51 protein-coding genes and 1 pseudogene (1 of these 52 running past the window's edge) are annotated in these 57,239 nt (G+C 60.4%); 35 read left to right on the plus strand and 17 right to left on the minus strand.

Features of this window, described 5'->3' with window-relative positions:
- Nucleotides 1-410: 410 nt before the first annotated feature.
- Both CKW14_RS21185 and CKW14_RS21190 read right to left on the minus strand, forming a co-directional pair.
- Nucleotides 411-1,904, minus strand: coding sequence for a CoA-acylating methylmalonate-semialdehyde dehydrogenase (locus tag CKW14_RS21185; RefSeq protein ID WP_095047405.1), 1,494 nt, complete (start codon nt 1,902-1,904; stop codon nt 411-413).
- 76 nt (nt 1,905-1,980) lie between these two features.
- Nucleotides 1,981-3,330, minus strand: coding sequence for an aspartate aminotransferase family protein (locus tag CKW14_RS21190; RefSeq protein WP_095047404.1), 1,350 nt, complete (start codon nt 3,328-3,330; stop codon nt 1,981-1,983).
- 138 nt (nt 3,331-3,468) lie between these two features.
- Here CKW14_RS21190 and CKW14_RS21195 point away from each other — a divergent pair, with 138 nt between their 5' ends.
- From CKW14_RS21195 to CKW14_RS21225, 7 genes are all read left to right on the plus strand, one after another.
- Entirely contained in the window at nt 3,469-4,389 is a 921-nt protein-coding gene (locus tag CKW14_RS21195) for a LysR family transcriptional regulator (protein ID WP_053116962.1), read from the plus strand.
- A 143-nt stretch (nt 4,390-4,532) separates the two neighbouring features.
- Complete coding sequence (locus CKW14_RS21200; protein WP_095047403.1) at nt 4,533-5,921, plus strand: uracil-xanthine permease family protein; 1,389 nt, start codon at nt 4,533-4,535, stop codon at nt 5,919-5,921.
- Nucleotides 5,922-6,009: 88 nt separating this feature from the next.
- On the plus strand, nt 6,010-6,660 hold the full coding sequence (locus CKW14_RS21205; RefSeq protein WP_064387743.1) for a TetR/AcrR family transcriptional regulator: 651 nt from the start codon (nt 6,010-6,012) through the stop codon (nt 6,658-6,660).
- A 7-nt stretch (nt 6,661-6,667) separates the two neighbouring features.
- Nucleotides 6,668-7,249 (plus strand): YigZ family protein, encoded by a 582-nt coding sequence (locus CKW14_RS21210; RefSeq protein ID WP_095126084.1) that lies wholly within the window; start codon nt 6,668-6,670, stop codon nt 7,247-7,249.
- 618 nt (nt 7,250-7,867) lie between these two features.
- The gene (locus CKW14_RS21215) at nt 7,868-9,415 is read left to right on the plus strand and encodes an ABC transporter ATP-binding protein (RefSeq protein ID WP_095126085.1); all 1,548 of its coding nucleotides are present in this window, start codon (nt 7,868-7,870) and stop codon (nt 9,413-9,415) included.
- A gap of 13 nt (nt 9,416-9,428) precedes the next feature.
- Nucleotides 9,429-10,535 (plus strand): ABC transporter permease, encoded by a 1,107-nt coding sequence (locus CKW14_RS21220; protein WP_095126086.1) that lies wholly within the window; start codon nt 9,429-9,431, stop codon nt 10,533-10,535.
- Nucleotides 10,535-11,461, plus strand: a complete 927-nt coding sequence (locus CKW14_RS21225; RefSeq protein ID WP_064118442.1) for an ABC transporter permease — start codon at nt 10,535-10,537, stop codon at nt 11,459-11,461. Before CKW14_RS21220 ends, CKW14_RS21225 begins: the two co-directional genes overlap by 1 nt.
- Nucleotides 11,462-11,519: 58 nt before the next feature.
- On the opposite strand, the gene CKW14_RS21230 is transcribed toward CKW14_RS21225, so the two are convergent.
- Nucleotides 11,520-11,954: a hypothetical protein gene (locus CKW14_RS21230; protein ID WP_095126151.1), complete on the minus strand. Its 435-nt coding sequence runs from the start codon at nt 11,952-11,954 to the stop codon at nt 11,520-11,522.
- An 84-nt stretch (nt 11,955-12,038) separates the two neighbouring features.
- Here CKW14_RS21230 and CKW14_RS21235 point away from each other — a divergent pair, with 84 nt between their 5' ends.
- The 3 genes from CKW14_RS21235 (at nt 12,039) to CKW14_RS21245 (ending at nt 14,707) form a co-directional block, all read left to right on the plus strand.
- On the plus strand, nt 12,039-12,389 hold the full coding sequence (locus tag CKW14_RS21235; protein ID WP_093430322.1) for a MerR family transcriptional regulator: 351 nt from the start codon (nt 12,039-12,041) through the stop codon (nt 12,387-12,389).
- A gap of 22 nt (nt 12,390-12,411) precedes the next feature.
- Entirely contained in the window at nt 12,412-13,098 is a 687-nt protein-coding gene (locus CKW14_RS21240; protein WP_086935984.1) for an SDR family oxidoreductase, read from the plus strand.
- Between the two features lie 250 nt (nt 13,099-13,348).
- A complete protein-coding gene (locus CKW14_RS21245; protein WP_095047399.1) occupies nt 13,349-14,707 on the plus strand; it encodes an 8-oxoguanine deaminase in 1,359 nt (452 codons plus the stop codon).
- A 129-nt stretch (nt 14,708-14,836) separates the two neighbouring features.
- Here CKW14_RS21245 and CKW14_RS21250 read toward each other — a convergent pair whose 3' ends face one another.
- Nucleotides 14,837-15,928 (minus strand): calcium:proton antiporter, encoded by a 1,092-nt coding sequence (locus CKW14_RS21250; RefSeq protein ID WP_095126087.1) that lies wholly within the window; start codon nt 15,926-15,928, stop codon nt 14,837-14,839.
- A 286-nt stretch (nt 15,929-16,214) separates the two neighbouring features.
- Between CKW14_RS21250 and CKW14_RS21255 the strand changes: the two genes are divergently transcribed.
- The 3 genes from CKW14_RS21255 to CKW14_RS21265 all read left to right on the plus strand — a co-directional run bounded on the left by CKW14_RS21255 (nt 16,215) and on the right by CKW14_RS21265 (nt 19,436).
- Nucleotides 16,215-17,288 carry a BMP family ABC transporter substrate-binding protein gene (locus CKW14_RS21255; protein WP_093430367.1) on the plus strand — a complete coding sequence of 358 codons (1,074 nt, stop codon included), beginning with the start codon at nt 16,215-16,217 and terminating at the stop codon, nt 17,286-17,288.
- A gap of 148 nt (nt 17,289-17,436) precedes the next feature.
- Nucleotides 17,437-18,402 carry a 2-oxoglutarate and iron-dependent oxygenase domain-containing protein gene (locus CKW14_RS21260; RefSeq protein ID WP_095047397.1) on the plus strand — a complete coding sequence of 322 codons (966 nt, stop codon included), beginning with the start codon at nt 17,437-17,439 and terminating at the stop codon, nt 18,400-18,402.
- 80 nt (nt 18,403-18,482) lie between these two features.
- Nucleotides 18,483-19,436: an adenosine deaminase gene (locus CKW14_RS21265; RefSeq protein ID WP_095047396.1), complete on the plus strand. Its 954-nt coding sequence runs from the start codon at nt 18,483-18,485 to the stop codon at nt 19,434-19,436.
- A gap of 121 nt (nt 19,437-19,557) precedes the next feature.
- Here CKW14_RS21265 and CKW14_RS21270 read toward each other — a convergent pair whose 3' ends face one another.
- The 3 genes from CKW14_RS21270 to CKW14_RS21280 all read right to left on the minus strand — a co-directional run bounded on the left by CKW14_RS21270 (nt 19,558) and on the right by CKW14_RS21280 (nt 23,062).
- Nucleotides 19,558-20,940: an MFS transporter gene (locus CKW14_RS21270; RefSeq protein WP_095126088.1), complete on the minus strand. Its 1,383-nt coding sequence runs from the start codon at nt 20,938-20,940 to the stop codon at nt 19,558-19,560.
- A 140-nt stretch (nt 20,941-21,080) separates the two neighbouring features.
- The gene (locus CKW14_RS21275; protein ID WP_093430305.1) at nt 21,081-21,815 is read right to left on the minus strand and encodes a helix-turn-helix transcriptional regulator; all 735 of its coding nucleotides are present in this window, start codon (nt 21,813-21,815) and stop codon (nt 21,081-21,083) included.
- A gap of 317 nt (nt 21,816-22,132) precedes the next feature.
- Complete coding sequence (locus CKW14_RS21280; protein WP_095047394.1) at nt 22,133-23,062, minus strand: LysR family transcriptional regulator; 930 nt, start codon at nt 23,060-23,062, stop codon at nt 22,133-22,135.
- Between the two features lie 119 nt (nt 23,063-23,181).
- Between CKW14_RS21280 and CKW14_RS21285 the strand changes: the two genes are divergently transcribed.
- From CKW14_RS21285 to CKW14_RS30010, 3 genes are all read left to right on the plus strand, one after another.
- Nucleotides 23,182-23,475 (plus strand): putative quinol monooxygenase, encoded by a 294-nt coding sequence (locus tag CKW14_RS21285; RefSeq protein WP_095047393.1) that lies wholly within the window; start codon nt 23,182-23,184, stop codon nt 23,473-23,475.
- A 32-nt stretch (nt 23,476-23,507) separates the two neighbouring features.
- The gene (locus tag CKW14_RS21290; RefSeq protein ID WP_095047392.1) at nt 23,508-24,521 is read left to right on the plus strand and encodes a zinc-binding alcohol dehydrogenase family protein; all 1,014 of its coding nucleotides are present in this window, start codon (nt 23,508-23,510) and stop codon (nt 24,519-24,521) included.
- Nucleotides 24,522-24,681: 160 nt separating this feature from the next.
- Complete coding sequence (locus CKW14_RS30010) at nt 24,682-24,855, plus strand: hypothetical protein (protein WP_007914687.1); 174 nt, start codon at nt 24,682-24,684, stop codon at nt 24,853-24,855.
- Between the two features lie 6 nt (nt 24,856-24,861).
- On the opposite strand, the gene CKW14_RS21295 is transcribed toward CKW14_RS30010, so the two are convergent.
- Nucleotides 24,862-26,064 carry a multidrug effflux MFS transporter gene (locus tag CKW14_RS21295; RefSeq protein ID WP_007914685.1) on the minus strand — a complete coding sequence of 401 codons (1,203 nt, stop codon included), beginning with the start codon at nt 26,062-26,064 and terminating at the stop codon, nt 24,862-24,864.
- Between the two features lie 88 nt (nt 26,065-26,152).
- Nucleotides 26,153-26,350, minus strand: a complete 198-nt coding sequence (locus CKW14_RS21300; protein ID WP_007914683.1) for a cation transporter — start codon at nt 26,348-26,350, stop codon at nt 26,153-26,155.
- Nucleotides 26,351-26,498: 148 nt separating this feature from the next.
- On the opposite strand from CKW14_RS21300, the gene CKW14_RS21305 reads away from it, so the two are divergent.
- From CKW14_RS21305 to cueR, 3 genes are all read left to right on the plus strand, one after another.
- Nucleotides 26,499-26,882 (plus strand): hypothetical protein, encoded by a 384-nt coding sequence (locus CKW14_RS21305; RefSeq protein WP_077570848.1) that lies wholly within the window; start codon nt 26,499-26,501, stop codon nt 26,880-26,882.
- Between the two features lie 195 nt (nt 26,883-27,077).
- Nucleotides 27,078-29,471 (plus strand): copper resistance metal-translocating P1-type ATPase CueA, encoded by a 2,394-nt coding sequence (gene cueA, locus CKW14_RS21315; protein ID WP_095126089.1) that lies wholly within the window; start codon nt 27,078-27,080, stop codon nt 29,469-29,471.
- Nucleotides 29,468-29,881 (plus strand): Cu(I)-responsive transcriptional regulator, encoded by a 414-nt coding sequence (gene cueR / locus CKW14_RS21320; protein ID WP_095126090.1) that lies wholly within the window; start codon nt 29,468-29,470, stop codon nt 29,879-29,881. Before cueA ends, cueR begins: the two co-directional genes overlap by 4 nt.
- On the opposite strand, the gene CKW14_RS21325 is transcribed toward cueR, so the two are convergent.
- Complete coding sequence (locus CKW14_RS21325; protein WP_095126091.1) at nt 29,835-31,043, minus strand: MFS transporter; 1,209 nt, start codon at nt 31,041-31,043, stop codon at nt 29,835-29,837. The genes cueR and CKW14_RS21325 overlap by 47 nt on opposite strands.
- 312 nt (nt 31,044-31,355) lie before the next feature.
- Entirely contained in the window at nt 31,356-32,252 is an 897-nt protein-coding gene (locus tag CKW14_RS21330; RefSeq protein ID WP_095047388.1) for a PA4780 family RIO1-like protein kinase, read from the minus strand.
- A gap of 528 nt (nt 32,253-32,780) precedes the next feature.
- Between CKW14_RS21330 and CKW14_RS30520 the strand changes: the two are divergent.
- Nucleotides 32,781-33,788, plus strand: a pseudogene (locus CKW14_RS30520) (cache domain-containing protein); the annotation flags it as partial.
- Between the two features lie 129 nt (nt 33,789-33,917).
- Entirely contained in the window at nt 33,918-34,646 is a 729-nt protein-coding gene (locus CKW14_RS30525; protein ID WP_371857759.1) for a methyl-accepting chemotaxis protein, read from the plus strand.
- A 258-nt stretch (nt 34,647-34,904) separates the two neighbouring features.
- Here CKW14_RS30525 and CKW14_RS21340 read toward each other — a convergent pair whose 3' ends face one another.
- Entirely contained in the window at nt 34,905-36,182 is a 1,278-nt protein-coding gene (locus tag CKW14_RS21340; RefSeq protein WP_095126093.1) for an acetyl-CoA C-acetyltransferase, read from the minus strand.
- A gap of 283 nt (nt 36,183-36,465) precedes the next feature.
- Here CKW14_RS21340 and CKW14_RS21345 point away from each other — a divergent pair, with 283 nt between their 5' ends.
- The 4 genes from CKW14_RS21345 to CKW14_RS21360 all read left to right on the plus strand — a co-directional run bounded on the left by CKW14_RS21345 (nt 36,466) and on the right by CKW14_RS21360 (nt 42,336).
- Nucleotides 36,466-37,818 (plus strand): 3-oxoacyl-ACP reductase, encoded by a 1,353-nt coding sequence (locus CKW14_RS21345; RefSeq protein ID WP_095126094.1) that lies wholly within the window; start codon nt 36,466-36,468, stop codon nt 37,816-37,818.
- Nucleotides 37,819-37,820: 2 nt separating this feature from the next.
- On the plus strand, nt 37,821-38,675 hold the full coding sequence (locus CKW14_RS21350; RefSeq protein ID WP_095126095.1) for a MaoC family dehydratase: 855 nt from the start codon (nt 37,821-37,823) through the stop codon (nt 38,673-38,675).
- A 299-nt stretch (nt 38,676-38,974) separates the two neighbouring features.
- Complete coding sequence (locus tag CKW14_RS21355) at nt 38,975-40,531, plus strand: collagen-like triple helix repeat-containing protein (RefSeq protein WP_095126096.1); 1,557 nt, start codon at nt 38,975-38,977, stop codon at nt 40,529-40,531.
- A 134-nt stretch (nt 40,532-40,665) separates the two neighbouring features.
- Complete coding sequence (locus CKW14_RS21360) at nt 40,666-42,336, plus strand: ShlB/FhaC/HecB family hemolysin secretion/activation protein (RefSeq protein ID WP_095126097.1); 1,671 nt, start codon at nt 40,666-40,668, stop codon at nt 42,334-42,336.
- Between the two features lie 684 nt (nt 42,337-43,020).
- Here the strand turns inward: CKW14_RS21360 and CKW14_RS21365 are convergent.
- Both CKW14_RS21365 and CKW14_RS21370 read right to left on the minus strand, forming a co-directional pair.
- A complete protein-coding gene (locus CKW14_RS21365; protein WP_095047381.1) occupies nt 43,021-43,428 on the minus strand; it encodes a response regulator in 408 nt (135 codons plus the stop codon).
- Between the two features lie 71 nt (nt 43,429-43,499).
- Nucleotides 43,500-43,706 (minus strand): Flp family type IVb pilin, encoded by a 207-nt coding sequence (locus tag CKW14_RS21370; RefSeq protein ID WP_095047415.1) that lies wholly within the window; start codon nt 43,704-43,706, stop codon nt 43,500-43,502.
- 338 nt (nt 43,707-44,044) lie between these two features.
- On the opposite strand from CKW14_RS21370, the gene cpaB reads away from it, so the two are divergent.
- The 8 genes from cpaB to CKW14_RS21410 are packed head-to-tail and all read left to right on the plus strand — an operon-like array spanning nt 44,045 to nt 51,493.
- Nucleotides 44,045-44,986: a Flp pilus assembly protein CpaB gene (gene cpaB, locus CKW14_RS21375; RefSeq protein WP_095126098.1), complete on the plus strand. Its 942-nt coding sequence runs from the start codon at nt 44,045-44,047 to the stop codon at nt 44,984-44,986.
- 20 nt (nt 44,987-45,006) lie between these two features.
- A complete protein-coding gene (locus CKW14_RS21380) occupies nt 45,007-46,224 on the plus strand; it encodes a type II and III secretion system protein family protein (RefSeq protein ID WP_093430274.1) in 1,218 nt (405 codons plus the stop codon).
- Nucleotides 46,221-47,411, plus strand: a complete 1,191-nt coding sequence (locus tag CKW14_RS21385; protein ID WP_007914643.1) for a Flp pilus assembly protein, ATPase CpaE — start codon at nt 46,221-46,223, stop codon at nt 47,409-47,411. Before CKW14_RS21380 ends, CKW14_RS21385 begins: the two co-directional genes overlap by 4 nt.
- Nucleotides 47,408-48,676, plus strand: a complete 1,269-nt coding sequence (locus tag CKW14_RS21390) for a CpaF family protein (protein WP_093430272.1) — start codon at nt 47,408-47,410, stop codon at nt 48,674-48,676. The genes CKW14_RS21385 and CKW14_RS21390 overlap by 4 nt, the downstream gene beginning before the upstream one ends.
- A gap of 18 nt (nt 48,677-48,694) precedes the next feature.
- On the plus strand, nt 48,695-49,579 hold the full coding sequence (locus CKW14_RS21395; RefSeq protein ID WP_095047377.1) for a type II secretion system F family protein: 885 nt from the start codon (nt 48,695-48,697) through the stop codon (nt 49,577-49,579).
- Nucleotide 49,580: 1 nt separating this feature from the next.
- A complete protein-coding gene (locus CKW14_RS21400) occupies nt 49,581-50,465 on the plus strand; it encodes a type II secretion system F family protein (protein WP_095126099.1) in 885 nt (294 codons plus the stop codon).
- Between the two features lie 22 nt (nt 50,466-50,487).
- Nucleotides 50,488-51,210 carry a tetratricopeptide repeat protein gene (locus CKW14_RS21405; protein ID WP_095047375.1) on the plus strand — a complete coding sequence of 241 codons (723 nt, stop codon included), beginning with the start codon at nt 50,488-50,490 and terminating at the stop codon, nt 51,208-51,210.
- A 10-nt stretch (nt 51,211-51,220) separates the two neighbouring features.
- A complete protein-coding gene (locus CKW14_RS21410; RefSeq protein ID WP_095047374.1) occupies nt 51,221-51,493 on the plus strand; it encodes a DUF3613 domain-containing protein in 273 nt (90 codons plus the stop codon).
- Nucleotides 51,494-51,611: 118 nt separating this feature from the next.
- On the opposite strand, the gene CKW14_RS21415 is transcribed toward CKW14_RS21410, so the two are convergent.
- The 3 genes from CKW14_RS21415 to CKW14_RS21425 form a co-directional block, all read right to left on the minus strand.
- A complete protein-coding gene (locus tag CKW14_RS21415) occupies nt 51,612-51,974 on the minus strand; it encodes a DUF6124 family protein (protein ID WP_095126100.1) in 363 nt (120 codons plus the stop codon).
- Nucleotides 51,975-52,870: 896 nt separating this feature from the next.
- Nucleotides 52,871-53,659: a response regulator transcription factor gene (locus CKW14_RS21420; protein WP_095126101.1), complete on the minus strand. Its 789-nt coding sequence runs from the start codon at nt 53,657-53,659 to the stop codon at nt 52,871-52,873.
- A gap of 126 nt (nt 53,660-53,785) precedes the next feature.
- Nucleotides 53,786-54,256 (minus strand): prepilin peptidase, encoded by a 471-nt coding sequence (locus CKW14_RS21425; RefSeq protein WP_176471323.1) that lies wholly within the window; start codon nt 54,254-54,256, stop codon nt 53,786-53,788.
- 75 nt (nt 54,257-54,331) lie between these two features.
- Between CKW14_RS21425 and CKW14_RS21430 the strand changes: the two genes are divergently transcribed.
- Both CKW14_RS21430 and CKW14_RS21435 read left to right on the plus strand, forming a co-directional pair.
- Entirely contained in the window at nt 54,332-54,775 is a 444-nt protein-coding gene (locus tag CKW14_RS21430) for a TadE/TadG family type IV pilus assembly protein (RefSeq protein WP_095047370.1), read from the plus strand.
- A protein-coding gene (locus CKW14_RS21435; protein WP_095126103.1) for a PAS domain-containing sensor histidine kinase crosses the window boundary here: on the plus strand, nt 54,772-57,239 show its 5' portion. It continues 286 nt past the right edge of the window; the window shows 2,468 of its 2,754 coding nt (coding positions 1-2,468); its start codon is at nt 54,772-54,774; its stop codon lies off the right edge, out of view. Before CKW14_RS21430 ends, CKW14_RS21435 begins: the two co-directional genes overlap by 4 nt.

Consider the following 57,239-nt stretch of genomic DNA (forward strand, 5'->3'; position numbering starts at 1 on the left):
TTAAGATCTTTCGCCTCAACCGAGGCGCGCATTCTACAGCAGCCTCATTTGCTGTCAAGTGATTATTTTCAGAAGTTTTCGAAGAATTCTTCAACAACTTCAACCACTTGCGCTTCCGATCTCTCGTCAGCGGGAGGCGAATTCTACAGCGTTACACGCTGCTGTCAACACCTCTTTTTCAACTTCCTTCTGACTTCGATGAACTGAAGCAACCTGCCGCCGAAACCTACATAACTCATTGAATATCAAGGAGTTTTCCGTTTCGACTGCGCCGGAAGTCGGGCGAATTATAGACATCTGAAATTCGCCGTCAACACTTATTTTCATAATTCTGTCACATCGGTCACCCCCCCCCCGAAAACACGAAAGCCGACCCCAAGGGGTCGGCCTTCGTTGCATCGCCCCTCTACTTACAAGCTAGGGAACGCGAACTGCGAAGCCTCATGGCTGGCACGCTGCGGCCAGCGCTGGGTGATCGCCTTGCGACGGGTATAGAAGCGCACACCATCCGGACCATAAGCGTGCAGGTCACCGAACAGCGAACGCTTCCAGCCGCCGAAGCTGTGGTAAGCCACCGGCACCGGCAGCGGCACGTTGACGCCAACCATGCCGACTTCGATCTCGTCGCAGAACAGACGCGCCGCCTCACCGTCACGGGTGAAGATGCAGGTGCCATTGCCGTATTCGTGATCGTTGATCAGTTGCATTGCCTCTTCCAGGCTGTTCACGCGAACGATGCACAGTACCGGGCCGAAGATCTCTTCTTTATAGATGCGCATTTGCGGGGTGACGTTGTCGAACAGACAGCCACCGAGGAAGAAGCCTTCTTCATGACCGGCCACGCTGAAACCACGACCGTCGACCACCAGGGTCGCGCCCGCTGCCACGCCGTCATCAACGTAACCGCTGACTTTGTCACGCGCTTGCCCGGTCACCAGTGGGCCCATGTCCAGACCGCACGAAGTACCGGCACCGATTTTCAGTGCCTTGATCTGTGGAACCAGTTTGGCCACCAGTGCATCCGCTACCTGGTCACCCACACACACGGCCACCGAAATCGCCATGCAGCGCTCACCGCACGAACCATAAGCCGCGCCCATCAGTGCGCTGACCGCGTTGTCCAGATCGGCATCCGGCATCAGCACGGCATGGTTCTTCGCGCCGCCCAGTGCCTGGACGCGCTTGCCGCGCTTGGTGCCTTCGGCATAGATGTACTCGGCAATCGGCGTCGAGCCAACGAAGCTCAGCGCTTTGACTTCCGGCGCTTCGATCAGCGCGTCCACCGCCGTCTTGTCACCGTGCACCACGCTCATCACGCCTTTCGGCAGACCGGCTTCCAGCAACAACTGAGCGATCAGCAGTGTCGAGCTTGGATCACGCTCGGACGGTTTGAGGATGAAGCAGTTGCCGCAGACGATCGCCAGTGGATACATCCACAGCGGCACCATGGCCGGGAAGTTAAACGGGGTGATACCGGCAACAATGCCCAGCGGCTGGAAGTCCGACCATGCGTCGATGTTCGGGCCGACGTTGCGGCTGTACTCGCCCTTGAGGATTTCCGGGGCAGCGCAAGCGAACTCGACGTTCTCGATACCACGCTTCAGTTCACCGGCGGCGTCTTCCAGGGTCTTGCCGTGTTCTTCGCTGATCAATTGCGAGATGCGTGCTTCGTTCTGCTCCAGCAGTTGCTTGAAGCGGAACATCACCTGCGCACGCTTGGCCGGTGGCGTGTTGCGCCAGGCCGGGAACGCAGCCTTGGCGGCATCGATGGCTTTCTGGATGGTGGCCTGGCTGGCCAGTGGCAGCTTATGGATAGCCTGACCAGTGGACGGATTGAACACATCAACCGCGCGACCGTTCTCGGTCACCAGTTCGCCATTGATCAAATGCGGGATAACGCTCATCGAAAACTCCTGAATTCTTGTCCACGGGCACACGTTAAGGAGTGCCCGTTTTTGTAGGTATATATAGAAGGAAAAATCAGTCGAGCTTGTTCAGCACTTCGCCGACCGCGTCGAACAGACGATCGAGGTCTTGTGGCTTGCTGTTGAAAGTCGGGCCGAACTGCAAGGTGTCGCCGCCGAAGCGTACGTAGAACCCGGCTTTCCACAGGGCCATGCCGGCTTCGAACGGACGCACGATGGCGTCACCGTCACGCGGGGCAATCTGGATCGCACCGGCCAGACCGAAGTTACGGATGTCGATAACGTTCTTCGAACCTTTCAGCCCGTGCAGCGCGTTTTCAAAATGCGGTGCGACTTCTGCAACGCTCTGTACCAGGTTTTCCTTTTGCAGCAGGTCGAGAGCCGCCAGGCCAGCGGCACAAGCCACCGGGTGTGCCGAGTAGGTGTAGCCGTGTGGAAATTCCACGGCGTATTCCGGGGTCGGCTGGTTCATGAAGGTCTGGTAGATCTCGGAGCTGGCAATCACCGCGCCCATCGGGATCGCGCCGTTGGTGACTTGCTTGGCGATGCACATCAGATCCGGGGTCACGCCAAAGGTGTCGGCGCCGAACATATTGCCGGTGCGGCCGAAACCGGTGATCACTTCGTCGAACACCAACAGGATGCTGTGCTGATCGCAGATTTCGCGCAGACGTTTCAGGTAACCCTGTGGCGGAACCAGTACACCAGCGGAACCGGCCATAGGCTCTACGAATACCGCGGCGATATTCGAAGCATCGTGCAGCTCAATCAGTTTCAGCAGTTCATCGGCCAAGGCGATACCGCCCTGCTCCGGCATGCCACGGGAGAAGGCATTGCTCGCCAGCAGCGTGTGCGGCAGGTGATCGACATCCATCATCGCCTGACCGAACAGCTTACGGTTGCCGTTGACGCCGCCAAGGCTGGTGCCGGCGATGTTCACGCCGTGGTAGCCGCGGGCACGGCCGATCATTTTGGTTTTTGTGGCCTGACCTTTCAGGCGCCAGTAGGCACGGACCATTTTCACCGCAGTGTCAGCGCACTCGGAACCGGAGTCGGTGAAGAACACGTGGTTGAGGTTGCCCGGGGTCAGCTCGGTGATCTTCTCGGCCAATTGGAACGACAGCGGGTGGCCGTACTGGAAGCCCGGCGAGTAATCGAGGGTGCCCAATTGTTTGGAAACCGCTTCCTGAATTTCCTTGCGGGTGTGGCCGGCGCCGCAGGTCCACAGCCCGGACAGCGAGTCGTATACCCGGCGGCCTTTGTCGTCGATCAGCCAACTGCCTTCAGCACCAACGATCAGTCGCGGGTCGCGCTGGAAGTTGCGGTTGGCGGTGTACGGCATCCAGTGCGCGTCCAGCTTCAGTTGGCTGGCCAGTGGCGACGGCGCGTTTTCAGGCATGTTCATCGGGCAAAACCTCGCAGGGCATAAGCATCAGGGAGATAAAAAGCGTTGTTGCAGCTAAATTGCCACGGGGATAAAGTCGGTGAAATCCAACTCTTCTAACCTTCAGTTAGGACTTTGCTAAACAATGAGAACAATAAGATGAGCAGTCGCCGCCCCGATCCGCTAGCCCAGGTGAGTGACTTTGATATTCGCCTGCTGCGGATTTTTCGCAGCGTGGTGGAGTGCGGCGGCTTCTCGGCGGCGGAAACCGTGCTCGGCATCGGTCGCTCGGCGATCAGTCAGCAGATGAGCGATCTTGAACAGCGCCTTGGCTTGCGCTTGTGTCAGCGCGGGCGCGCCGGTTTTTCGCTGACCGAAGAAGGACGCGAGGTCTATCAATCGGCGCTGCAACTATTAAGTGCGCTGGAAAGCTTTCGCACCGAAGTCAACGGCCTGCACCAGCATCTGCGGGGTGAGTTGATCATTGGCCTGACCGACAACCTCGTCACCCTGCCCCACATGCGCATCACCCACGCCCTCGCTCAGTTAAAGGAACGCGGGCCGGATGTGCAGATCCAGATCCGCATGATTGCGCCCAATGAAGTCGAGCAAGGCGTGCTCGATGGGCGTCTGCATGTCGGCGTGGTACCGCAGGCCAGTGCGTTGTCGGGTCTGGAATATCAGCCGTTGTACAGCGAGCGTTCGCTGCTTTATTGCGCTGTTGGTCACCCGCTGTTTTATGTCGATGACAAGCAACTCGATGACGAGCGCCTGAATAGTCAGGACGCGATTGCGCCGACTTTTCGTTTGCCGGCGGATATTCAGGCGCATTACCAGGCGCTCAATTGCACGGCCAGCGCTTCGGACCGGGAAGGCATGGCGTTTTTGATTTTGACCGGGCGTTACATTGGGTATCTGCCGGATCATTACGCCAGTCTTTGGGTGCAGCAGGGGCGTTTGCGTGCTTTGAAAGCAGGAACGCGGTTTTACGATTTGAGTCTGGCATCGGTCACGCGCAAGGGGCGGCGCCCTCATTTGGTGCTGGAGAGCTTTTTGGAGAGTTTGGCGGCGACGCGTTGATCGGGATTGCGATGTTGGTGAAGTACAGCAAGATCAAGGGATCGCAGCCTTCGGCAGCTCCTACAGAGAGAATAAACTGAGCAAGTGGACAGGTTTTTGCAGAGAGGGAATTACTTCGTTCCTCTGATAAGAAGCCTTAAGCCATGCAGCCAGATTCCGCACCGTCCAGCGACCTGATCTACGGCCTCAACGACCGCCCCAAACCCGCTGCTGCAATTCTTGCCGCGCTGCAGCACGTGCTCGCCAGTTTCGTTGGCATCATCACCCCACCATTAGTGATCGGCTCGGCCCTCGGGCTGACTGCGCATTTGCCTTATCTGATCAGCATGGCCTTGATGGTCTCGGGCGTCGGCACGTTTATTCAGGCGCGGCGACCATTCGGGATCGGCGCGGGAATGATCTGTCTGCAAGGCACCAGTTTCGCCTTTCTCGGTGCGGTGCTCTCCGCTGGTTTTCTGGTCAAGCAGCGCGGCGGCAGCCCGGAAGACATTCTGGCGATGATTTTCGGTGTGTGCTTTTTCGGCGCAATCGTGCAGATCGTTCTCAGCCGTTTCATCGGTCAACTGCGTCGCGTGGTTACGCCGCTGGTGACCGGGATCGTCATCACCCTCATTGGCATCAGCCTGATCAAGGTCGGCATCACCGATCTGGGCGGTGGCTTCAACGCGCCGGACTTCGGTGCGCCGGGCAATCTGGCGCTGGGCGTGTTTGTGTTGCTGACGATCATTCTGCTTAACCGCTCGAATACGCCATGGGTGCGGCTGTCGGCGATCATCATCGGACTGTTGCTCGGTAGCCTGGCCGCTTGGTTCAGTGGAAAACTGCTGCCGCAACCGTTGCCTGATTTACCGCTGGTGAGTTTTCCTACGCCGTTCAGGTTTGGATTCAGCTTTGACTGGACAGCGTTCCTGCCGGTCGCGCTGATTTATCTGATCAGCACCATCGAAACCGTCGGCGACCTCACTGCCAACTGCATGCTCGCCCGCCAGCCGATCAGCGGCCCTTCTTATATAAGCCGCCTGCGCGGTGGCGTACTCGGCGATGGCGTCAGCTGCATGATCGCCGCGACCTTCAGCGCTTTTCCCAATACTACGTTCGCGCAGAACAACGGCGTGATTCAGTTGACCGGCGTCGCCAGCCGCTACGTCGGGCTGTACATCGGCGCGATTCTGTTTTGCCTCGGCTTGTTCCCGATGATCGGCGCGGTGCTGCAACAGATTCCGAAACCGGTGCTCGGCGGCGCGACCCTGGTGATGTTCGGCGCGGTGGCGGCTGCCGGTGTGCGCATCCTCGCGCAGTCGCCGCTGGATCGACGCAGCATGTTGATCATCGCCACATCGTTCGGCGTCGGCCTGGGCATCGCCGCACAACCGACCCTGCTACACCTGCTGCCGAAACTGGTGCAGAACCTGTTTGATTCGGCGATCACCAGCGGCGGCCTGACCGCAATCATCCTGTGCCTGCTGCTGCCGGAGTCGAAAACCGAGGCCGCTGAAGCGCACGCGCCGCTGAACAAGATCGAACAGGCGTAACGGTTTTATCGCGCAAAGACTTGTCGGATGCCTGTGGGTGCGCTATCAACGCAACTGGTTGCACCCACAGACAAACCCGGAAGTGCCTATGACCTTTGAAGTCCCAGCCCATGGCGGCAAACCCGCCAGCCGCATTCGTCAGAAAAACGAAGAGACCATTCTCAAAGCCGCCGAAGACGAGTTCGCCCGTCACGGGTACAAAGGCACCAGCATGAACACCATCGCGCAGAATGCCGGGTTGCCCAAGGCGAACCTGCATTACTACTTCACCAACAAGCTTGGCTTGTACGTGGCGGTGCTGAGCAACATCATCGAGTTGTGGGACAGCACCTTCAACACCCTCACCGCCGAAGACGATCCGGCCGAAGCGCTGACTCGCTACATCCGCGCCAAGATGGAATTCTCCCGCCGTCAGCCGCAGGCCTCGCGAATCTTTGCGATGGAAGTGATCAGCGGTGGTGAATGCCTGACCGAATATTTCAATCAGGATTACCGCGCCTGGTTCACTGGCCGTGCGGCGGTGTTTCAGGCGTGGATCGATGCGGGCAAAATGGACGCGGTCGATCCGGTGCACCTGATCTTCCTGTTGTGGGGCAGCACCCAGCACTATGCCGACTTTGCGACGCAAATCTGCCGCGTCAGCGGTCGCAGCAAGCTGACCAAGCAGGACATGGAAGACGCCGGCAACAACCTGATCCGCATTATTCTCAAAGGCTGCGGCCTCACTCCTCCTCTATAAGACGTTTATGCCTTTCACCCTCAGCGGTTTTTGCGAGTACCGCGAAGAGATTCGCAAAAGCCGCTTTATCACCTTCGCCACGCCGATCGGCAGCCCTGCCGAGGCGCAGGCGTTCTTCGAGCAACACAGCGACTTGAATGCCTCGCACAATTGCTGGGCGTGGAAGCTCGGCGATCAATATCGCAGCAATGACGACGGCGAGCCGGGCGGCACGGCGGGTCGGCCGATTCTCGCGGCAATTGAGGCGCAGGATTGCGATCAGGTCGCGGTGCTGGTGATTCGTTGGTACGGCGGCATTCAACTTGGGACTGGTGGGTTGGCCCGGGCTTATGGCGGTGGCGCGAACAAGTGCCTGCAAACGGCGGCGAAGGTTGAGTTGATCAGTCGGGTGCCGTTGAGTTGCGCTTGCGGGTTTGCCGAGTTGGCGTTGGTGAAGTTGCGCGTTGCCGATCTGGGTGGGTTGGTGGTGGAGGAGAACTTTACCGCCAATGGCGTTGAGTTGAAGTTGGCGGTGGGCGAAGCGCAAATCGATGTCTTGCAAACTCAACTAGCCGATTTGAGTCGTGGGCGGATTTTGCTTCAACGATAAAAGATCAAAAGATCGTCCGATCGCGGCCCGAGCGTTCCGCAGCTCCTACAGGGGAACGCATTTCAAATGTAGGAGCTGCCGAAAGCTGCGATCTTTTGGGGCGATCCCGAATTTCCTTATTCCACAGAGTTGCCCACATCGGCTGTGCACCCGACTGTGGATAACCTGAGTACATTCCGCTGTAACCCTTCTGTCACGTGGCTTTGCGCGGTTTGTTCACTTTTCGTTCAATTCTCCCGACGAAACGAAATTTTCAAACAGAAACAGTCAGTTAGCGCGGTTTATCACCATTAGAAGAAAGCACCGCAGTGCTTATGCCCGGGTTTGCAGCTTGCGCACAATAACTGTGGAACAAGCTGTGGATAACCCGTTCATGGCTGGCGCAGTCGCTGGATCCATCTAGCCCCCAAGGGATTGCTCGTTTTTTGATCATATCGCGACGGGCAAAACTGGCGCCCGAGCAACGGCTTTGCTCTGAATTGGTGCCATCGTCGTACGTGATTCGGCCTTCAATGCTCTATACCGAGTGCTGCCACACGCGGCCCGCTCGCGTTCCTGACTCAATGGCCAGGAAATTGCTTTATCCACAGGCACAACTCCAAGCAAGTCGAGCCTGTCATGCCAATTGCTTCCAACACCCCGCGCCTGCAACTGCGCCACATCAGCAAACGCTACCCCGGTTGTCTGGCCAACGATGCCATCGACCTGAGCATCACGCCCGGTGAAATTCACGCCCTGCTCGGTGAAAACGGTGCGGGCAAAAGTACGTTGATGAAGATTATCTACGGCGTCACCCAAGCCGATGCCGGCGAGATGCTTTGGCAAGGTCAGCCGGTGAATATCCGCAACCCGGCCCAGGCGCGGCAGTTGGGTATCGGCATGGTGTTCCAGCATTTCTCACTATTCGAAACCCTCAGCGTGGCGCAAAACATTGCTTTGGCGATGGGCGCAGCAGCCGGCACGCCGAAACAACTGGAACCGAAGATTCGTGAAGTGTCGCGCCGTTATGGCATGGCGCTGGAGCCGGAGCGACTTGTCCACAGCCTGTCGATCGGCGAGCGGCAACGGGTGGAGATCATTCGTTGCCTGATGCAGGACATTCGCCTGCTGATTCTCGATGAGCCAACCTCAGTGCTGACGCCGCAAGAGGCCGGCGAATTGTTCATCACCCTGCGCCGCCTCGCCGCCGAAGGCTGTAGCATTCTGTTTATCAGCCACAAACTCGCTGAAGTGCGCGCGTTGTGCCACAGCGCGACTGTTCTGCGCGGTGGGCGCGTGGCCGGGCATTGTCTGCCAGCGGAGTGCTCGGATCAGCAATTGGCGCAGATGATGGTCGGCGAAGCGGCGGCGTTGATTGGCGACTATCCGAAGGTCAGCGGCGGCGCGACGTTTTTGCAGGTGAAGGGCTTGAGTTGGCACAACCCGGATCCGTTCGGCTGCTCGCTGACTGACATTGATGTGCAAGTGCGCAGCGGTGAAATCGTCGGCATCGCCGGGGTCGCGGGCAACGGTCAGGATGAATTGCTCGCCCTGCTCAGTGGCGAACACACCTTGCCTCGGGTAGAAGCGGCAACCATTCGATTCGCTGAGCAGAACGTCGCCGATTTGCGCCCGGATGCCCGTCGCAAACTGGGTCTGGCTTTCGTCCCCGCCGAACGCCTCGGGCACGGCGCGGTGCCGGAATTGAGTCTGGCGGACAACGCCCTGCTGACGGCTTTCCAGCAAGGCTTGGTCAGCAACGGGCTAATCCAGCGCGGTAAAGTCGAAGCCCTCGCCCAACAGATCATTCAACGCTTCGGCGTAAAAACTCCGGACACGCAAACCGCCGCGCGCAGCTTGTCCGGCGGCAACCTGCAGAAATTCATCCTCGGTCGGGAAATTCTTCAGCAACCGAAACTGCTGATCGCTGCGCACCCAACCTGGGGCGTCGACGTCGGCGCGGCCGCGACCATTCACCGTGCGCTGATCGCGCTGCGCGATGCCGGCGCGGCGATTCTGGTGATCTCCGAAGACCTCGACGAATTGTTCCAGATCAGCGACCGCCTCGGCGCGCTGTGCGGTGGACGTTTGTCGGCACTGCAAGACACCAGCAAGACACAACTCAGCGAAGTTGGCGGCTGGATGGCCGGCCAGTTCGACCACGCCCCTTCAGCCGCCACGGTTTAACGGAGTTTTCCACATGCTGCTTTCCCTCGAACCCCGTGGCCAGCAATCGCGCCTGATGCTGTGGTGCTCGCCGTTATTGGCGGCAGCGCTGACGCTCGGTTGCGGCTCGCTGCTGTTTATCGCTCTCGGCCACGACCCGCTGCAAACCTTGCACACGCTACTGATCGCGCCGGTCAGCGATTTGTATGGCGTCTCCGAATTATTGGTCAAGGCGCTGCCGATTCTGCTCTGCGCACTGGGCCTGGCGGTGGCGTATCAGGCGCGGATCTGGAACATCGGCGCCGAAGGTCAATTGCTCCTCGGCGCTCTCGCCGGCAGCGCTTTGGCGGTGAACATCATCGATATGCAAAGTCGTTGGGCGCTGGTGTTGATTCTGCTCACCGGCACCCTCGCCGGCGCGGCGTGGGCCGGGCTGACGGCGTGGTTGCGCACGCGCTTCAACGCCAACGAAATTCTCACCAGCATCATGCTCAATTACATCGCGCTGAATCTGCTGCTGTTCTGCGTGCACGGGCCGCTGAAGGATCCCGCCGGGTTCAACTTTCCCGAGTCGGCGATGTTCGGTGACGCCAGCCGTTTGCCGCTGTTGATGGAGGATGGCCGCGTGCACGCCGGGGTGTATTTCGCCCTGCTCGCACTGGTCGCGGTGTGGGTGTTGTTGCAGAAAAGTTTTGTCGGGTTCCAGATCAAAGTGCTTGGGCTGGACAAGCGCGCGGCGGGGTTCGTCGGCTTTCGCGAGAAGCGTTTGATCTGGCTGGCGCTGTTGATCAGCGGCGGCTTGGCCGGGCTCGCAGGTGTCTGCGAAGTCACCGGGCCGATTGGCCAATTGGTGCCGCAGGTGTCGCCAGGTTACGGCTATGCGGCAATCACCGTGGCGTTTCTCGGACGCCTCAATCCGATCGGAATTCTGTTTTCCAGCCTGTTGATGGCGCTGTTGTACATCGGTGGCGAGAGCGCGCAAATGAGCCTGAATATGCCGCAGGCGATCACCCAGTTGTTTCAGGGAATGATGCTGTTTTTCCTGCTCGCCTGTGACGTGTTGATTCTCTATCGGCCACGCCTGAACCTGCGCTGGGTGAAGCGCACGTCGACCACCGCCGTAACCGCCGGAGCGCTGTGATGGATATCGATCTGTTGAGCAATATTTTCTACGCCATGGTGCGTTGCGGCACGCCGTTGTTGCTGGTGGCGCTGGGGGAATTGATCTGCGAGAAGAGCGGCGTGCTCAACCTCGGGCAGGAAGGGATGATGCTGTTTGGCGCGGTGATCGGTTTTATCGTCGCACTCAACAGCGGCAACCTGTGGCTTGGCGTGTTGCTGGCGATGCTGGCCGGGATGTTGTTGTCGTCGCTGTTTGCGCTAGTGGCGTTGGTGTTCAACGCCAATCAGGTAGCAACCGGATTGGCGCTGACAATTTTTGGTGTCGGGCTGTCGACCTTTGTCGGCGCAGCTTGGGTCGGTAAACCACTGGCCGGTTTTGAGCCGTTGGCGATTCCTTATCTGAGTGAGATTCCGCTGATCGGGCGGATGCTGTTTGCTCAGGATTTGCTGGTGTATCTGTCGTTCGCGCTGTTTGCGCTGGTGGCGTGGGTGATTATCAAAAGTCGTGTCGGGTTGATCATTCAAGCGGTCGGCGAGAATCCGGATGCGGCCAGTGCGATGGGTTTGCCGGTGTTGACGGTACGTACGCTGGCGGTGCTGTTTGGCGGGGCGATGGCCGGGTTGGCCGGGGCTTATTTGTCGCTGGCGTATACGCCGATGTGGGCGGAAAACATGACCGCCGGGCGTGGCTGGATCGCCCTGGCGCTGGTGGTGTTTGCCAGTTGGCGGGTGTGGCGGTTGTTGCTCGGGGCTTATTTGTTCGGCCTCGCCAGCATCCTGCACTTGGTGGCGCAGGGGTTGGGGCTGGCGATTCCGTCGAGTCTGCTGGCGATGCTGCCGTATGTGGCGACGATTGTGGTGTTGGTGTTGTTGTCGCGCGATGCGCTGCGCACAAGATTGTATGCGCCGGTTTCGCTTGGGCAGCCTTGGCAGGCGGGGCATTAATGTAGTGATGTCAATGGCCCCATCGCTGGCAAGCCAGCTCCCACAGGTTTAGTGCTGATCACAAATTTTGCGCACTACTCGGACACTGTGGGAGCTGGCTTGCCAGCGATGAGGCCCTCACAGGCAACACCTGAGCAACGCCCCACGCCAGTTCGAAGACCAGAAAAACAATCAGAATCGAACTGGCACCGTGGAGCAAGGCATACGCCTGCCAAGCCGCAAACAGAAACCGCCCCACCGCGTCATACCGTCCATAAAGCGCCTGCGGATCACGAATCCGCAGCACCGCCCACACGCACACCACCGAGCCCAGCAGATTCGCCATCAACAGGTGCACAGGCGCAAACGCCGGCAGTTCACCGGGCAAATTCAGCGCGGTCAAAAATCCATGCAAAGCGGCAAAACTCCACGGCGTGGCAAATGCCACCGTGACGATCAGGTCATACCAGGCACTGCCAAGCACCACATTGCGATACTGCGTTGAAGTCCACATCATCCATGCTCCGCAAAATTCAGGGAGCAAGCACGGTAAAGCCTGGAGTATGCTCCAGGGTCAATAGCCTTTTTGAGAGCCCGCATGCGCATCGGTGAACTAGCCCAAGCCTGCGCCGTCAGCCGTGACACGCTGCGCTTCTACGAGCAGCGCGGGCTGATTGCCGCGCAACGCCGTGCCAACGGTTACCGCGACTATCCGCCAGACATGGTGCAACTGGTGCTCTATATCAAAACCGCGCAACGCCTGGGATTTACCCTCGGCGAGATCAGTGACAGCGTTGCCGCGCTGTGGAACGCCCCCAACCCGGACAACGCCGTGGCGCAGTTGCTGCGCGACAAACTGCAACTGATCGAAACCCGAATGCGCGAGCTCGACACGCTGCGGCAAGAGTTGCAACTTCGCCTCGGTCAGGCCTGTCCATTGAATCCATGATCCTCATTCATCAAGGAAGCCCATCATGTCTGCAAAAAACGCACTGATCATCGGCGCCTCCCGGGGCCTTGGCCTCGGTCTGGTGAAAACCCTGCTGGCCGACGGCTGGCAAGTCACCGCCACCGTGCGCAATCCGCAAAACGCCGAGGCGCTGCAAGCGCTGGGCAAGGTGCGGATCGAGAAGCTCGACATGGATGACCAGCAAGCGGTGATCGCCCTGAGTCAGCAGCTCAAGGGCGAAACATTTGACCTGCTGTTCGTCAACGCCGGGGTCAAAGGCCCGGCAGATCAGACCCCGGGCGGCGCGACACTGGCCGAAGTCGGTCAGCTATTTTTCACCAACGCGGTGGCACCGATCAATCTGGCCCAGCGGTTTGTCGGGCAAATCCGCGATGGCAGCGGCGTGCTGGCGTTCATGAGTTCCGGACTGGGCAGCGTCACCGTACCCGACGCACCGGAGCTGGCGTTGTACAAGGCCAGCAAGGCTGCGCTGAACTCGATGACCAACAGTTTTGTCACGCAATTGGGCGAGCAGAAAATGACCGTGTTGTCGCTGCATCCGGGTTGGGTGAAGACCGATATGGGCGGCGAAGGGGCTGACCTTGATGTGGAAACCAGCACCCGTGGATTGATTGATCAGGTGAATGCGTACACCGGCAAGGGCGGACATCACTTCATCAATTACAAGGGCGAAACGATTCCCTGGTAATTGATGATCCCCTGTAGGAGCTGCCGAAGGCTGCGATCTTTTGATTTTTTTTAAGATCAAAAGATCGCAGCCTTCGGCAGCTCCTACAGGGGTTGTGTATTTTGGTGATGTTGTCCTGTCGGGTTGGGCTTGCCCGGCGTGGCAATTTGTTTGAAACTGCGCACCTCGTCCCTCGCGGCGACCCTGGATCAGCAGACAGGGCATCACTGAGCTGGCAACCCTGAACCCCATTTTCAGAGGAGCCGGCAGCATGCCCGCGACCCGTACCTGGTTAAAAAATCCCCTCGCCATTTTCACCTCCAACGAGCTTGATGCCCGTGGCGGTCTTGTCGTGCAAGACGGTGTCATTGTCGAAGTCCTCGCCGCTGGCCAACAGCCGTCGGCGCCGTGCAATGCAGTGTTCGATGCCCGTGAACATGTGATCCTGCCGGGCCTGATCAACACCCACCATCACTTCTATCAAACCCTGACTCGCGCATGGGCGCCGGTGGTCAATCAGCCGTTGTTCCCGTGGCTGAAAACCCTGTACCCGGTCTGGGCGCGCCTGACGCCAGAAAAACTCGCGCTCGCCACCAAAGTCGCTTTGGCCGAACTGCTGCTGTCGGGCTGCACCACTGCGGCCGACCACCACTACCTGTTCCCGGACGGTCTGGAAAACGCCATCGATGTGCAAGTCGAAAGCGTGCGTGAACTGGGCATGCGCGCCATGCTCACTCGCGGTTCGATGAGCCTCGGCGAGAAGGACGGCGGTCTGCCGCCGCAGCAGACCGTGCAGGAGGGTCAGGTGATTCTCGACGACAGTCAGCGCCTGATTCACGAGTACCACGAACGTGGCGATGGCGCGCAAATCCAGATCGCGCTGGCGCCGTGCTCGCCGTTCTCGGTGACCCCGGAAATCATGTCGGCCAGCGCCGAACTGGCGAACAATCTGGACGTGCGTCTACACACGCACTTGGCCGAAACCCTCGATGAAGAAGATTTCTGCCTGCAGCGTTTCGGCCTGCGCACCGTCGACTATCTCGACAGCGTCGGCTGGCTCGGCTCGCGCACCTGGCTGGCCCACGGCATCCACTTCAACCCGGACGAAATCGCGCGTCTCGGCCAGGCCGGCACCGGTATTTGCCATTGCCCGAGTTCGAACATGCGTCTGGCCTCCGGCATTTGCCCAAGTATCGATCTGACTGACGCGGGTGCGCTGTTTGGTCTGGGCGTCGACGGTTCAGCGTCCAACGATGCGTCGAACATGATTCTCGAAGCGCGTCAGGCGTTGTACATCCAGCGTCTGCGTTACGGCGCCGAGAAGATCACCCCGGAACGCGTGCTGGGCTGGGCGACCAAAGGTTCGGCGAGTCTGTTGGGGCGCACCGACATTGGTGAGCTGGCGGTGGGCAAGCAGGCGGATCTGGCGTTGTTCAAGCTCGATGAGCTGCGCTTCTCCGGTAGCCATGACCCGATTTCGGCGTTGCTGTTGTGCGGTGCCGATCGTGCGGATCGGGTGATGATTGGCGGCAAGTGGCGCGTGGTCGATGGCCAGGTTGAGGGTCTTGATCTGAAAGGCCTGATCGCCGATCACAGCCAAGCGGCACGCCAGTTGATCGCCGGTACCTGATCCCCTCCCCATATGATCGTTCCCACGCTCTGCGTGGAAATGCATCTCGGGACGCTCCGCGTCCCAGCGGCGGACGCAGAGCGTCCATGGCGGCATTCCCACGCGGAGCGTGGGAACGATCACCCGTAGCTAGAGGCCCAGCAGAGACAGCATGATGAAGGTCGCGAACAGCACGAAGTGGGTCATGCCTTCGATGGCATTGGTCTCACCGTCATTCAAGTTGATCGCGCTGACGATCAGCGTGATGAAGATCATCACCGTCTGTACCGGTGTCATCGCCATCTGAAACGGCTGACCGGTATACAGGGCCATTGCTTCCATCACCGGCACCGTCAGAATCACCGTCGACAATGACGCGCCCATCGCAATGTTCACCACCGACTGCATACGGTTGGCCAGTGCCGCACGCAACGCGGTGAGAATCTCCGGCGCGGCGGAAATCGCCGCCACCAGAATCGCCGTGATCACCGGCGGCGCGCCCGTGCCTTCCAGGCCCAGATCGAGGGTCTTCGACATCACCTCGGCGAGTGCGCCGATCACCACAATGCCAAACACCAGAATGCCGATCGACAGACCGATGCTCGGTGCTTTTGCCTGCGCGTCCTGTGGTTCTTTCTTACGGCGTTTGTCGGGGTAGCTGTAGCTGAAAAAGTAGCTGTGCGGGCCGACCTGCATGCGCAGAAACAACGCGTAAAGCACGACCATCGCGCCGATGGTGAACGCTGAATAAATCTTCCAGTTGGCCTCGGGAATGAACTCCGGCACCACCATCGACACGCCCATGGCGGTGAGGATCATCACGCTGTAGCTGCGCGCGGAATCGTCGTTGTAGGACTGTTCGCCGTGTTTGATCCCGCCCATCAGCGCGGCGAGGCCGAGGATGCCGTTGATGTCGAGCATCACGGCGGAGTAGATCGTGTCGCGCACCAGCGTGGGCGACGCTTCGTTGCTCATCATGATTGCCAGAATAACCACTTCGACCAGCACGGCCGCAAGCGTGAGGATCATCGTGCCGTAAGGGTCGCCGACCTTTTCGGCGAGCAATTCGGCGTGATGGGCGACGCGCATCGAGGCGGCGACGATGAAGGCGATCAGCACCAGACCGCCGAGCAGCGCGACGATCTGGCCGCTGTGCAGCAGCCAGTGTTCCAGCGGATAGGCAACGCACGCGGCGATGACTGCCAGCAGCAGAAAGCTTTCTTGCTTGAGAATTGTGAGCATGGCGGGCCTTTTGCCGAAGAGTGCGAATGAGCTACTGACTGCAGGGCGGCGCTAACGTTTCGTTACACCTTAGCGCACCAGCGAATAGCAGCGAGTTTGGCAGGTGCCCTTTTATTGGCCTCACCGGCCTCTTCGCGAGCAGGCTCGCTCCCACAGGGGAATGCGCTCGAAGGTGGGAGCGAGCCTGCTCGCGAAGGCCGCACCGCGGTTTCGGAAGGTTTGTTGTCCTGTTGGTCAGCAATTTGCATTGGCCCTGACCACACACAACAAAATGGAGTTCGAATTCATGCAAATACGTCCGCTGCACAAACTGCTGTGCGCCGCCCTCGGTCTGGGGATCAGTCTGAGCGCCAGCGCTGCCGATCCGCTCAAGGTCGGCTTCGTCTACATCGGACCGATCGGTGACCACGGCTGGACGTATCAGCATGAGCAGGGGCGCAAGGCCCTCGCGGAAAAATTCGGCAATCAGATCACCACCAACTACGTCGAGAACGTCGCCGAAGGCGCCGACGCCGAGCGGGTGATCCGCAACATGGCCAAGGACAAATACGACCTGATCTTCACCACCTCCTTCGGCTACATGAACCCCACCGTCAAAGTCGCCAAGCAATTTCCCAAGGTGACCTTCGAACACGCCACCGGCTACAAACAGGACAAGAACCTTGGTACCTATCTGGCGCGCACTTACGAGGGTCGCTACGTCGGCGGTTTCCTTGCGGCGAAGATGACCAAGACCAAGAAAATCGGTTACGTCGCTTCGTTCCCGATCCCCGAGGTGATCCGCGATATCAACGCGATTCAACTGGCCTTGAACAAGTACAACCCCGGAACCGAGATCAAAGTGGTGTGGGTCAACTCGTGGTTCGACCCAGGCAAGGAAGCCGACGCGGCCAACGCGCTGATCGATCAGGGTGTCGACGTGGTGTTCCAGCACACCGACAGCCCCGCGCCGATTCAAGCCGCCGAACGTCGTGGCGTGTACGCGGTGGGTTACGCCTCGGACATGGCGCATTTCGGGCCGAAAGCCGTGCTGACGTCGATCGTCAACGACTGGGCGCCGCATTACATTCAGGCAACGCAGAGTGTGATCGATCACAGCTGGAAACCTCAGGATTACTGGGGTGGGTTGAAGGAAGGCACGGTTGAACTGCCGATCAGCGACCTGGTGCCGGCACCAGTGAAAGCCGAGGCCGAGCAGATCATTGCCGATATCAAGAGCGGTGCATTGCAGCCGTTTACCGGGCCGATCAAGGATCAGGCCGGCGTCGAGAAAATCCCGGCGGGTGTGAGTGCGAACACTGCGGAACTGGCGTCGATGAACTATTACGTTGAAGGCATGAAGGCCGAGATGCCGAAGTAAGCCACCTGACCCCGATCGTTCCCACGCTCTGCGTGGGAATGCCGCCCGGGACGCTCCGCGTCCCTGCCAAAAGCGGACGCAGAGCGTCCATTGAGGCATTCCCACGCGGAGCATGGGAACGATCTCCCGTACTTTTCAAGGATTGTGTATGGATCAGCTTCCGATCATCGATATCAGCCCGCTCTACTCCGCCGATGAAAACGCCTGGCCCGCCGTCGCCGCGCAAATCGACCTGGCCTGCCGCGAATGGGGCTTTTTCTACATCAAGGGTCATCCGATTTCAGCGCAGCGCATCGACGCCGTGCTCGATCAGACTCAGCGTTTTTTTGCCCTGCCCGCAGCGGAAAAACTCAAGATCGACATCACCCAGACCCGCCACCATCGTGGCTACGGCGCCATCGCCACCGAGCAACTCGACCCGAGCAAACCCAGCGACCTCAAAGAAACCTTCGACATGGGTCTGCACCTGCCGGCCAATCATCCCGACGTGCTCGCCGAAAAACCGTTACGCGGGCCGAACCGTCATCCGGCGCAGACCGGATGGCCTGAGTTGATGGAGCAGCATTACCTCGACATGCAGGCCCTCGCGCAAACCCTGCTGCGGGCGATGACCCTCGCGCTAGGCATCGAACGCGACTTCTTCGACAGCCGTTTCAATGATCCCGTCAGCGTCCTGCGCATGATCCATTACCCACCGCGTCACACTGCCAGCTCCGCCGAGCAGCAAGGCGCCGGCGCGCACACCGATTATGGCTGCATCACCCTGCTCTATCAGGACAGCGCCGGTGGCTTGCAGGTCAGGAACGTGCGAGGCGAATGGATCGACGCGCCGCCCATCGACGGCACCTTCGTGGTCAACCTCGGCGACATGATGGCGCGCTGGAGCAACGACCGTTATCGCTCGACCCCGCACCGGGTGATCAGCCCGCTCGGCGTGGATCGCTACTCGATGCCGTTCTTCGCCGAGCCGCATCCGGACACCCGCATCGAATGCCTGCCGGGTTGTCAGGACGCACAGCATCCGGCGAAATATCCGACGACCACCTGCGCCGAATTCCTGCTCTCGCGCTTCGCCGATACCTACGCCTATCGCCGCGAGCAAGAAGCCGTGTGATGGATCGCTTGGTCAGGTTTTGCCAATTGTTTCGGCGAGCATCTGTAGAATGCCGTCATTGCACCTGATGAGAAAAGAATATGTACGACTGGCTCAACGCCTTGCCCAAGGCTGAACTGCACCTGCATCTGGAAGGCTCGCTGGAGCCTGAGCTGCTGTTCGCCCTGGCCGAGCGCAACAAGATCGCCCTGCCGTGGAGCGACGTGGAGACCCTGCGCAAGGCATACGCCTTCAACAACCTGCAGGAATTCCTCGACCTGTATTACCAGGGCGCCGACGTATTGCGCACCTCGCAGGATTTCTACGACCTGACCTGGGCCTACCTGTTGCGTTGCAAAGCGCAGAACGTGATTCACACCGAACCGTTCTTCGACCCGCAGACCCACACCGATCGAGGCATCCCATTCGAAGTGGTGCTCAACGGCATCGCCGCAGCACTGAAGGATGGCGAGCAGCAACTGGGCATCACCAGCGGTTTGATCCTCAGCTTCCTGCGCCACCTCAGCGAAGAAGAAGCCGAGAAAACTCTGGACCAGGCACTGCCATTCCGTGACGCGTTTGTCGCGGTCGGCCTCGACAGCTCCGAGATGGGCCACCCGCCGAGCAAGTTTCAGCGCGTGTTTGATCGCGCCCGCCACGAAGGTTTCCTGACCGTTGCCCACGCTGGCGAAGAAGGCCCGCCGGAGTACATCTGGGAAGCTATCGATCTGCTGAAAATCCAGCGCATCGACCATGGCGTGCGCGCCATCGAAGACGAGCGTCTGATGCAGCGGATCATCGACGAGCAAATCCCGCTGACCGTGTGCCCGCTGTCGAACACCAAACTCTGCGTGTTCGATCACATGTCGCAGCACAACATCCTCGACATGCTCGAGCGTGGCGTGAAGGTCACGGTGAACTCCGATGACCCGGCGTACTTCGGTGGTTATGTGACCGAGAACTTCTACGCGCTGCATGAACATTTGGGCATGACCCAGGATCAGGCCAAGCGTTTGGCGCAGAACAGCCTGGATGCGCGACTGGTAAAACCCTAAGCAACACCGAAGTACCCATGTGGGAGCGAGCCTGCTCGCGAAGAGGGAGTGTCAGTTAACATTTTCGTTGAATGACACTCCGCTTTCGCGAGCAGGCTCGCTCCCACAGTGGGTTCTTTGTTCAGCCTGGGATTTGGGTTTCGGTCAGCTCTTCCAGGGTTTTCCCTCGCGTCTCCATCCCGAACAGCCACACCACGCCCGCCGCAATCGCAAAGCACGCCGCGCCCAGCGCAAACACCCCGCCCTGCCCGGTAATCGGGAACACCAGTCCGGTCACCAACGGCCCGAGCAGCGAACCCACGCGGCCAATCGCCGAGGCAAAGCCCGAGCCGGTCGCCCGCGCCGACGTCGGATAAAGCTCCGGCGTATAGGTGTAGAGCACCGCCCACATGCCGAACAGGAAAAACTGCATCAGCAACCCGGTGCCGATCAGCAGCGCCACGTTGCCGCCAAACACCGCGCTCTGCCCATACAAAAACGCCATTACACCTCCGCCGAGCAACGTCACGATGCATACCGGTTTGCGCCCCCAGCGCTCAACCAGCCATGCGGCCATGAGAAACCCGGGAATCCCGCCCAGGGAAATCAGCACCGTGTAATACACCGACTGCGTCACCGCGAAACCCGACTGTTGCAACAGCGCACTGAGCCACGACGTCAGCCCGTAAAAGCCGAGCAGCGCAAAGAACCACAGACTCCAGAGCATCGTCGTGCGCTGGCGATACTGCGGCGACCAGATCTGTTTCAGCGCCGCAAAGAAGTTGCCCGGCGGCGTGACGGTGCGCGGCAAGCGCAGCGGCTCCGGCAACGCGGCACCACCGAGCGACGAACGCACCCGCGCCTCGATGCCGTTCAATACCTTGTCTGCCGCCTCATGTTTTCCGGCCTGTTCCAGCCAGCGCGGTGACTCGGGAATGAAAAACCTGATCGCCAGTACGAACACCGCCGGCACCGCCAACACCAGAAAGATGTCGCGCCAGCCAATCAGCGGCAGCAGAAAGTAGGACAGCACGCCGGCAGCAACGAAGCCGAGCGGCCAGAAGCCGTCCATCAACGCGATGTAACGTCCGCGGCGCTGCGCTGGAATCAGCTCGGACAACATCGACTGGGCGATCGGAAACTCCATGCCCATACCGATCCCCAACAGGATGCGAAACAGCGTCAGCGTCTCGACCGTTTGCGCTGTCGAGCACAGATAACTGGCCACCCCCCACAGCACGATGCTCCACTGAAACACCGGTTTACGCCCGAAGCGATCGGCGAGCATGCCGGACAGCGACGCCCCCAGCACCATGCCGAAAAAGCTCGAACTGGCGAGCAACCCCGCTTGCGCACTGCTCAGGCCGAACTCGGCTTTGATCGAGCCGAGCAGGAAGGTCATCATCGCCAGATCCATGGAGTCGAAGAAAAACGCCAAGGCGATGATGATGAAAATAATCCGGTGATAACCGCTGATCGGCAGTCGTTCCAGACGTTCTGCCGCGCTGTAGCCGTGAGTCTCCATGCCACCTCCCCCATCCGAAAAATATCCCCGGATCGAGTGTGCTTGATAGCGAAACGGCGTTAGTGCTGGATACGACCTGTTCGCAGTCGCGGGCGACGCCAGAAGCGCTTACGCAGTTCCGGACGTCGATTGCGAGTGCTCTACAACGCCATTTCCAGCTCGGTTTCCTTGGCGAAACGGTGCAGCTCCCGTTGGCCGGTGGCGGTCAATTGCAAAGCTCTCGAGTCGTTGGGCAGGGTCAGCCAGCCGGACTGCATGAACAACTGCAATAACGCGGCGCCGAGTGATCCCCCCATGTGCGGACGACGTTCGCTCCAGTCTGGACAAGCACACGCCACTTGCACGTTGCGATGGGCCAGCGCCTGAATGAACACGCCACGTCCAGCCAACAGTTTCGAACCCTTGTGGGTCACCACGACGCGTTGTTCAAGCTGTTCGATCCAGCCAGCATCGAGCAAGCGCTGATACAGGTCCGCCGCTAGCGTACCGCCGAGGTGGTCATCGCAAAAACGCGCGCGCAACAATGAGGACGGCGCGGTTTGCGGTTTGGCCATGGGGGTGGTGCGTTTGAAGACCTCGGGAATTTCCCGTGGAGCACTGGCGATGGTGGCGCTGGCCAATGCTTCTATCGCAGCACCGACCTCCGGTGCCGAGAGACGGAAAAAGCGTTTGCGACCACGGACTTCGACCTTCAACAGACCACCCGTGGATAGCCGCGCCAGATGCGCGCTGGCCGACGACGGCGACAGCCCTGCCAGTAGCGCAAGCTCCTCGGTTTGCCGGGCCGAGCCATCCATCAACGCCCACATCATCGCGCTGCGCTTGGGGTCGGCCAGCAACGTGGCGATCTGGCTGATGCAAGGTGCATGTTCCATGTGTTCACTCCCTGTTGAATCGTATCGTCTACTGCTCGGAGACATCTTGGCCGGTAATCAGTCATCGGCCAAGACGCGAAAATCGCCATGAACCGGGGCGAGGCAAGCCACTGACGCAGCCTGCTCCGGCACAGAACCCGCAGCAGTTGCGCGACCGTCACTCGAAGACTGGCGACGCGGTGCGAGGATCTCCGGGCCGGGGTGTCGGTGCTGGCATGAGGCGGGCGCTAGTATAAGCGGGTTCGCCCGCGCGTCCTGCGCCGGGGCCTGCGCAGGTGGTGATTGTTCCTGACAGAAATTTCTCTATTTACCTGCGACTAATGATCAACTTTCGGAAAAGCGGGAAATTGACTACTCACTTCAGCGCATCGGCTGGCGAGCATTTCCCTCAGAAGGTTCACCGGCTTACTCAATTGGGCGCGATGGGCGCACAACAAATTCAGCGGTGCGCGCTCACAAAGCAGCTCTGGCAACAGCACTTTGAGCCGCCCGGCGAGCACATCGGCGCCCACGTCCAGCCACGACTTGTAGGCAATTCCGGCGCCGGCCACCGCCCACAGACGCACAACGTCGGCGTCATCGCTGAAACGGTCACCACTGACGGTCAGACCAACTTCACGTTTACCGTCATGAAAACTCCAATGGTCATGCACCCGGCTGCCGAGCATGTACAACAGGCAGTTGTGCTGGGCCAGTTGTTCGAGCTGGCGCGGTTCGCCGTGTCGGGCCAGATACGCCGGGGAGGCGCACAGCACACGGCGGTTGTGCGGGGCGATGGGCAAGGCGATCAGGCTCGAGTCTTCCGGCTCGCCGTAGCGCAAAGCGATGTCCACGGGTTGGCGGAACAAGTCCGCGATGCGATCGCCGAGCAGCAAGCGCACGGTCAGCTTCGGGTGCTCGCGCTGGAACTCGTCGAGCCACGGCAGTAACAGGTTGCGGCCGAAGTCCGAAGGCGCCGACAACTGCAAGACCCCACTGACCTGATCCTGTCCGCTGGCCAGTAAGCGCCGGCCTTCATCAAGGTTGCTCAGCGCCGCCCGCGCGTATTCGAGAAAGCCGTCGCCCTCGGCTGTCAGGCGCAGACTGCGGGTCGAGCGCGCGAGCAAGCGCGCACCGAGCTGCTGTTCAATCCGTTTCAACGCCGCACTCGCCACGGCAGCGGACATGTCCATCACCCGCGCGGCTGCCGACAGACTGCCCAGATCCGCCGCCCGGACAAACAACTGCAAGTCGTCAAAACGCAGCATGCTCAGCCTCGATTATCAAAAAAATATTGAAAGAGACTGCTCTTTTAGCCGGTTTTATCTCGCAGAGAAATAGCCAATCATCGCTCTATCGCATTCATCCCGCTTCTCTGGAGCCGAGCATGACCCAGCCATTCACCGCTATTGCCACCCTGATCGCCAAGCCGGGCCAACAGGATCTTCTCGAACAAGGCCTGCGCGCACTGGTTGAGCCGAGCCGCGCCGAAGCCGGTTGCAGCCAGTACGACCTGCACCGTGACCTCGCCGACCCGCAGGTGTTTTATGTGATTGAACACTGGGCCAGCGAAGCGATTCTTGAGGCGCACAACGCCAGCGCGCACTTCCAGCATTTCCAGGCAACGGCTGGCCACGCCATCGAACACTTCCAACTCAAGCGCCTCGGCGCGATTGTCTGATTCCTTCTTCTATTACCTGTACGGAGCCACTCATGAAAGCCATCGCCTATTACGCTTCCCTGCCGATCAGCGACGCCAAGTCCCTGCAAGACATCGAACTGCCAGAACCGGTCGCCGGCCCACGCGACGTGCTGGTGGAAGTCAAAGCCATTTCGGTCAACCCGGTCGACACCAAAGTGCGGCAGAACGTGGCACCGGAAAACGGCGCGGCGAAAGTGCTGGGCTGGGACGTTGCCGGTGTGGTCAAGGCTGTTGGCAGCGAAGTGACGTTGTTCAAGGCCGGCGACAAAGTCTTTTACGCCGGCTCCATCGCCCGTGCCGGCGGCAACAGTGAGCTGCACGTGGTGGATGAGCGCATCGTCGGCCATATGCCGAAATCCCTCGGTTTTGCCGAAGCCGCCGCACTGCCGCTGACCGCGATCACCGCATGGGAGTTGTTGTTCGAGCGCCTGCAAATCCGCGAAGGCAATACCGATGAAGGCCAGAGCCTGCTGATCGTCGGTGCCGCCGGCGGGGTTGGCTCGATCCTGACGCAATTGGCCAGGCAACTGACCGGCCTGAAGGTGATCGGCACCGCATCCCGCGAGCAAACCCGCGATTGGGTCAAAGAACTGGGCGCCGACCTGGTCATCGATCACAGCCAGCCGCTGAGCGAAGAACTCAAGCGCGCCGGGGTCGACAGCGTGACCCACGTCGCCAGCCTGACCCAGACCGACCAGCACCTGGATCAACTGGTCGAAGCGCTGGCGCCGCAAGGCAAACTGGCGTTGATCGACGATCCGAAGTCACTGGACGTGAGCAAGCTCAAGCGCAAGAGCCTGTCGCTGCACTGGGAGTTCATGTACACCCGCTCGCTGTTCGAGACGCCAGACATGATCGAGCAGCACAAACTGCTCAACCGCGTGGCGGATCTGATTGATGCCGGGACGTTGAAGACCACGGTGGGCGAGCATTTCGGCACGATCAATGCTGCGAACCTGCGTCGCGCCCATGAGCTGCTTGAAAGTGGCAAAGCCAAGGGGAAAATTGTTTTAGAAGGTTTCTAAAAAATCGCACAGCGCAGCCTTCGCCGAACCTAGAGCGGTCGGCGGGGCTGCGCTGTTTTTTGCCGTCAGTCCGATGCTTGACCCTTGTCACAATTGCGATCGTATTCAGGTCTACAATCGAAGCCTCTGCGATACATCTTTTACGCAAGGGAGGTCAGCAATGAAGATCCTGATAAAAGAAGTGGCAAAGTCTCAATGGCAGGTTCGTCTGGACCAACACGCCGTGACATTCCGCAGTGAAGCCGAAGCACTGGCCTTCACCCGCACCCTCGAAGCGCGACTGTGCGCACCCCATCAGATTCCCGACCGCAGCCAGCAGCGCGCCGCCGGCTGAGGTTATTTATGCCTCGGCCTGAGCTTGCGCCAGTGCCCGGGCATTCTGCAGACGGCGGGTGAGCAGCGCCACGCACACCACCAGCAAACCGCACAGGCTGATGACTATTGCCATCGGCACGGCGGTGCCGTCGTGCAACACCCCTACCAGCGCCGAAGCGCCGGCGGCGACACTGAATTGCATGCAGCCGAGCAGTGCCGACGCACTGCCGGCGCGTGCGCCCTGCCCGTTCATCGCACAAGCGGCGGCGTTCGGGCTGATGCAACCCAGGCTCGACACGCAGATGAACAGTGGAATCAGCAGCGGCCACAACGATTCGGTGTGCATTGCGCTGACCGCGAGCAACGCCAGCCCGGCGGCGAAGTAAACCCACACCGCCCGCGACAGCAGGAACGCCGGGCCGCGCTTGGCCAACATCCGCGCGTTGACCTGCGCCACCAAAATGAACCCCGCCGCGTTGGTGCCGAACAGCCAGCCGAAATGCTCGGCCGGCACGCCGTAAAGTTTGATGAAAATGAACGGTGAACCCGCGATGTAAGCGAACATCCCGGCGATGGCGATGCCGCCGGTCAGGGCATGGCCGAGGTAAACCCGGTCCTTGAGCAAGCGTCCGTATTGACGCAGCGCGCCGGACAACGGCTGACGCGGCATGTGCGCCGGCATACTTTCCGGCAGCCCCAGCGCCACCGCCAACCCGGCCAGTGCACTGAACCCGGTCAGCACCAGGAAGATCGACTGCCAACCCGTGGTGTTGACCAACAGACCGCCGAGCATCGGCGCCAGAATCGGCGCCAGGCCCATCACCAGCATCAATTGCGAAAAGACTTTCGCCGAGCCGACCGCGTCGCATTTGTCGCTGACCACCGCCCGGGAAATCACCATCCCCGCACAGCCGCCCAAGGCCTGGACAAAACGCGCACCGATCAGCCATTCCAGGTTTGGCGCATAAGCGCAGGCCAGGGATGCCAAGGTGAACAGCGTAAGGCCCACCAGCAACGGGATGCGTCGACCGAAGCGGTCCGCCACCGGGCCATAAGCCAGTTGGCCGATGGACAGACCGGCGAAATACGCCGCCAGCGTCATCTGCACATGTTTCTCGTCGGTGCCGAACGCCAGCGCCATCGAGGGAAAGGCAGGTAAATAGAAGTCGATCGCCAAGGGCCCGAAGGCGGTCAAGGCACCGAGAATCAGAATGGTACGGAAGTTCATCAGGCATCCAGGTTGGCAAGTCGGCAGCCCGACAGTCTAGCCGCGCCCGAACGCCTTGAACATTCCGATAGCTCGCTAACGATCAATTTCAGACGAGCTTCACCTCATATCCTTCCTCGCGAATCGCTTCGATAACCTGATCAGCACTCATGGCGCTTTCGACGCCGACCTCTTTAGCCGCCAGATCAACCCGCACACTGGCCGCCGGGTCCTTGGCCTGCACAGCGTTGGTGATTGCTTTGACGCAGTGACCGCAGGACATGCCTTGAACGTTGAACACTTGCATGGAAATGACTCCTTTGAGTGAGGTTGCCGGCAGTTTCGAGCTTGCCACGATGGCAAGGTCAAGTTCTTCAATAAACTGCCGGGCTGGCAATCGGCGCCGCGCTCGGCCAAGCTGCGTACATCAATGACTCGATTCAGGAGATTCAGCCATGCGCTGGTCAGCTTTCAGCCTGTTTGGCTTTCTCAGTCTCTTTGCCGCAATTCCTACAGTGCAAGCCGCTGGTGAGGATTACGGCGTTCTGATCATCTCCCGCGAGCGCCTGGAAGTGGCAACCTCCTGCGAAATCGGTGTGTATATCCAGGATCAGCTGTCGGCGCGACTGTTTCAGGAACAGAGCACGTCTTTCAACCTGCCACCGGGCACTGTATCGCTGCGTCTGAAACTACTGCCGGGGCAGGTACCGGGTTGCAATCCGGGCTTGCTCGCACCGGGTTCGCAGGAAATAAAACTGCAGGCGGGCGATGTGCAGAAGTACCGGATCGCGATGACACAGGAAGGCATGTACCTGAAGCGCGCCGATCTCGGCTATTAAGCAACTACAAACCTGTGGGAGCGAGCCTGCTCGCGAATACGGTGTGTCATTCAGCGATGATGTTGACTGACCCACCGCTTTCGCGAGCAGGCTCGCTCCCACAGTTGGTTTTGCGGCGCGTCAAAGAATGGCGCTTGACCTTGCCCGCATGGCAAGGTTGATCCTTGTAGGCATCTACTACAGGGAGTACGACCAATGTCCGATTCCATCACTTTCGACCTGCCGATTGCCGGCATGACCTGCGCCAGTTGTGCCGGGCGTGTCGAGCGGGCCTTGAGCAAAGTCAGCGGCGCCAGTGCCGTCAGCGTCAACCTCGCCACCGAGCAGGCCCGTGTGCAGGCGCCCGGCGACAGTCTGCCGGCCTTGATGGCAGCAGTTGAGCGCGCCGGTTACAGCGTGCCGCAGCAGACTATCGAATTGAATATCGAAGGCATGACCTGCGCCTCCTGCGTCGGTCGCGTCGAGCGCGCCTTGAACAAAGTCCCCGGTGTGAAAAGCGTCAGCGTCAACCTCGCCAACGAACGCGCCCACCTCGAATTGCTCGGTCAGGTCGATCCGCAAACCCTGATCGAAGCCGTCAGCAAGGCCGGTTATTCGGCCAGCATCTGGCAAGCCGAACATCCACAAACCGATAACCAACAACAGCGCCTGAAACATGAACGCTGGGCGCTGATCTGCGCCATCGCCCTCGCCCTACCGTTGGTGGCGCCGATGTTGCTGCAACCGTTCGGCATCCATTGGATGCTGCCGGCCTGGGCGCAATTCGCCCTCGCCACGCCCGTGCAGTTCATTTTCGGTGCACGCTTTTATGTGGCGGCGTGGAAAGCCGTGCGTGCCGGCGCTGGCAACATGGACTTGCTGGTCGCCCTCGGCACCAGCGCCGGTTACGGCTTGAGCTTGTACGAATGGGCCACCGCCGCCGGGCGCATGCCGCATCTGTATTTCGAAGCGTCGGCGGTGGTCATTGCCTTGGTGCTGCTCGGCAAATACCTGGAGAGCCGCGCCAAACGCCAGACTGCCAGTGCCATCCGCGCGCTGGAAGCGTTGCGTCCGGAACGGGCGATTCAAGTGATCGACGGCCGCGAGCAGGATGTCGCCATCAGCGCTTTGCGCCTGAACGATCTGGTGCTGGTCAAACCCGGCGAGCGTTTCCCGGTCGACGGCGAAGTCATCGAAGGCCAGAGCCACGCCGATGAAGCACTGATCAGCGGCGAAAGCCTGCCGGTACCGAAACAACCCGGAGACAAAGTCACCGGCGGCGCGATCAACGGTGAAGGCCGCTTGCTGGTGCGCACCCTGGCGCTCGGCGCAGAAACCGTGCTGGCGCGGATCATTCGTCTGGTTGAGGACGCTCAAGCCGCGAAAGCACCGATCCAGAAACTGGTGGATAAAGTCAGCCAGATCTTCGTGCCAACGGTGTTGCTGATCGCGTTGGTGACACTGATCGGCTGGTGGCTCTACGGCGCCCCCATGGAGACCGCGTTGATCAACGCCGTCGCGGTGCTGGTCATCGCCTGCCCGTGTGCGCTGGGGCTTGCCACGCCGACGGCGATCATGGCCGGCACCGGCGTAGCGGCGCGCCACGGCATTCTGATCAAGGACGCCGAAGCACTGGAACGCGCCCATGAAGTCAGCAGTGTGGTATTCGACAAAACCGGCACGCTGACCTCCGGCACGCCGCGCATTGCCCATTTCAGTGCAGTGGATGGTGATGAAGACACGCTGCTGAAACTGGCCGGTGCGCTGCAACGCGGCAGTGAACATCCGTTGGCCAAAGCGGTACTCGATGCCGCAGCGGAACGAGGCCTGAACGTGCAGGATGTCAGCGACAGTCAATCGCTGACCGGTCGCGGCATTGCCGGCAATCTTGAAGGCCGGCGTCTGGCGCTGGGCAATCGGCGGATGCTCGAAGAAAGTGCTTTGAACGCGGGCAACCTGAGCGAATCTGCCCAGACTTGGGAAGCCGAGGGCCGCACCCTGTCGTGGTTAATCGAACAAAGCCCGGAACCGAAAGTGCTCGGTTTGTTCGCCTTTGGTGACACCCTGAAACCCGGTGCACTGGAAGCCGTGCAGCAACTCGCCGCCCAGGATATCCACAGCCATCTGCTGACCGGCGACAACCGTGGCAGCGCTCGCGTGGTCGCCGAGGCCCTCGGTATCAGCAATGTCCACGCCGAGGTGCTGCCAGCGGACAAAGCCGCGACCGTCACCGAGCTGAAAAAAACCGGTGTGGTCGCCATGGTCGGTGACGGCATCAACGACGCCCCGGCCCTCGCCGCTGCCGACATCGGTATCGCCATGGGTGGCGGCACCGATGTCGCCATGCACGCAGCGGGCATCACCTTGATGCGCGGCGATCCACGGTTGGTGCCGGCGGCGCTGGAGATCAGTCGCAAAACCTATGCAAAGATCCGCCAGAACCTGTTCTGGGCCTTTGTCTACAACCTGATCGGCATTCCGCTGGCGGCGTTCGGCTTCCTTAACCCGGTGCTGGCCGGCGCGGCGATGGCGCTGTCGAGCGTCAGCGTGGTGAGCAATGCGTTACTGTTGAAAACCTGGAAACCCAAGGACCTGGAGGAACACCGATGAACATCGGTCAAGCGGCCAGACACAGTGGCCTGAGCGCGAAAATGATCCGCTATTACGAGTCGATCGGCCTGCTCAAAGCGGCGCATCGCACCGACAGCGGTTACCGGGTCTATGGTGACGATGACCTGCATACGCTGGCGTTCATCAAGCGCTCGCGGGATCTGGGCTTTTCCCTGGAAGAGGTCGGCAAACTGCTGACCCTCTGGCAGGATCGCCAACGCGCCAGCGCCGATGTCAAAGCCTTGGCCCGCCAGCACATCGACGAGTTGAACCAGAAGATTCGCGAGCTCGGCGAATTACGCGACACCCTGCAAGACCTAGTCGAGCACTGCAACGGCGACCACCGCCCCGATTGCCCGATCCTCAAGGAACTGGCGTCGGGCTGCTGCGCACACCCCCCCAGCGCTTGAGCGCCAGAACTTTCACCAGCAGCAACGTACTGAGCGGAATGCCGTGGAACAGCATGACCACGGCACCCGGCGTCCACCACGCGTAGAACGGCGCGGCGATCAGCATGCCGATACCGAACCCGGTCATTTGCAGCAAAGTCAGCACGCTGAAAATCGGCAGGCGCAATTGCTCGGGTTCACGCTGCAGACGCGACATCAGCCCGACCTCGGAAAAGCCGTCACCCAGCCCTGCCGGCAAGGAAAACAGCAACAGCGCATAGAGGTTGTGTTGCTGGAACATCAGGATAAAGCCACAGGACATCAGCGCCACACCGAAGAAAAACCGTCGTTCGAGGTGGATGTTGTCCGAGCCTTTGAGACGGCTGGCGATTCGCGCACCCAGCAATTTGCCGCTGGCCCACACCGCGAGCATCAGGCCCAGCGTGGTGCTCGCCGATTCTGGGGTGAGCAGTTTGGAGATGATCGGAAAGCCGACGTTGTGCGCGGCGCTGCCCAAGGTGTCGGCCATGGTGACCGCGAGCATCGCGGCAATCACCGGCGCAGAACGCAGGCCTTGCTTGAGCGCTGTCCATTCGCCGCGTTCCGGTGCGTCGTTGACGGTTGCGGGTGCGAACCGCAGCGGCACAATCAATAACGCGGCCAGCAAATAGGTCAGCGCATTCAGGGCGAACACCGTTTCAAAACCAAACCCCGCTACCAGCAAACCTGAAACCAGGCTGCCACCAACCATCGCGGCGGATGAAGCCGAGGTGATCCAGGCATTGGCCTTGAGCAACTGATCGGCGTGGATCAAACGCGGCAACTGGCTGTTGAGGCCGATGGCGAACATCGAGTTTCCCAGGCCCAGACCGAAGGCGATCACCGGCAACAGCAAGGCCTGTTGGCTGACGGGCACGATCAACAACAGACCGAGCACGCTGGCGCGCAGCAGGTCGAAGGCGATCAGCGGTGCGCGTCCGCTGCAACGACGGTAAAACGCGGTGCCGATCAGACTGGCAAAAATCCCCCCGCCGACACGACTGGCGAGAAAGACCCCGACGCTTATTGCGCTGTTGCTCAGCAGGTAGACGTAGGTGGCCAGCGCGACCATGTTGAGGAAGGCGCCGAAATCGGAGATCAGTCGAGCGGTGACGATCAGGTGGGTGTTGCGCGGGGTGGTCACATTCAGTCCTTGAGTGTGGTTGGGGCGGTGGACAGTAGACTTGAATTTGCGGGGATCCGAAAGAGGCCCCTCACCCTAACCCTCTCCCAGGGGGAGAGGGGACCGATTGGGGGATATTTGGGAGGTACACCGACCTGAACGTTTTTCGTTGAATCCATAATCGACTCGTTTTTTCAGGTCGATATATGACGAAAGACACCTCGGTCGGCTCCCTCTCCCTCTGGGAGAGGGCTGGGGTGAGGGGCTTCTGGGCTTGTAAGGCTTCTGAATCAAACAAAAAACCCGGCCGAAGCCGGGTTTCTCATCAAGCAATCACTGCATCCACGGTGGTGGCGGTGGCTCGTCAGACTTGCCTTTCGGCTCGTCGTCCGATGCACGGATGGCCTGCTTGCGTTCCTCGTCGAGGCGCGCCGCTTCGATCTCGCGCAGAACTCCGCCAACATCGGCCAGGTCTTCCGGATCATCGAACTCACCGGTCAGCACACTGTTCGGGTGCAAGGTGCCAGCTTCGTACAACGCCCACATTTCCTTGGCGTATTTGGTCAGCTTCAACTCCGGGGCAAAGCGTCCGAAGTAGGAAGCCATGTTGCCAACGTCGCGTTCCAGCATGCTGAACGCATGGTTGTTGCCGGCAGCGTCGACAGCTTGCGGCAGGTCGATGATGACCGGGCCGGTCGGCGTCAACAGCACGTTGAACTCCGACAGGTCACCGTGCACCAGACCGGTACACAACATCAGCACGATCTGCGAAATCAGGAACGCGTGATACTCGCGCGCCTGATCCGGCTCCAGCACCACGTCATTGAGACGCGGCGCGGCGTCGCCGAACTCGTCGGCCACCAGTTCCATCAACAGCACGCCGTCGAGGAAATCGTACGGTTTGGGCACCCGCACGCCGGCGCCGGCCAGACGGAACAGCGCCGCCACTTCGGCGTTCTGCCAGGCATCTTCGGTCTCTTTGCGACCGAACTTGGAGCCTTTCGCCATTGCGCGAGCCTGTCGGCTGTTGCGCACCTTGCGGCCTTCCTGATACTCGGCCGCCTGGCGGAAACTGCGTTTGTTCGCCTCCTTGTAGACCTTTGCGCAACGTAACTGATTGCCGCAGCGCACCACATAAACAGCTGCTTCTTTACCACTCATCAGTGGGCGCAGCACTTCGTCGACCAGACCGTCCTCGATCAGGGGTTCAATGCGTTTTGGAGTCTTCATCAGCTTTTATTGTGGGTCCTTTATTACCAAACACGCGAATGTCACTCGTTATACGGCAATCCTCGCATCACGGGGAGGGGTTGCCGACCTGTGAACGTTGAGAATGCACACACTGTGCCGGATTAAACAGGGCCAACTCTGCGCTCGCGCATCGACCGTGGGGAATCATAGCCGAGGCTGTTGTACTTGTTGGTACATGTCTTCAAGGGCATTTGCGACAGAATCTGACATCCGGCTGTTGTCCCCTCGGCAGTTTTTTGCAAAGTCGCCTCAATTTCCCTGTTTTGCAGCCGAAGCCCTCAATGACAGAGGGATTTGTCCGACAATCGTTCCACAACAATCAACGATGCCGTGCTCAGGGATACGGGTGATCCACAACGTTTTCGGCTGCCAATAAACCACAAGTCATCTGCACTGCGTGGGCCTACAAGAAAATCTGGAGCGCGGATGAACATCAAACAGAAATTGACGTGGGCGTTTGCAATCATCGCCTGCTTGCCGGTGGTGCTAGTCGCAACGCTGGTGGTGATGAACCTGCGCAGCGATGCCCGGGACAGTTTTGTCGACAGCAGCGGTCGCGAAATTCGTCAGGTCAGCAATGCCATGCAGCTGTTTTTTGATGGCATCAGCCAGAACGTCGATTACCTGGCGTCGCAGCCGCTGATCAAAAACACCGACGACAGCCTCAAGACCTACATGAGCGCCAACGCCGAATCCATCCCGCAAGGCGAGATGGACAAAAAGGTCTTCGCGTTCCTCCAGGACCTGGGCAACGCCCACCCGGCTTACGCCTACGCCATCGTTGGCACCGCCGCCGGCGGTTATGTGTCGTGGCCGGACGATCCGAAGCTCAACAACTACGACCCGCGTCAGCGGCCGTGGTACAAGGCTGCCCAGGCCAAACCGGGCAAACCGTTGCGGACCGCCGCTTACTACTGGGCGCAGGACGATGCGACCTACGTCAGCACCGTGCGCACCATCGACAACAAACTCGGCAGCAACGGCGGCGTGGTCAGCATCGACGTGACGCTCAAGCAGCTCACCGAGATCGTCAAACAGATCAAGCTGGGCGAAACCGGCTACCTGATGCTTCTGGAAAACAGCGGCACGGTGCTGGTCGATCCGAAACAGCCGGAACACAATTTCAAGCCGCTGGACAGCCTAGGCGAAGGCTATGCGCAACTGGCCAAGGCGGGCAAAGGCCTGGTCGAAGTCGAGCTTAACGGCGAGCGCTACATGGCCAACGTCTGGCCATCGGAGCAATTGGGCTGGACCTTCGTCGGCCTGATCAAGCAGAGCGATGTGATGAGCTCCGCCACGCAACTGACCTGGCTGATCGCGATCATCGCCGCCGTGCTGGCCGTGCTATTCGCCGTGGTCGGCGCCAGTTTTGCCAGCCTGATCGTGCGGCCGATCCGCAGCGTCGCCAGTGGCCTGGAAGGCATCGCGCAGGGCGAAGGCGACCTGACCAAAAACCTCGATATCCGAGGCAACGACGAAACCGCGCAACTGGCCAACTGGTTCAATCAGTTCCTCACCGCGATCCGCAGCCTGATTCAGCATATCGGCGGCGCCGCCGGGAAAATCCTCGCGACCTCGCAGAGTTCGACCCGCGTCTCAAGCGACATGGCCGAAGCCGCCGGGCGTCAGCGTGAAGCCGTGGACATGGTCTCGACCGCGTTCCACGAAATGGTCGCCACCGCCAACGAAGTCGCACGCTCGTGCAGTCAGGCAGCGGATTCGGCCGACAGCGGCCAGCGGCAGGCCCGCCAAGGTCAGCAGCAGATTGATGCGGCGGTAAACAGCGTCGACCAACTAAGCCAGGAGCTGGAGCAATCGGCGCAGTCTATGCAGCAACTGGAGCGTGACAGCAACGATATCCAGTCGATCCTCGGCACCATCCGCTCCATCGCCGAACAGACCAACCTGCTCGCGCTCAACGCCGCCATCGAAGCAGCGCGCGCCGGTGAGCAGGGCCGTGGTTTTGCCGTGGTCGCCGATGAGGTGCGCGCACTGGCCAAACGCACGGCGGATTCGACGGCGGAAATCGATGGCTTGCTCGGCAATCTGGCCAAGCGCACCAGTCAGGTCACGCAACAGATGCATGCCAGCCTGCAGGTCTCGCAGCAGTCGGTGACGCGTATCGGCGAGGCGCGCGAAAGCTTCGGGCAGATCCGCGAATCGGTGGACGTGATCCGTGACATGAACACGCAGATCGCCACCGCCGCCGAAGAACAGCATCAGGTAGCTGAGGACATCAACAGGCACATCAGCCAGATTCACGGGGATGCGCAGTTGGTGGCGGAACTGGCCAACTCGGCGCGCCTGGATTCGCAGAGTCTGGCGGGGTTGTCGAATGAGTTGGATGGGTTGGTCAGACGGTTTCGTACCTGAACCTCAAAAGCCACCCTCATCGGAACGCCGCCCGCCCAGCCCTCTCCCTGAGGGAGAGGGGGCTGACCGAGGTGTCTGGCGTTATGCATCGACCTGAAATACCGCGTCGAATATGGCTTGGCAGAATTCTCCAAATCAGTTCGATTCCGGATTCAGCACGACTCTCTCAGGTCGGTGTAACTCCGAAGCATCCCCCAATCAGTCCCCTCTCCCTTTGGGCGGTCCGACGTTTCGGGAGGGTTAGGGGCTCTTTCAGCGTCAGCGTTCGATGATGGCGGTGACGCCCTGCCCACCCGCCGCGCAAATCGATATCAACCCCCTGCCCTTCCCCGCTGCGTCCAGCAACTTCGCCAGGTTCGCCACGATGCGCCCTCCGGTCGCCGCAAACGGATGCCCGGCCGCCAGCGAACTGCCCTTCACGTTCAGCCGGCTACGATCAATCGAACCCAACGGCGCGTCGAGTCCCAGACGGGTTTTGCAGTATTCGGGATCTTCCCAGGCCTTCAACGTGCACAGCACTTGCGCCGCGAACGCTTCATGAATTTCGTAGTAGTCAAAATCCTGCAAGGTCAGCCCGTTGCGTGCCAGCAACCGTGGCACGGCATACACCGGCGCCATCAGCAGCCCTTCGGCGCCGTTGACGAAATCCACTGCCGCCGCTTCGCCATCGCGCAGATACGCGAGAATTGGCAAACCCCGTTCCTTCGCCCATTCCTCACTGCCGAGCAATACCACCGACGCGCCATCGGTCAGCGGCGTGGAGTTGCCTGCCGTCAACGTGCCTTTGGCGCTTTTTTCAAAGGCCGGTTTCAGCGTCGCGAGTTTTTCCAGGGTCAGGTCCGGGCGCAGGTTGTTGTCGCGGGTTAGACCAAGGAACGGCGTCATCAGGTCGTTGTGCCAGCCTTCGCTGTAGGACGCGGCGAGTTTGTGATGACTTCCGAGGGTCAGTTGATCCTGCTCTTCACGCGGGATCTGCCAGGTCTGCGCCATCAATTCACAGTGCTCGCCCATCGACAGCCCAGTGCGTGGTTCGCCGATGCGTGGAAAGTCGGGAATCAGATGTTTGGGGCGCAGTTGCAGAAAGGTTTTCAGTTTGTCGCCGGTGGTCTTGGCGCGGTTGGCTTGCAGGAGGATTCTGCGCAGGCCTTCGCTGACACCGATCGGCGCGTCCGAGGTGGTGTCGACGCCGCCGGCGATGCCGCTCTCGATCTGGCCGAGGGCGATCTTGTTCGCCACCAGAATCGCCGCTTCCAGACCGGTGCCGCAGGCTTGCTGAATGTCATAGGCGGGCGTGGCGGGTGACAGACGTGAGCCGAGCACGCATTCACGGGTCAGACTCATATCTCGTGACAATTTCAGCACCGCGCCCGCCACCACTTCACCGATGCGCTGGCCATGCAGGTTGTAGCGTTCGATCAGGCCCTCAAGGGCGGCGGTGAGCATCGCCTGATTGCTGGCCGTGGCGTACGGCCCGTTGGAACGGGCGAAAGGGATACGGTTACCGCCAATGATCGCGACGCGGCGCAGCTGACTCATGAATAACTCCTTTTCCGAAGGTTTGAATTCACGCCAATCCCCTGTAGGAGTGAGCCTGCTCGCGATAGCTGTGGGTCAGATAAACATTTCTTGACTGATACACCGCTATCGCGAGCAGGCTCACTCCTACAGGGGTCAGCTGTGTTTCTGAATGTGGGTTCGGCAACACAAACGCCGGGGGCAAACTACTCTGCTGTTCTAGCGTAGGCCTTATTGCGTGGATCGAACGATTGATTGCCATCGGTAGTCCACACTTTGAACCCCAACTTCTGGAGAGCGTTCCATGTCTGACCGCTATATCGACTTCGCCAACTCGTCCATCGGCCATCGCCTGGTCGGGGCGCTGGGCCTGCCGTCGCCGGTGCGGCTGGAACGCTGGCAGGCCGGGCGCCTGCGGCCGGTGGAAGGGGCGCTGCTGATCGGCGGCGGGCCGCTGGCGGAGCGCGTCAGTGCCTTCGCCAACCGTTTGACCGACGGCATCTACCGTTACGGCGAACAACCGGCAACCGCCACCGAATGGATTCCCGGCCACGGCCCGAAACTCAAAGCCGTGGTGTTCGACGCCAGCGAACTGCTGCACACCGACCAGCTCAAGCAACTGCGCGAATTCTTCCAGCCGTTGATGAAGAATCTAGAGCATAGCGCCCATCTGGTGATTCTTGGCCGTGCGCCGGAAACCCTCAGTGATCCGTTTGCTGCCAGTGCGCAACGAGCGCTGGAAGGGTTTTCCCGTTCGCTGGCCAAGGAGCTGCGCAGCGGCGGCACGCTGCAACTGATCTACGTCGGTGAGGGCGCCGAAGATCAACTGGAAGGCCCGCTGCGGTTTTTCCTCTCGCCGAAAAGTGCGTTCGTGTCCGGCCAGGTGATCCGCCTGACGGCTTGTGCGACGCCAGTGACTGACTGGACACGGCCGCTGGCCGGACGCAAGGCGCTGGTCACTGGTGCGGCTCGCGGTATCGGCGCATCGATTGCCGAGACCCTGGCGCGCGACGGCGCCGAGGTGATCCTGCTCGACGTGCCGCCGGCGAAGACCGATCTGGAAGCCCTCGCCGCCCGCCTCGGCGGCCGCGCGATTACCCTGGATATCTGCGCCACCGACGCCGCCACGCAACTGATCGGACAACTGCCTGACGGCCTCGATATTCTGGTGCACAACGCCGGCATCACCCGCGACAAAACCTTGGCCAATATGACCCCGGAATTTTGGGATGCAGTGCTGGCGGTCAACCTCAACGCGCCGCAAGTGCTGACCCAGGCACTGCTCGACAGCGGCACGCTGCACGACAACGCGCGGGTGATTCTGCTGGCCTCGATCAGCGGCATTGCCGGCAATCGCGGGCAAACCAACTACGCCGCGAGCAAGGCTGGGCTGATTGGTCTTGCGCAGGCCTGGGCACCGACACTGCTGGAACGCGGCATCAGCATCAACGCCGTTGCGCCCGGTTTTATCGAAACGCAAATGACTGCACACATTCCGTTTGGCCTGCGTGAGGCGGGCCGGCGCATGAGTTCGCTCGGTCAGGGCGGTTTACCGCAAGACGTCGCCGAAGCCGTCGCGTGGCTGGCGCAACCGGGCACCGGCGCATTCACCGGGCAGGCACTGCGCGTCTGTGGACAAAGCGTTCTGGGGGCTTAGGCATGAGCATGGAATGGCATACGCTGGATCGCGAACCGAGTCTGCCCGGGCTCTACGCACGGGCGGCGACGCGACGCAAAATCACCGGCACCCAATTACCCGACAGCGGCTTGCGCTGTTGGGCCGATGTCGATGGCCAACGCCTGGCGGGCTATCGCAAGGTCTGCGGATTCGTCGATGACGGTCTATTGCCGCCGACGTATCCGCACATCCTCGCCTTTGCATTGCAGATGCAATTGCTCACCGCCAAAGCATTTCCGTTCCCGCTGTTGGGGCTGATTCATCTGAGCAACCGCATTCGCGTGTTGCGCCCGATGGGCGGGATCGGTCGGGCGCAGGTCAGCGTGCGCGTGACGAATCTGCAAGCGCATCCCAAAGGTGCGACGTTCGATCTGCTGACCACCCTGGATGATCAGCTCGGGCCGTTGTGGGAAGCCGAAAGCCAGATGCTCTGTCGCGGTGTGAAACTTGAGGGCGAGCCGGCCGAGCAGACCTGGGAGCCGTCGCAATCGCTGGTGGAGGTGGCGCGCTGGAAAGCCCCGGTCGATATCGGTCGGCAATACGCCAAAGTGTCCGGCGACTACAACCCGATTCACCTGAGTGCGGCCAGTGCCAGGCTGTTTGGCTTTCCAACAGCGATCGCCCATGGTTTGTGGAACAAGGCGCGAACGCTCGCGGCGCTGGGCGATCATTTGCCCAAGGCCAACCTTGAGATCGCCGTGCACTTTCGTAAACCGGTGCGCCTGCCCAGTGAGGTGACCTTGCTGGCGAGTGCGGCGGGGTCCAGTGGTGAGTTGCGGCTGATCGGTGCACAAGACCTCGAACACATGGTCGGGCAGTGGCAACCCATTGCCTGAGCTCGCGGCACACCATTAATTGTGTGTATATAACTTAAGTTTTCGCCGTCCTTCCCCCTTCCACTGAAAAAACCAGGGCCTTGATTATCAAGGCCTTTTTTTGTCCGGCTATATCCTGGGTATTAGTCCTTAGGCGCTGAACTTCACCTTATATATAAAGGCGTTAATACCAACTTGAGAATGGCCTGAAACCTGCCCCTGGACTGAGATTGAGCACAACGGGCGAAGGCATCACCGACAACAGATCGGCGAGCCATCGAAGACAACGAACGTTGTGACAGGTGCAAGGAATCTCAATCATGAAAACTCAAAACGTGTGGTGCAAATCGGCAATCGCTCTGGCATTGATTCTCTCCCTTGGCGTCACCGGGTGCAGCAGCGGTGGTGGCGGTCATAAAAGCAGTTCCGGCAGTTCTTCGGCGGATGGTACGGCGGGTACTGGTGGCACATCGGGTACTGGCAGCACAGGTGGCACGGGTGGCAGCGGTGATACCGCAGGCACTGGCGGAACCGGTGGCACGGGTGGTACAGGCGGCACTGGTGGCACTGATCCGACTAATCCAACCAACCCGACAGACCCGACTGACCCCACTAACCCGACCAACCCAACCACCACACCGTTGGTGACCACCACGTTGGTGCAGGATGTCGGTAATACCGTCGCTGGCGTCGGCGATGGCGTTGGCCAGATCGGCGACTCGCTGAGCACCGTACCGGTGGTCGGTGGTGTGGTGCAGAGTGCGGCCAACACCGCAGGCAATGTTGTCAGCACCTTGGGTGATGGCGTCGCCGATGGCGTAGGCAAACTGGCCACCGACCCTAATGGCCTGACCACCACCGTTGCTTCGGTTGGCGGTGTAGTGACGGATGTTGGCAACGGCGTCTCCGACCTCAGCGCCAAGCTGTCCACTGCCACCACCAGCGTGCCAGTGGTGGGCGGTGTAGTCACCAGAGTCGCGCCGTTGGTTGATGGGGTCGGCGAGAAAGTCACCATGCTCGGTAATACCCTCGACACCACGCTGACCAGCGGCCCGACCAGTCAACTGACAAACAAACTCGGCAGTAGCCTGGTGCCAGTGATCGCGATGGTTGAAAGCACCACTGACAAAGTCGGCGATGCGACCGGTCTGGGCGATCCGCTCAAAGGCGTGGTTGCGCAAGTCGGTGGCGCGGTGAACACACTGGGCGGCAATGTTACCGATGCGGGTAACGGCAACGCCTTGACCAACACACTCGGCGGCGCGTTGAGCGATACCGGCACCGCAGTCGCCAAGGCTGGCGGTCTGGTGTCCAACGGCACTGGTTCGGGTACTGGTGGAGTGGGCGGTGGCCTCGGTGGTACTGGCCTGCTGCAAACCGTTGGCGGCGCGGTGGTCAATGTCGGCTCAGGTCTGGCGGCAGGCAACGGCACTCTCGCAGCGCCTGGCAACGTCCTCGCTGCGGCCGGCAACACAGTGGCTTCGCTCAACACCGTACTCGGCGGTTCGGGCACCCCGATCACCGCAACCACCTCACCTCTGGCCACGGTTGGCGGAACCTTGGGGGCAGGCCTGAACCCGGTTACCAGTGCGGTTACCAACGTGACCCAACAAGTCGGCGCCGCTACCGGTATCGGCTCACCTGTTGCAGGTCTCACCGGCCAGGTGGGCGGCGCGGTCAGCAGTATCGGCGGCAGCATTGCCGCGACCAACAACCCGGTCACCACCGCAGTCGGTGGTCTGGTCAGCAACGTTGGCGGCACCGTCGCCGCCGTCGGTGGCCTGGTCAACGGCGGTACCAGCGGGGGTACCACCAGTGGCGGTCTGGGCGGTGTACTCGGTGGTCTGACTGGCACCCTGGGAGGCAACACACGCTAAATTGCACCTGGCCGATTCGACGGCCTCACCTACAGCGCCTACGCTTGGTTGAGGGCGGAAGATTCCCACGAGTCTTCCGCCTTTTTTCTTAGGAAAATTCAGCCCAGTGCCGTGATCTGACCATGGAGTGTCCTATGCGCGTAATGGCATCCCTGCTGTTCCTCAGTCTCAGTTCCGCCGCCCTCGCCGACACCCTGCCCAGCTTTCTCAACAGCAACGAAACCATCCGCAATCTGCCGGTGCCGAACCTGCCGGCCGATGCCTATCGCCCAAGCGCCACGCCCGTGCAGGTGCCGGACGCCGGTGCCGCCGCTGCGCAACCGCTGTTGATGGACACCAAGATCAAACTGCAAACCGTGCAGATCGAAGGCGGCACCCTCTACCCGCTCAACGAGCTCGCCGAAATCTATAAGCCCCTGATCGGCCGGCAAGCCACGCTCGCCGAGCTGATCGAGGCCACGCGCAACATCACTCGACGCTATCAGCAGGACGGCTACCTGCTGTCCTACGCGTTCTTGCCGCAGCAAAATTTCAATGACGGCGTAGCGCGCGTGGTGCTGGTGGAAGGCTACGTCCGCGATATCCAGATCCAGGGCGATGTCGGCCGGGTCAAAGTCCTGCTCGACAAACTGGCGGCGAAGATTCAGACCGAGCGGCCGCTGACCCGCAAGACGTTCGAGCGCTACACCACGCTGATGACGCGCATTCCCGGGGTGACGATCCAGGCCCAGGTGCCACCGCCCGGCACCACCGACGGCGCCACAACACTGGTGGCCCAGGCCAGTCGCAAACCCTTCACCAGTACGCTGAGCACCACCGAAGACAACCGCAACGGCACCCAGGCCCTGCTCGGTGTCAGCAGCAATTCGCAGACCGCGATGGGCGAGCAACTGACCCTCAGCGGCCTGTTCCCACCGGGTGACGATCACGAACATTACTACCGGCTCGACTACAACCAGTTCATCAATGACGAGGGCGCACAACTGGCGCTGTCGGCTTCACGCTACCGTGCTGACCCCGGCACCAATGTCCTGCTCGACAATGGCCTGCAACTCAAACCGCACCGCGAAAACGACCGCTACTCGATCGGTTTCACCTTGCCACTGATTGCCGCCTCCAACGAACTGCTAACGGCCGGTTCAAGGCTTTACGCGGTCAACGACAAGACCCGCTACAAGGTGATCGGCTTCCCGCTGAGTGTCGAAGAACGCACCGACATCCGCGCCCTCGCCTTCGAGAGCGACTGGCGCAAGGCCGATGCCCGCCAACTGCGAATCCTCAGTGGCGGTGTGTACCAAGGCGTCGACAGCATGGGCGCGAAAACCAACAACAACGCCATCGACCTCGACTTCTTTCGCCTGCGCCTGTCTGGCGTGCAGAGCGACAAGTTCCTCGACAACTGGCAAGGCGTGCTGTCTGCCGCACTGTACTGGAGCGACGACACCCTGCCCGACAGCGAGCGCGCGGTGTTCGGCGGGCAGAACTTCGGTCGTGGTTATCCCGACGATCAAGCCTCCGGCGACAAGGGCTGGGGCGTGGCGTACGAGGTCAACTACAGCTTCAACCGCGACGGCAACTGGGTGCGCATCCTGCAACCGTACTTCGTCCTTGATCGCTCACGCAGCTGGTTCAACGAATTGCCGGTAAAGGCCAACAACCTGTCATCGGCGGCGATCGGGCTACGGTTTGGCGATGCCAAGTACTACAACATTGCGCTGGAAGCGGCGAAGGCGATGTCGGATGAAGCGCTGGACACGTTCAATCGCCGGACGCGGTACAGCATCAGTTTCAGTTATCAGTTGTAAGCCGAAACACCCAAGAGGCTTCTGCAGCGGCGGGTGGAGTGTACAAACGGCAGAACTGGGTCGGATTGCAGGCCGCCATCGCGAGCAGGCTCACTCCTACAGTTGAATTGGGTGCATACAGAGAGAGATTGATCGCTGTCAGGCCGCCATCGCGAGCAGGCTCATTCCTACAGTTGGATTGAGTGCATTCAGTTAGAAATTGGCCGGCTGTCAGGCCGCTTTCGCAGGAACGCCGTCCGCAGCAAACTCGCCCCCACAGAAAAGCCAAAGCAAAACAGCGCACACCGCGCACCGCGCATCGCTACCGCTCCTCACCACTCAACAGGATGAGCGTTAGCTCGGCTGCAGCTCTTGATCTTGATTCACCGGCCGCGTCGGCAGGCTGAGTGGAGGGATTGATCCGGGGGTGGGAGCGCAGCGACCGTTTGGCGAAGCCAAACACAGCGAGAGGAGGTGCAGCGAAGCAAACCGTAGGCGCTGCCCCCGGATCGATCCCGGAGCGAAGGAACCCCGAGCCTCAGCGAGTGGGCCGAACGTTGCGGCAAGCCTTTTTGGGTACTTTTTCGGCGTCTGGAAAAAGTGCCTCGCCGTAAGGGCGAAACCGCCAGCTGCAACACCCAAAAAAACGGATATTCACCCAAAACACCCAAAGCACGGTCGGCCCAGAGGCCGCCGAGCTCAACCTCAGCCAACCTGAACCTTAGGCTTGGGAAACAAATTATCCAAAGTCTCCAACAACCTGACGTAATAAATCGGCTTGCGAAACAGATCCACCACCTGCAACCGCAACAAATCACTGACGTCTTCCATATCCGCATGCCCCGACATCACAATCACCGGCAAATGCTGCCGAGAAGTATGCTCACGCAACCGCTTGATCAACGACATCCCGGACTCCTCCGGCATACGCAAATCAGTAATCACCAGCGCGATATCGGGATGGCGAGTCAGATGATGCAACGCCAGCTTCACCGACGTCGCCGCATGACAGACAAACCCCTCACCCTCCAGCAACTCCGCCAGTTCCAGGAGCGCGTCCTCTTCATCGTCAACCAAAAGCAACTGTTGGCGGTGCGGCGAAGACGCGTTCATAGGCAATACCTGAAGGCTGAATGGAAAATCCATTGTAGTGCGATATCAGCCAGGTGCAGCGTTCCCATGACTCAAGGCGTCGGCCGTGTCACAGCCGTACCATCAAGAGACGTCAAAATATTATTGAAGATCGCCAGCACCCTATCGCCAAGAGGGGTTACGAATGCCACAACCACGACAGCGACCATCGCCACCACAATGGCGTACTCGATCGCCGAAGCCCCTTCTTCATTCTTGATGAACACCCGGGCTCTGGACATTAGATAGTCGAAAGTCATGCGAAACATAGGACTGCTCCTTTGCGCCTCTGGCGCTGATGTCACTACAACGGCAAAGACCCACCGTGCCATTTGAGCATTGTCAAGAAACCCCCACCCAACAACTGTAAGAACGGATTAACCGGAAAGTATTAATCCAATCGTGTTTTTGCCATCGGCTGCTGTTAATTGGCCAAGACTCATACTTTCGTGAGTTATTTTCCTGTCAGTAATGGCGTTTTGGCTTGGATCAGCTAGCGTGGAAATAGCGAAATAGTTGCATGTTCATAGCTGCCGGATTGGGAACTTCTCTCGTTAGCAATAGCAGTGGGTAGTGCAGCAGGAAAGGGAGAGCCGTCATGAACAGTCGCGTCACCATGGGCCTTGCAGCCATCCTGTTATTGGGAGCCATTTTTGTCGGTTACTGGGGACTGGTACTCAGTCGTCAACCAGCGCCCGTCGCCGTCGCCCCCGTCGCCCCAACTGTCACTGTTGAAAAAACTGTCGCGATCGCCGAAGACCAGACCCGCCAACCCGTGGTGGTGCTGCTGCACGATGTGCCACCCTTCACTGCGCTGACCGCCGCCGATGTAGCGGTGGAAAAACTGCGCAGTGCACCGGCGGGCAGCTTGAGCACTGTCGATCAGGCCATTGGCCGCACACCTTGGCGGCACCTCAGCGCCGGCACCTGGCTGAACGATGAAAGCTTCACCGCCGGCGGTTCACTGGCACGCATGATTCACAGTGACGAACGCGCGCTCACCGTGGCTGTTGACGAAGTGATCGGTGCCGCCGGGCAACTGATTCCCGGCGATTACGTCGATGTCTTGCTCTACCTGCGCCAGGATTCCAGCAACCTCGAACAGTCGGCACAGATCGTTTTACCGGCCATGCGTGTGCTGGGTGTCGGCGATCAATACGGCCTGACCAACGACGGCCAACCCGCCTCGCCGGCCCTGAGCGCCGAGGAAAAACTCAAACAGGATCAACGCCGCGTCGCCGCGCGCACCGTGGTGCTGGCAGTGCCGGAACAACTGCTCAGCCGACTGATGCTGGCAACGCAAGTCGGCACCTTGCGTCTGGCCGTACGCAGCAGTGAAGAACAACGTCTGGCCAAATACTGGGCTGGAGAAACTCAGGCGCCGGCACATCTGAACAATGCCAACAGCCAACTCTTCCAGTTCACCCAACTGGCCTTGGGCGCTGGACCGAAAGCGCCTACCGGCGGCGGTTCCGGTGCGGCCCCGAGGCCTGCCGTGGAAATCATTCGCGGCAACCAGATCACCCAACAAAACCCATGACTGCGCAAGGATCCAAGGGCATGCAGAGTCGTTTCAGGCCGACATTCAAACCCATGCTGCGCGCCCTGTTACTGATGGGCCTGTCGATGGACGCTGCGTTCGCGGCAGTCGGCAATTGTTCGGCACTGGGGCGCATGCCGCCAGTGATCGAAATCGGCGAAGGGTTTCAGCAGGACGTGCAGTCCCCCGTGGCGATCACGCGTCTGGCCATCGGCGACCCGAAAATCGCCGACGTCCACGCCAACGGCAGCTCGTCCTTTCTGCTCACCGGTGTTGCACCCGGCGCCACCAGCCTGATGGTCTGGACGTCGTGTTCGAGCGAGCCGCGCCAGAGCATGGTGTTCGTTCAGGGCGCCGCCACCGCCGCGCTGAACAGCAGTCTGCCGTCGGATGATCCGAACCTGCCGTCGCAAGTGCAGACCGACATTCGTTTCGTCGAAGTCAGCCGCACCAAACTCAAGCAAGCCACCGCCTCACTGATCGGTACGCGCGGCAATTTCCTCTTCGGTTCGCCCGGCACCCTGCCGCCGATTGACGGGGTGCCGCAGCCCCGCCTGCCGGTGGACAACTCGCTGTTCAACTTCTCGTGGATCGGCGGCAAGACCATGGCAATCATCAATGCCCTGGAAACCAGCGGCTTCGCCTACACCCTCGCGCGGCCAAGTCTGGTGGCGTTGAACGGGCAGAGCGCAAGCTTTCTGGCCGGCGGTGAAATTCCGATTCCGGTGCCCAGCTCCGGCAGCGACAGCGTGTCGATCGAATACAAGGAATTCGGCATCCGCCTGACCCTCACGCCGACCATCATCGGTCGCGACCGCATCGCGTTGAAGGTCGCCCCGGAAGTCAGCGAACTGGACTTCAGTAACGCCGTACAGATCGCCGGCACCACTGTGCCGGCGCTGACTATCCGCCGCACCGACACCAGCGTGTCGCTGGGCGATGGCGAGAGTTTCGTCATCAGTGGCTTGATCAGCACCACCAACAGCTCGCAGGTGAACAAGTTTCCCGGCCTCGGTGACATCCCGGTGCTCGGCGCTTTTTTCAAAGGCTCGCAGATCAAGCGCGAAGAGCGCGAACTGCTGATGATCGTCACCCCGCACCTGGTGCAGCCATTGGCCGCCGATGCCCAGTTGCCGTCGTTGCCCGGGGAAAAACTGCGCAATTACGACCCGAACTTCTACCGCATGTTCTTCTTGGAAAACGGCAATTTCGACAAGCGCAGCGGGTTATCCCAATGAGCCAGAACCTGAGCCAGACCTTTCTCGCCATCACCCGCAACAGCACCGATCTGGAGTGGCTGCAGGGCGCGCTCGCGCCGCTCGGCCAAGTGGTCAGCGCCGGTGGCGGCAGCCTGGATGAGTTGCTGGCGCTGGTGGATGTCACCTTTGCCAGCCTGGTGTTCGTCGGCCTGGATCGCGAACACGTGGTCGCCCAGAGCGCGTTGATCGAAGGCGCGCTGGAGGCCAAACCGATGCTGGCGATCGTGGCCCTCGGCGACGGCATGGACAATCAGCTGGTGCTCAATGCCATGCGTGCCGGGGCCCGGGATTTTGTCGCCTACGGTTCGCGCTCCAGTGAAGTCGCCGGGCTGGTGCGGCGCTTGAGCAAACGCCTGCCGCCCGTAGCGCCGAATACGCAACTCGGCGGCCTTACGGTCATGTATGGCGTGCAGAGCAGTTCCGATGGAGCACTGTTGGCCAACCATATGGCCCTGGTGGTGCAAAAGAGCGGTCAGCAAACCTTGCTGCTCGATCTCGGTCTGCCGCGCGGTGACAGCCTCGCCCTGCTCGGGCTGGAAAGTTCGTTTCACTTTGGCGATGCCCTGCGTCACTTGCGCCGGCTCGACGCCACACTGATCGACAGCGCCTTCACCAGCGCCGAAGCCGGCCTGCGCATTCTCGCCTACGCCAGCAACGATGAGCCGTTGGAAAACACCAGCGCCGCCGAGCTGTACATGTTGCTCAGCGCCCTGCGCCAGCACTTCCAGCACATCGTCGTGAACCTCACCGGGCAGACCGACAGCGAGGCGTTGCGCACCTTTGTCAGCCATTGCGACAAGTTGCTCTGGTACACCGACCAGAACGTGCTCAACTGCCGGCGCAACCTCGCCGTGCTCAATCTGTGGCGAGAAAAAGGCATGAAGCTCGACCACGGGCGGCTGCTGATCGACCGTTACTTGAGCAACGTTGCGCCCAATTCGGAAACCCTCGGCAAGACCTTCAATCTGGAAGTGATCGCCACGCTGGCCCTCACTCCAGAAGTGCGCCTGAACGCAAAAAACCAGGGCGTCAGCCTGTTCGAACTGGCCCCGCGCGAAAAACTCACCCAGAGCCTGCGTGCGCTCGGTGAACGTCTGGCCAAACGTTCCGAGGGTCTGGCCAAGCCCAAAGTCACCTGGTTCGACCGCTTGCGAGGCACCTCATGAGCGCAGAAAAACTCTTCGGCGCTGCGCCCCGCAGCAGCGGCGGCAACAGCGATCACGAAGGCCTGAAACTGGTCCTGCATCGCTACATCATCGACGCCCTCGAAGAGTCGGGCAAAAACTTGCTGGAAGGTTCACGCCAACAACTCGCACAGTTCGTCACCGACAAAGTCGCCGAGTACATCGCCCGTTTGCACCTGGCGATTTCCCGCTACGAGATGGAGCGGCTAGCCGAAGAGATCGTCGACGAACTCACCGGTTTCGGTCCGCTGGAGGTGTTGCTGCGCGATCACTCGGTGACGGAGATTCTGGTCAACGGCCCGCATCGGGTATTCATCGAACGCGACGGTGTGCTGCACCAGAGTGACCTGCGGTTTATCGATGCCCATCACGTCGAACGCGTGATGCAACGCATCCTTGCACCACTCGGACGACGCCTCGACGAGTCCTCACCGATGGTCGACGCACGCCTGCCCGATGGCAGTCGGGTCAATGCGATCATTCCGCCGATTGCCCTCGACGGCCCCTGCCTGTCGATTCGCAAATTCCGCAAGGACATGCTTAAAAGCAGCGACCTGATCGCCATGCAAACCGTCGACCTGTCGATCTTCGAGTTTTTCCAGGATGCCGTCGGCAAGCGCTGCAACATCCTGATCAGCGGCGGCACCGGCACCGGCAAGACCACGCTGCTGAACATTCTCAGCCAGTTGATCAACCCGCACGAACGTCTGGTGACCATCGAAGACGTCGCCGAATTGCAGCTCGGCCACCCCCACGTGGTGCGCCTGGAAACCCGTCCGCCGAATGCCGAAGGCCACGGTGAAGTGAAGGCCAGCGACCTGATCCGCAATGCCCTGCGGATGCGCCCCGACCGGATCATCCTCGGCGAGATTCGTGGCGTCGAAGTGGTCGATGTACTCACGGCGATGAACACCGGTCACGACGGCTCGATGAGCACCGTGCACGCCAACAACGCCCAGGATGCGCTGCTGCGCCTGGAAACGCTGGTCGGTCTGACGGGCCGTTCCATCGCCGAACGCACCCTGCGCCAGATGATCTGCGCGGCCCTCGACGTGATCATCCAGTTGACGCGCATGCCTGACGGGCGCCGTTGCGTCAGCGAGGTCGTGGAAGTGGTCGGCATTCGCGAAGACGTCTACGTCACCAACACGCTGTTCCGCCTCGACCGCCGCAGCGGTTTCGGTTTCTTGCGCGAAGCCGTCAATCCGGCCGGCGACAAGCTGCGCCACGAGACACATCTGGGCTGACGGCAAGGAGCATCGAGCATGCTGGGACCGATCATTCTCATCGTTATCTGCCTGACGCTGCTGGGGCTGTCGATCCGCCTGTTCCTGCAAGGTCTGCGCAAGACTGCAACGGAAAAAGTCCTCAATCGACTGGCCGCCGGGCAACCGCAACTGGCTGCCGAAAAACCTGTGTGGGTCGGACTGGAACGGATGTTTCTGCGTGCCGGACTGGGCCGCCCGACCGAGCGTTTCGGCCTGTGGCTGAGTCTGTGGGCGCTGGCGATGGCCCTGGGTTATTTTCTCGCCGACTGGGTCGGCCTGCTGCTAATGATCTTCGTACCGCCGCTCGCGCTGCGGCTGTACATCGCCGTGCTCTACCAGCGCCGGATCAAACGCATGATCGAGCAACTGCCGCAGTTGCTTGATCACACCGTGCGTAGCCTGAAGTCCGGGCGCACCCTGAGTGACGCGGTCATGGGCGGCATTGAGGCCAGCGAAGATCCGTTGAAAACAGCCATGGGTCGGGTCCAGCGCAACGTGCAATTGGGCGTGAATTTGCCGGATGCCGTCAGCGACTTTGCCGAACTGTATGAACAGGATGAACTGCGCATGTTCGCCCTCGGCCTGAAGGTCAATCATCGCTACGGCGGCAATGCCAGTGAACTGCTGGAGAACCTGATCAAACTGATCCGCGAACGCGACCAGGGTGCGCGGCAACTGCGCGCCCTCACCGGCGAAACGCGCATGACCGCGTGGGTGCTCGGCTCGTTGCCGTTGCTGCTGGTGAGTTACTTCATGCTGACCAATCCCGGCTACATGCTCGGGATGTGGAACGACGCGAGCGGGCAGCAAATGCTGATCAGCGCTGCCGTGTTGCAAGTGTTCGGCAGCCTGGCGCTGTGGCGCATGTTGAGGAGCGTCTGACATGGTCTGGCTCGCGGCACTGATGTTGCTGCTCGGCGCCTTGATGCTGGTGATCAATCACCTGCTGATGGAGCGGCGCCGGGTGCGTCAGATCAATCAGCGCCTGCAAGGACAACTGGTGCGCGAGAATCGCTTCGGCAACTGGTTGCGCGCACTGGGCAGCAGCAAATTCGGCCAGCGTTCGGTGAGCATCGACAGCGAAACCCAGACCCTGCTCAACCGCATCGGCTGGCGCCGGGCCAATGAACGCGCGCTTTTTGCGGCCTGCCAGATCGGCACGCCGCTGCTAACGTTGGGTTTGGCAATTTTTCTGCAAGAGGTGTTTTTCCCCCAGGCTGACAACCGCTGGATCGTGCCGATGCTCGCTACCGGCGGCGGTTATCTGCTGCCTAAACGCTTGCTGGCCTACGCGGCGGCACGCCGGCAGCAAACCATCGCCGTGGAGGTGTCGACGTTCATTCCGCTGCTGCGCATCCTTTTCGAATCCGGCATGGCCGTCGAACAAGCCCTGCGGGTACTCAGCATTGAAGCGCAAAAACTGCTGCCGGAACTGACCAGCGAACTGCGCCTGATTCTGGCCCGTGTCGACAGCGGCCTGGAACTTGGCCAGGAGTTGAACAAAGCCGCGGTGATGCTCGCCGTGGACGAATTCAGCGACACCTGCGTGATCCTGCAGCAACTGATTCAACAGGGCGGCGGCGCGATGAAATCGCTGCTGGCGCTCAAGCAACTGCTCGATGACCGACGCCTGACCCGCCTGCAGGAATACATCTCGAAAATGTCGGCGAAGATGTCTGTAGTGATGATGCTGTTTCTGTTTCCGGCACTGCTGATCGTCCTCGCCGGCCCCGGCTTCACTGCGATTGCCCGGGCGTTCGCAAACTGACCTTGCTCATGGAGAGCGTTTGATGAAAGTACTGATAGTCATGGCAAGTCTGTTGCTGCTCGGCGGTTGCGCCACCGACGGCCAGGCACCCTGGACAGCACTGCTGTCACCGAGCAGTTGCAGCAAAATGACTCAGGAGCAGGAACTGGCCCTGAACCTCGCCGACAACCTGGCCAACGACGGCAAGTTGCACGCCAGCCTGGCCAACCTGCAAAGCCTGCCGGACAACATCAGCGAAGTGCGCCTGCGCAAAGCCAAGGTCTATCGTCTGCTCGGCCGTAGCGAAGCCGAGCCGCTGTACCGCGGCCTGCTCGGCGGCTGCCTGACCGCCGAAGCCGAACACGGCCTCGGTCAGCTCTACGCTGCTCGCGGCGACAACGGCCAGGCCCAGGCCCACCTGCAACGCGCCGCCCGCCTGGCCCCCACCGACGAAAAAATCCGCAACGACCTGGGCGTGGTCTATCTCAATCAACTGCGCCTCAACGATGCGCGCTTCGAGTTCCTCACCGCCATCGAACTCAAGCAGAACAATCAATTGGCGACACTGAACATGGTCACCCTGCTGCTGTACCAGAACGACTGGCCACAAGCCGCCGAAATCGTCAGCCGCGCGAAACTGACCCCGCAACAATTCACCGAAGCCCAGCAACGCGCAGAAAAACTCAAAGCCCCGGTCAAGGCCAAACCCGCCACCAGCAATCAAGTGGCCGCCGTCGCTGACCCGTTGCCGCCATCGCTCAAATAAGGAGACAGCCATGCATCCCTTCAAAGGCCTGTGCTACCTGACCCTGCTCAGCCTGCCCCTCAGCGCCACCGCCATCGACGCCGGCCCCGCCTCGGCACAACAACAGGAAACCGAAGGCTGGCTGGTCCTGCAAAGCCGTAACAAAGCCGCCTCGCCAAAACCCCAAACGGCGACCGCGACCGAACGTGATCTGGCGATGCAGCGCTGGTTGAAGAAGTACAAATACGAGATTCCGGATTTTTATGATCCGGATGCGGGTGGGAAGATCGAGAGCAAGAATTAGTGAGGCGGTGACCTTGCGAGCGCTTTCGCGAGCAGGCTCGCTTCCACAGGTGGATTGCATTTCCAAATGTGGGAGCCAGCCTGCTGGCGATGAACGATGACGCAGTGTGCCTGCCGGATCAGGTCTGCGGATCCACCCGATCCAGTGCCCGGTTTACCGCCAGCTCGGCCAGCATGATGATCTGCTGAATCGCCAGCGCGGTATTGCGCTCCGGCCGACCCAACTGATCGGCAAAGTTACCCGCCAGCGTATTGGCCGAAGCCAGGGATTCGCAGGCATGGGCGAGCAGGCTTTCGGTATCGATTTTCGGATGGATGAGGAACATCGTGGTGGGTTGGTGGGGTTTCGCGGGTTCGGGGCAGAGGTAGAAATCGAGGGCGCGTTTGATGGCCTCGCGGTTCTTGACGAGGTCGTCGGCGCGGATAGCTTCTTCGAGTGGGGTCGTGGGTTCGGTGGGTGGGTCGGGGATCAGTTTGTCCATTGAAACAACTCCAAAGTCTTTGCCGCCACCCACTGCCATTCTCACGGGGCAAAAGGTGGCAGCTGTATGCGGGGTGAGAATACCGGTTATGGACACCCGGCCAGACCGAAGTCTGCCCGCACACAGCCGCCATGACACATTGCAGACAGCAGACAGCAGACAAGCTGGCGGCGATTATGCGTGCACAGAAACTGGATGACCATAAATTGCCGGGTTCTCACACCCGATCGCTGAGTGTTCAGCGACAGCCAGAGACTAGAGAGCGCACGTCCGACGGACAACCTGAAAACCGTGTGGGAAGGTTCCGGTTATCTGGCACAAATTTAAACAGCCAAAAGCCAACCCTCACCCTAACCCTCTCCCAGAGGGAGAGGGGACTGACCGAGGTGTTTGGGAGAGCTACGTCGACGTGAAAGACCGAGTCGAATTCAGATACTGAAAATCACCAGATCAGCTCCCTCACCCTCGGGAGAGGGCTGGGCGGGCGGTGTTCCGATGAGGGGCAAATCCACCACAAAACTAAAGCCGAACACCCGCTCTTCACCACTCAATAGGCCGAGTGTCAGCTCGCCTGCTTTTGATCTTGGAGCCCGTCGGCAGGCTGAGTAGAGGGATTGATCCGGGGGTAGGCGCGCAGCGCCGTTCGACGAAGTCGAACACATCGAAAGGAGGTGCAGCGAAGCAAACCGGAAGCGATGCCCCCGGATCGATCCCGGAGCGAAGGAACCCCGAGCCCCAGCGAGCGGGCCGAACGTCAGGGCGCAGACCTTTTGGTTACTTTTGGGGCGTTTGCCAAAAGTGACCCGCTGTAAGAGCGGAACCGTCAGCGGCAACCCCCGCAGCAACGGATATTCACCCAAAACCCCAAGAGCATGGTCGGCCCAAAGGCCGCCAAGTCAATGCGCCGTAACCCGCTGCCGCAAAGCAGAAGCACTAGGCGACAAAGCCAAAGCCAACTGCGTCCGATTATGCATATGCGTCAACCGCAACACCTGCGAAACATAAAGCTTCACCGTGTTCTCGGTAATCCCCAACTCACAGGCAATCTGATAATTGGTCTGCCCCTTGCCCACCAACCGCGCCACATCCAATTGCCGCGGCGACAACTGATTGAAAATCTCCGGCATCTCCTGAGCCTCAGCCTCGACAGGCTCACCGCCCAACACATCACGAACCACCGCCGAAGGACTACGCCGCACCTTGTCCAGATCCTGATAAAGGTCATCAATCGACTCAGACAGATACTGCAACTTCTGATTCAAATGCCCCAATTGCAGATTCTTCTGCCGCTCCTGCAGCGCCGCCTCCTGACGCCGCACCCCGTCGAGCAACTCATCCAGATCAATCGGCTTCTGATAATAATCGGCAATCCCGGCACGCAATGCCTTGATCACATCCTGCTTGTCGGCACGCCCAGTGAGCATGATCGCCTCGAACACCCGACGCTTGTCCGCCAAACGCTGCAACGCCTGAATCAGTTGAATGCCATCCATGTCCGGCATGTGCAGATCACTCAGCACCAGACCGATTTCCGCGTCCTCACTGAAACGCTCGATCGCCTGCAGACTGGATTCGCACGGCACACAGCGATAACCATTGCTTTCAAGAAACTCGCACAGCTCCTCCACGATCAACGGCTGATCGTCGACCACGAGGACTTTTACCGCAGACGTAAGCTTGTTCACGTGCTACTCCATGTCCCAGGCCAAAGCTGACCATTCCTGTACTGTCAGCCTTTGGCTGTATAACCAGTTCATTTGAAAGTAGACGTACTTTCCGACTATGTACATAGAACTAGTGGCGCTTGGCGACTAGTGGATCCAAAGCATAACGAGCACTGCACCGACCAGCACGAACGGTGCAAATGGCAGCTTTTTTGACATGCCTGGGGCCAGATATCGCAGACGTTCTCTAAGCCCTTGACTCATATGGAGCCAGACTCTTGGCGCCAGCAGCATCCAGATCAGGCTGGCGACGCCCGCACCGATAAATACGCCAAGAATAAACAGACCGTCCGTCGCAAGACCGAGGGCTGTCATTAATTTCACATCGCCGGCGCCCATACGGCCCATGAAAAAACCCGGCAGGGTCAGCGCCAGCGCGATCAGGCAGGCCCAACCGCCCTGCTCCGCCTCAGCGCCCAACCAAGTGTTGCCGGTCCACAACAGATAGATCAGCGCCAGCGCCGCCGCACCGAGCGTCAGCCCATTGGCAATGCGTCGCTGGCGGGCATCTTGCGCCGCGCACAGGCCCAGCCAGATCAGGAGGAGAAAACTGTACATCCGGTAAAAACCGTCCATTTTTGCGGAATGATTCTATGCTGAGACTACGCAGTGACAGTCAGGGTAGACGCACTCATGAAAACCGGCTTTCGCAAGTCGCAAAAAGGTGCGGTGGCGATTGAGTTCGCCTTGGTGTTCATCATCTTTTTCGCCGTGTTTTACGGCCTGGTCAGTTACAGCCTGCCCTTGGTGATGATGCAATCGTTCAATCAGGCCACGTCCGAAGCCGTGCGCCGCAGTGTCGCGGTCGATCCCAACACGCCCAACTATTCAACCGTGGTGATCAACACCGCGAATGCCACGCTGACCCAGCAATTGTCCTGGATTCCGCCGGTCTTCAACCTAGTGATCGGCGTTGATACCAACACCCAATACAGCGCGTCAGGCCTGCTGACGGTGCGCGTGGATTATCCGGTCAGCAAGTTGAATCAGGTCATGCCGTTTCTGGTGCTTCCGGTGGTTGGTACAGTGCCCAATCTGCCCACCTATCTGACCGCCAAATCGAGTCTGCAATTTTGACGTCGGGGGACAAGCTCTTCGGGCGCTTGCTCAAACGCACACCACCCGCCGCCCACGAGTTACCCGACCCACTCGGTTCACCCGCAACAGGCTTGCACCTGTACCTGAACGACGACGGTGACGTGCTGCAAATGGCCGGGCCGCTGCGGCATCTGCTGGCGCAGTTCAAACCTCAAGATCAACCCTTGCCACTCAGCACTTATCTGCTGCCCCACAGCACGCTGACCATCGAAGGTCGGCCGAGGGAGTGGCTGGGGCTCTTGCTGGATCTCGATTTTTTCGGTCTCGCCGAGCAAACCGTGCACCTGCGTGGCTGGGTACAGCCGCTGGGCGACGGCTGGCTGATGCAGTTGATCGACATCGCTGACTTGCTGCTTGAACGCCAACAATCGCGTCAGCGTGATGCCTGCCAATTGATCGCCGGGCAGGTCAGCGAACAGTTACGCGCCTGCAGCCAAGTGCGTTTGCCGGTGATCGTCAGCGAACAATTGCAAATGATCGCCCAGCGCTGGCATATCCCCTGTCTGGCGCTGGCCTTGCTCGATGATGAGCAACAGGGCTGGCAAATCCATCGCCAGTATCGCGCCCACGATGCGCCGGATCTGTGGCATGACGGGCAGCGCCTGGGCACGCCATTGGACAGCCTTAACGGTGCCGCGCCGCAACGCGTCGGCGCGCAGCATGGCCTCGATGAACATTCGCGGGTGCAGGCCCTGTTCGGCAGTGCCGAAGGTTTCGCGGTGCCGTACAGCGATGAGCGCGGTGTGGTGGCCTGGCTGCTCTGCGGTTTTTATCCCGTGGACAGCGTCGCGCCATACCTGAGCGAGCGCGACTGGATAACGCTGGCCGGCGCGCTGGCCGGGCCGTTGCTCGGCCGCCTGCGCGAACAGCAGCATCACTTGCAACTGGAGCGCATCGAAGCGTTGCAAACCCTGTTGGGTGCAGGCTGGTGGGAGATTTTGGCAGGCGACAAGCACATTCAACTGGCACCCGCGCTGGCGGCGGTCTTGGACGTGAACCCTGGCGGATTACCGCTGGAAGACTGGCTGACGCAAATCCATCCCGCCGACCGCGACGAGTTGCGCAGCCGTCTGCAAGCCTTGCAACAACACGGCGAAGCCCTGACGTTATCGGTACGCCTGCGCGGTGGTAATAACGAGCAGGCGCCCACGTGGTATCGCGTGCAGGGCCAAGTGATTGGCAACGGCACGCAACGGCGGTTGGTCGGTTTCATGCTCGACATCAGCGACATCCAGAACCAGCAACAACGGGCTGCCGCCGCGCATGCACGGCTGGACAACCTGATCGCCAGTTCGCCCGCGGTGATTTACGTCCAGCACTACCACGAAGGTGCACTGATCCCGGCGTTCTTCAGTGCCAGCCTGCAACCCTTGCTGGGGTGGAACCTTGAGGACTGCAGCGACGGCGCTCTGGTCGAGATGATCCATCCCGAGGATCGCGATGTGTATTTCGCCCGCAGCCGCCAGTTGCTGCGCGAAGGTTCGGTGCGCAGCCGTTATCGACTGCGCGACCGTCGCGGCGAGTATCACTGGTTGCTCGATGAAGCCCGTCTGCTACGCAATGACCTCGGCCTGCCGGTCGAAGCGGTCGGTTTGTGGCTAGACGTCACCGAGGCGACCCTGGCAGCCGAACAGGTGAAAAAGAGTGAAGAGCGCTATCGGATTCTGGTGGAAGACTCGCCGGCAATGATCTGTCGCTATCGCCCGGATCTGATTCTGACCTTTGGCAACCGGCCGTTGGCGAAGTATCTGGAATGCACGCCGGAGGAACTGCCAGGGGTCGATCTGGGCAGCTGGATGTCCGAGGAACAACGTACTGCGTTCGTCCAGCGTCTCGCTGCACTGACCGTGGAGCAACCGGTGAGCACCGCGGAAATCAGCCTGCAACTGCCCGGCAGAGAACATGCCTGGTGGGTGTGGTCCGATCGCGGCGTGTTCGATGAGCACGGCCAGTTGATCGAAGTGCAAGCGGTGGGCCGAGACAACACCGAGGTGCGCCGCTCGCAACAGCAACTCACACAAAGCGCGAAAATGGCCACCCTTGGCGAAATGGCCACCGGCCTCGCCCATGAAATCAATCAGCCGCTGAACGTGATGCGCATGGCCATCGTCAACGTGCTCAAGCGCCTGGGCAACGGCGATGTGCAGGTCGATTACCTGACCGACAAACTCAACCGCATCGATGCGCAGGTGCAGCGGGCAGCGAAAGTCGTCGATCACATGCGCGTATTCGGCCGACGTTCGGAGATTGAGCAGCAACTGTTCAACCCGGCCTCGGCCATCGAAGGCACGCTGTCGCTGCTGGCCGAAGGCATGCGCGGCAAAGGCGTGGACTTGCGCATCAGCGAGACCGCGTTCGAGGTTCAGGTGCGTGGCTACGTCGATCAGCTTGAACAAGTGTTGATCAACCTGATGGTCAATGCGCGCGACGCGTTGCTGAGCAA

This window comes from Pseudomonas sp. Irchel s3a12 (assembly GCF_900187485.1).
Classification (GTDB): Bacteria; Pseudomonadota; Gammaproteobacteria; order Pseudomonadales; family Pseudomonadaceae; genus Aquipseudomonas; species Aquipseudomonas neuropathica.

Coding starts and splice junctions, on each gene's coding strand:
- CKW14_RS21185 (WP_095047405.1), bottom strand. CDS start 1,904: ATGAGCGTTATCCCGCATTTGATCAATGGCGAACTGGTGACCGAGAAC.
- CKW14_RS21190 (WP_095047404.1), bottom strand. CDS start 3,330: ATGAACATGCCTGAAAACGCGCCGTCGCCACTGGCCAGCCAACTGAAG.
- CKW14_RS21195 (WP_053116962.1), top strand. CDS start 3,469: ATGAGCAGTCGCCGCCCCGATCCGCTAGCCCAGGTGAGTGACTTTGAT.
- CKW14_RS21200 (WP_095047403.1), top strand. CDS start 4,533: ATGCAGCCAGATTCCGCACCGTCCAGCGACCTGATCTACGGCCTCAAC.
- CKW14_RS21205 (WP_064387743.1), top strand. CDS start 6,010: ATGACCTTTGAAGTCCCAGCCCATGGCGGCAAACCCGCCAGCCGCATT.
- CKW14_RS21210 (WP_095126084.1), top strand. CDS start 6,668: ATGCCTTTCACCCTCAGCGGTTTTTGCGAGTACCGCGAAGAGATTCGC.
- CKW14_RS21215 (WP_095126085.1), top strand. CDS start 7,868: ATGCCAATTGCTTCCAACACCCCGCGCCTGCAACTGCGCCACATCAGC.
- CKW14_RS21220 (WP_095126086.1), top strand. CDS start 9,429: ATGCTGCTTTCCCTCGAACCCCGTGGCCAGCAATCGCGCCTGATGCTG.
- CKW14_RS21225 (WP_064118442.1), top strand. CDS start 10,535: ATGGATATCGATCTGTTGAGCAATATTTTCTACGCCATGGTGCGTTGC.
- CKW14_RS21230 (WP_095126151.1), bottom strand. CDS start 11,954: ATGTGGACTTCAACGCAGTATCGCAATGTGGTGCTTGGCAGTGCCTGG.
- CKW14_RS21235 (WP_093430322.1), top strand. CDS start 12,039: ATGCGCATCGGTGAACTAGCCCAAGCCTGCGCCGTCAGCCGTGACACG.
- CKW14_RS21245 (WP_095047399.1), top strand. CDS start 13,349: ATGCCCGCGACCCGTACCTGGTTAAAAAATCCCCTCGCCATTTTCACC.
- CKW14_RS21250 (WP_095126087.1), bottom strand. CDS start 15,928: ATGCTCACAATTCTCAAGCAAGAAAGCTTTCTGCTGCTGGCAGTCATC.
- CKW14_RS21255 (WP_093430367.1), top strand. CDS start 16,215: ATGCAAATACGTCCGCTGCACAAACTGCTGTGCGCCGCCCTCGGTCTG.
- CKW14_RS21260 (WP_095047397.1), top strand. CDS start 17,437: ATGGATCAGCTTCCGATCATCGATATCAGCCCGCTCTACTCCGCCGAT.
- CKW14_RS21265 (WP_095047396.1), top strand. CDS start 18,483: ATGTACGACTGGCTCAACGCCTTGCCCAAGGCTGAACTGCACCTGCAT.
- CKW14_RS21270 (WP_095126088.1), bottom strand. CDS start 20,940: ATGGAGACTCACGGCTACAGCGCGGCAGAACGTCTGGAACGACTGCCG.
- CKW14_RS21275 (WP_093430305.1), bottom strand. CDS start 21,815: ATGGAACATGCACCTTGCATCAGCCAGATCGCCACGTTGCTGGCCGAC.
- CKW14_RS21280 (WP_095047394.1), bottom strand. CDS start 23,062: ATGCTGCGTTTTGACGACTTGCAGTTGTTTGTCCGGGCGGCGGATCTG.
- CKW14_RS21285 (WP_095047393.1), top strand. CDS start 23,182: ATGACCCAGCCATTCACCGCTATTGCCACCCTGATCGCCAAGCCGGGC.
- CKW14_RS21290 (WP_095047392.1), top strand. CDS start 23,508: ATGAAAGCCATCGCCTATTACGCTTCCCTGCCGATCAGCGACGCCAAG.
- CKW14_RS30010 (WP_007914687.1), top strand. CDS start 24,682: ATGAAGATCCTGATAAAAGAAGTGGCAAAGTCTCAATGGCAGGTTCGT.
- CKW14_RS21295 (WP_007914685.1), bottom strand. CDS start 26,064: ATGAACTTCCGTACCATTCTGATTCTCGGTGCCTTGACCGCCTTCGGG.
- CKW14_RS21300 (WP_007914683.1), bottom strand. CDS start 26,350: ATGCAAGTGTTCAACGTTCAAGGCATGTCCTGCGGTCACTGCGTCAAA.
- CKW14_RS21305 (WP_077570848.1), top strand. CDS start 26,499: ATGCGCTGGTCAGCTTTCAGCCTGTTTGGCTTTCTCAGTCTCTTTGCC.
- cueA (WP_095126089.1), top strand. CDS start 27,078: ATGTCCGATTCCATCACTTTCGACCTGCCGATTGCCGGCATGACCTGC.
- cueR (WP_095126090.1), top strand. CDS start 29,468: ATGAACATCGGTCAAGCGGCCAGACACAGTGGCCTGAGCGCGAAAATG.
- CKW14_RS21330 (WP_095047388.1), bottom strand. CDS start 32,252: ATGAAGACTCCAAAACGCATTGAACCCCTGATCGAGGACGGTCTGGTC.
- CKW14_RS30525 (WP_371857759.1), top strand. CDS start 33,918: ATGGTCTCGACCGCGTTCCACGAAATGGTCGCCACCGCCAACGAAGTC.
- CKW14_RS21340 (WP_095126093.1), bottom strand. CDS start 36,182: ATGAGTCAGCTGCGCCGCGTCGCGATCATTGGCGGTAACCGTATCCCT.
- CKW14_RS21345 (WP_095126094.1), top strand. CDS start 36,466: ATGTCTGACCGCTATATCGACTTCGCCAACTCGTCCATCGGCCATCGC.
- CKW14_RS21350 (WP_095126095.1), top strand. CDS start 37,821: ATGAGCATGGAATGGCATACGCTGGATCGCGAACCGAGTCTGCCCGGG.
- CKW14_RS21355 (WP_095126096.1), top strand. CDS start 38,975: ATGAAAACTCAAAACGTGTGGTGCAAATCGGCAATCGCTCTGGCATTG.
- CKW14_RS21360 (WP_095126097.1), top strand. CDS start 40,666: ATGCGCGTAATGGCATCCCTGCTGTTCCTCAGTCTCAGTTCCGCCGCC.
- CKW14_RS21365 (WP_095047381.1), bottom strand. CDS start 43,428: ATGAACGCGTCTTCGCCGCACCGCCAACAGTTGCTTTTGGTTGACGAT.
- CKW14_RS21370 (WP_095047415.1), bottom strand. CDS start 43,706: ATGACTTTCGACTATCTAATGTCCAGAGCCCGGGTGTTCATCAAGAAT.
- cpaB (WP_095126098.1), top strand. CDS start 44,045: ATGAACAGTCGCGTCACCATGGGCCTTGCAGCCATCCTGTTATTGGGA.
- CKW14_RS21380 (WP_093430274.1), top strand. CDS start 45,007: ATGCAGAGTCGTTTCAGGCCGACATTCAAACCCATGCTGCGCGCCCTG.
- CKW14_RS21385 (WP_007914643.1), top strand. CDS start 46,221: ATGAGCCAGAACCTGAGCCAGACCTTTCTCGCCATCACCCGCAACAGC.
- CKW14_RS21390 (WP_093430272.1), top strand. CDS start 47,408: ATGAGCGCAGAAAAACTCTTCGGCGCTGCGCCCCGCAGCAGCGGCGGC.
- CKW14_RS21395 (WP_095047377.1), top strand. CDS start 48,695: ATGCTGGGACCGATCATTCTCATCGTTATCTGCCTGACGCTGCTGGGG.
- CKW14_RS21400 (WP_095126099.1), top strand. CDS start 49,581: ATGGTCTGGCTCGCGGCACTGATGTTGCTGCTCGGCGCCTTGATGCTG.
- CKW14_RS21405 (WP_095047375.1), top strand. CDS start 50,488: ATGAAAGTACTGATAGTCATGGCAAGTCTGTTGCTGCTCGGCGGTTGC.
- CKW14_RS21410 (WP_095047374.1), top strand. CDS start 51,221: ATGCATCCCTTCAAAGGCCTGTGCTACCTGACCCTGCTCAGCCTGCCC.
- CKW14_RS21415 (WP_095126100.1), bottom strand. CDS start 51,974: ATGGACAAACTGATCCCCGACCCACCCACCGAACCCACGACCCCACTC.
- CKW14_RS21425 (WP_176471323.1), bottom strand. CDS start 54,256: ATGTACAGTTTTCTCCTCCTGATCTGGCTGGGCCTGTGCGCGGCGCAA.
- CKW14_RS21430 (WP_095047370.1), top strand. CDS start 54,332: ATGAAAACCGGCTTTCGCAAGTCGCAAAAAGGTGCGGTGGCGATTGAG.